This is a genomic window from Chitinophaga pinensis DSM 2588 (assembly GCF_000024005.1).
GTDB lineage: Bacteria > Bacteroidota > Bacteroidia > Chitinophagales > Chitinophagaceae > Chitinophaga > Chitinophaga pinensis.
The window spans coordinates 4728917-4786587 of record NC_013132.1 but is presented as its reverse complement, the minus strand read 5'-3'; the positions used below and the strand labels follow the sequence as shown (position 1 = coordinate 4786587).

At 46.0% G+C, this 57671-nt stretch carries 50 protein-coding genes and 4 tRNA genes (1 of these 54 cut by a window edge); 26 read left to right on the top strand and 28 right to left on the bottom strand.

Annotated features, from left to right (window positions below; all coding sequences use genetic code 11):
* Window positions 1–520: 520 nt before the first annotated feature.
* The 3 genes from CPIN_RS36790 (at window position 521) to CPIN_RS18890 (ending at window position 4899) form a co-directional block, all read left to right on the top strand.
* On the top strand, window positions 521–2926 hold the full coding sequence (locus tag CPIN_RS36790; protein ID WP_012791440.1) for a galactose-binding domain-containing protein: 2406 nt from the start codon (window positions 521–523) through the stop codon (window positions 2924–2926).
* Between the two features lie 529 nt (window positions 2927–3455).
* Entirely contained in the window at window positions 3456–3992 is a 537-nt protein-coding gene (locus CPIN_RS39350; RefSeq protein WP_245552011.1) for a helix-turn-helix domain-containing protein, read from the top strand.
* Window positions 3993–4065: 73 nt separating this feature from the next.
* Complete coding sequence (locus CPIN_RS18890) at window positions 4066–4899, top strand: SDR family NAD(P)-dependent oxidoreductase (RefSeq protein ID WP_012791438.1); 834 nt, start codon at window positions 4066–4068, stop codon at window positions 4897–4899.
* Window positions 4900–5018: 119 nt separating this feature from the next.
* Here the strand turns inward: CPIN_RS18890 and CPIN_RS18885 are convergent.
* Window positions 5019–5092 (bottom strand) — tRNA-Arg (locus CPIN_RS18885).
* A 233-nt stretch (window positions 5093–5325) separates the two neighbouring features.
* Between CPIN_RS18885 and CPIN_RS18880 the strand changes: the two genes are divergently transcribed.
* Both CPIN_RS18880 and CPIN_RS18875 read left to right on the top strand, forming a co-directional pair.
* Window positions 5326–6696: a hypothetical protein gene (locus tag CPIN_RS18880; RefSeq protein WP_012791437.1), complete on the top strand. Its 1371-nt coding sequence runs from the start codon at window positions 5326–5328 to the stop codon at window positions 6694–6696.
* Between the two features lie 116 nt (window positions 6697–6812).
* Window positions 6813–8174 carry a sulfatase-like hydrolase/transferase gene (locus CPIN_RS18875; protein ID WP_012791436.1) on the top strand — a complete coding sequence of 454 codons (1362 nt, stop codon included), beginning with the start codon at window positions 6813–6815 and terminating at the stop codon, window positions 8172–8174.
* An 11-nt stretch (window positions 8175–8185) separates the two neighbouring features.
* On the opposite strand, the gene CPIN_RS18870 is transcribed toward CPIN_RS18875, so the two are convergent.
* Window positions 8186–9421, bottom strand: coding sequence for a hypothetical protein (locus CPIN_RS18870; RefSeq protein ID WP_012791435.1), 1236 nt, complete (start codon window positions 9419–9421; stop codon window positions 8186–8188).
* Between the two features lie 17 nt (window positions 9422–9438).
* The gene (locus CPIN_RS39005; RefSeq protein ID WP_012791434.1) at window positions 9439–9687 is read right to left on the bottom strand and encodes a hypothetical protein; all 249 of its coding nucleotides are present in this window, start codon (window positions 9685–9687) and stop codon (window positions 9439–9441) included.
* A gap of 74 nt (window positions 9688–9761) precedes the next feature.
* Here CPIN_RS39005 and CPIN_RS18860 point away from each other — a divergent pair, with 74 nt between their 5' ends.
* Window positions 9762–10607 carry an oxidoreductase gene (locus CPIN_RS18860; RefSeq protein WP_012791433.1) on the top strand — a complete coding sequence of 282 codons (846 nt, stop codon included), beginning with the start codon at window positions 9762–9764 and terminating at the stop codon, window positions 10605–10607.
* A 285-nt stretch (window positions 10608–10892) separates the two neighbouring features.
* Here the strand turns inward: CPIN_RS18860 and CPIN_RS18850 are convergent, their stop codons facing one another.
* Window positions 10893–11774: an AraC family transcriptional regulator gene (locus CPIN_RS18850; protein WP_012791432.1), complete on the bottom strand. Its 882-nt coding sequence runs from the start codon at window positions 11772–11774 to the stop codon at window positions 10893–10895.
* 137 nt (window positions 11775–11911) lie between these two features.
* On the bottom strand, window positions 11912–13102 hold the full coding sequence (locus CPIN_RS18845) for a 4-hydroxybenzoate 3-monooxygenase (protein ID WP_012791431.1): 1191 nt from the start codon (window positions 13100–13102) through the stop codon (window positions 11912–11914).
* A gap of 574 nt (window positions 13103–13676) precedes the next feature.
* On the opposite strand from CPIN_RS18845, the gene CPIN_RS18840 reads away from it, so the two are divergent.
* Entirely contained in the window at window positions 13677–14231 is a 555-nt protein-coding gene (locus CPIN_RS18840; RefSeq protein ID WP_012791430.1) for a hypothetical protein, read from the top strand.
* Between the two features lie 91 nt (window positions 14232–14322).
* Window positions 14323–16149, top strand: coding sequence for a glycoside hydrolase family 2 protein (locus CPIN_RS18835; protein WP_071820378.1), 1827 nt, complete (start codon window positions 14323–14325; stop codon window positions 16147–16149).
* A 56-nt stretch (window positions 16150–16205) separates the two neighbouring features.
* Here CPIN_RS18835 and CPIN_RS18830 read toward each other — a convergent pair.
* Window positions 16206–16279, bottom strand: a tRNA-Arg gene (locus CPIN_RS18830).
* 536 nt (window positions 16280–16815) lie between these two features.
* Between CPIN_RS18830 and CPIN_RS18820 the strand changes: the two genes are divergently transcribed.
* Complete coding sequence (locus CPIN_RS18820) at window positions 16816–17193, top strand: carbohydrate-binding protein (protein ID WP_012791427.1); 378 nt, start codon at window positions 16816–16818, stop codon at window positions 17191–17193.
* A 138-nt stretch (window positions 17194–17331) separates the two neighbouring features.
* On the opposite strand, the gene CPIN_RS36785 is transcribed toward CPIN_RS18820, so the two are convergent.
* The 6 genes from CPIN_RS36785 to CPIN_RS18795 form a co-directional block, all read right to left on the bottom strand.
* Window positions 17332–17811, bottom strand: coding sequence for a cupin domain-containing protein (locus tag CPIN_RS36785; RefSeq protein WP_012791426.1), 480 nt, complete (start codon window positions 17809–17811; stop codon window positions 17332–17334).
* A 187-nt stretch (window positions 17812–17998) separates the two neighbouring features.
* Window positions 17999–18721 carry a LytR/AlgR family response regulator transcription factor gene (locus CPIN_RS18810; RefSeq protein ID WP_012791425.1) on the bottom strand — a complete coding sequence of 241 codons (723 nt, stop codon included), beginning with the start codon at window positions 18719–18721 and terminating at the stop codon, window positions 17999–18001.
* 13 nt (window positions 18722–18734) lie between these two features.
* Window positions 18735–19739 (bottom strand): sensor histidine kinase, encoded by a 1005-nt coding sequence (locus CPIN_RS18805; protein WP_222838137.1) that lies wholly within the window; start codon window positions 19737–19739, stop codon window positions 18735–18737.
* A gap of 318 nt (window positions 19740–20057) precedes the next feature.
* Window positions 20058–20543, bottom strand: coding sequence for a hypothetical protein (locus tag CPIN_RS38665; RefSeq protein WP_148230593.1), 486 nt, complete (start codon window positions 20541–20543; stop codon window positions 20058–20060).
* Window positions 20456–21016, bottom strand: a complete 561-nt coding sequence (locus CPIN_RS18800; RefSeq protein WP_012791423.1) for a hypothetical protein — start codon at window positions 21014–21016, stop codon at window positions 20456–20458. Before CPIN_RS18800 ends, CPIN_RS38665 begins: the two co-directional genes overlap by 88 nt.
* A gap of 130 nt (window positions 21017–21146) precedes the next feature.
* Window positions 21147–22043 carry a helix-turn-helix domain-containing protein gene (locus CPIN_RS18795; protein ID WP_012791422.1) on the bottom strand — a complete coding sequence of 299 codons (897 nt, stop codon included), beginning with the start codon at window positions 22041–22043 and terminating at the stop codon, window positions 21147–21149.
* Between the two features lie 150 nt (window positions 22044–22193).
* Here CPIN_RS18795 and CPIN_RS18790 point away from each other — a divergent pair, with 150 nt between their 5' ends.
* Complete coding sequence (locus CPIN_RS18790; protein ID WP_012791421.1) at window positions 22194–23177, top strand: aldo/keto reductase; 984 nt, start codon at window positions 22194–22196, stop codon at window positions 23175–23177.
* A 20-nt stretch (window positions 23178–23197) separates the two neighbouring features.
* Entirely contained in the window at window positions 23198–24001 is an 804-nt protein-coding gene (locus CPIN_RS18785) for an aldo/keto reductase (RefSeq protein WP_012791420.1), read from the top strand.
* Between the two features lie 83 nt (window positions 24002–24084).
* Here the strand turns inward: CPIN_RS18785 and CPIN_RS18780 are convergent.
* The 12 genes from CPIN_RS18780 to CPIN_RS18725 all read right to left on the bottom strand — a co-directional run bounded on the left by CPIN_RS18780 (window position 24085) and on the right by CPIN_RS18725 (window position 35473).
* Window positions 24085–24158: transfer RNA gene (locus CPIN_RS18780), tRNA-Arg, on the bottom strand.
* Window positions 24159–24292: 134 nt separating this feature from the next.
* The gene (locus CPIN_RS18775) at window positions 24293–25135 is read right to left on the bottom strand and encodes a sialate O-acetylesterase (protein WP_012791419.1); all 843 of its coding nucleotides are present in this window, start codon (window positions 25133–25135) and stop codon (window positions 24293–24295) included.
* A 31-nt stretch (window positions 25136–25166) separates the two neighbouring features.
* On the bottom strand, window positions 25167–25721 hold the full coding sequence (locus tag CPIN_RS18770) for a TetR/AcrR family transcriptional regulator (RefSeq protein WP_012791418.1): 555 nt from the start codon (window positions 25719–25721) through the stop codon (window positions 25167–25169).
* Between the two features lie 131 nt (window positions 25722–25852).
* Window positions 25853–26329 (bottom strand): nuclear transport factor 2 family protein, encoded by a 477-nt coding sequence (locus tag CPIN_RS18765; RefSeq protein WP_012791417.1) that lies wholly within the window; start codon window positions 26327–26329, stop codon window positions 25853–25855.
* 11 nt (window positions 26330–26340) lie between these two features.
* Complete coding sequence (locus CPIN_RS18760) at window positions 26341–29505, bottom strand: cytochrome c biogenesis protein (RefSeq protein WP_012791416.1); 3165 nt, start codon at window positions 29503–29505, stop codon at window positions 26341–26343.
* A gap of 180 nt (window positions 29506–29685) precedes the next feature.
* Window positions 29686–30096 carry a hypothetical protein gene (locus CPIN_RS18755; protein ID WP_012791415.1) on the bottom strand — a complete coding sequence of 137 codons (411 nt, stop codon included), beginning with the start codon at window positions 30094–30096 and terminating at the stop codon, window positions 29686–29688.
* A gap of 4 nt (window positions 30097–30100) precedes the next feature.
* Entirely contained in the window at window positions 30101–30358 is a 258-nt protein-coding gene (locus CPIN_RS18750) for a hypothetical protein (RefSeq protein WP_012791414.1), read from the bottom strand.
* 10 nt (window positions 30359–30368) lie between these two features.
* Complete coding sequence (locus tag CPIN_RS18745) at window positions 30369–31364, bottom strand: cytochrome c (protein WP_012791413.1); 996 nt, start codon at window positions 31362–31364, stop codon at window positions 30369–30371.
* 5 nt (window positions 31365–31369) lie between these two features.
* Window positions 31370–33505 carry a cbb3-type cytochrome c oxidase subunit I gene (locus CPIN_RS18740; RefSeq protein WP_012791412.1) on the bottom strand — a complete coding sequence of 712 codons (2136 nt, stop codon included), beginning with the start codon at window positions 33503–33505 and terminating at the stop codon, window positions 31370–31372.
* Window positions 33506–33832: a DUF3817 domain-containing protein gene (locus tag CPIN_RS18735; protein ID WP_012791411.1), complete on the bottom strand. Its 327-nt coding sequence runs from the start codon at window positions 33830–33832 to the stop codon at window positions 33506–33508.
* A gap of 9 nt (window positions 33833–33841) precedes the next feature.
* The gene (locus tag CPIN_RS18730) at window positions 33842–34309 is read right to left on the bottom strand and encodes a hypothetical protein (protein ID WP_012791410.1); all 468 of its coding nucleotides are present in this window, start codon (window positions 34307–34309) and stop codon (window positions 33842–33844) included.
* Between the two features lie 114 nt (window positions 34310–34423).
* Window positions 34424–35473: a GlxA family transcriptional regulator gene (locus tag CPIN_RS18725; RefSeq protein WP_012791409.1), complete on the bottom strand. Its 1050-nt coding sequence runs from the start codon at window positions 35471–35473 to the stop codon at window positions 34424–34426.
* A gap of 197 nt (window positions 35474–35670) precedes the next feature.
* On the opposite strand from CPIN_RS18725, the gene CPIN_RS18720 reads away from it, so the two are divergent.
* The 3 genes from CPIN_RS18720 to CPIN_RS18710 all read left to right on the top strand — a co-directional run bounded on the left by CPIN_RS18720 (window position 35671) and on the right by CPIN_RS18710 (window position 38050).
* Window positions 35671–36528, top strand: a complete 858-nt coding sequence (locus CPIN_RS18720) for an AraC family transcriptional regulator (RefSeq protein WP_012791408.1) — start codon at window positions 35671–35673, stop codon at window positions 36526–36528.
* Between the two features lie 83 nt (window positions 36529–36611).
* Window positions 36612–37406: an inositol monophosphatase family protein gene (locus CPIN_RS18715; RefSeq protein WP_012791407.1), complete on the top strand. Its 795-nt coding sequence runs from the start codon at window positions 36612–36614 to the stop codon at window positions 37404–37406.
* Between the two features lie 17 nt (window positions 37407–37423).
* A complete protein-coding gene (locus CPIN_RS18710) occupies window positions 37424–38050 on the top strand; it encodes an NAD(P)-dependent oxidoreductase (protein ID WP_012791406.1) in 627 nt (208 codons plus the stop codon).
* 97 nt (window positions 38051–38147) lie between these two features.
* Here CPIN_RS18710 and CPIN_RS18705 read toward each other — a convergent pair.
* Window positions 38148–38221 (bottom strand) — tRNA-Arg (locus CPIN_RS18705).
* Between the two features lie 146 nt (window positions 38222–38367).
* Between CPIN_RS18705 and CPIN_RS18700 the strand changes: the two genes are divergently transcribed.
* The 8 genes from CPIN_RS18700 (at window position 38368) to CPIN_RS18665 (ending at window position 44383) form a co-directional block, all read left to right on the top strand.
* Window positions 38368–38841 carry a 23S rRNA (pseudouridine(1915)-N(3))-methyltransferase RlmH gene (locus CPIN_RS18700; protein ID WP_012791405.1) on the top strand — a complete coding sequence of 158 codons (474 nt, stop codon included), beginning with the start codon at window positions 38368–38370 and terminating at the stop codon, window positions 38839–38841.
* A gap of 46 nt (window positions 38842–38887) precedes the next feature.
* Window positions 38888–39499: a rhomboid family intramembrane serine protease gene (locus tag CPIN_RS18695; RefSeq protein WP_012791404.1), complete on the top strand. Its 612-nt coding sequence runs from the start codon at window positions 38888–38890 to the stop codon at window positions 39497–39499.
* 84 nt (window positions 39500–39583) lie between these two features.
* Window positions 39584–40438, top strand: coding sequence for an STAS domain-containing protein (locus tag CPIN_RS18690; RefSeq protein ID WP_012791403.1), 855 nt, complete (start codon window positions 39584–39586; stop codon window positions 40436–40438).
* An 11-nt stretch (window positions 40439–40449) separates the two neighbouring features.
* On the top strand, window positions 40450–40836 hold the full coding sequence (locus CPIN_RS18685; RefSeq protein ID WP_012791402.1) for an STAS domain-containing protein: 387 nt from the start codon (window positions 40450–40452) through the stop codon (window positions 40834–40836).
* Window positions 40833–41243: an anti-sigma regulatory factor gene (locus tag CPIN_RS18680; protein WP_012791401.1), complete on the top strand. Its 411-nt coding sequence runs from the start codon at window positions 40833–40835 to the stop codon at window positions 41241–41243. Before CPIN_RS18685 ends, CPIN_RS18680 begins: the two co-directional genes overlap by 4 nt.
* Window positions 41228–42259, top strand: a complete 1032-nt coding sequence (locus CPIN_RS18675) for an ATP-binding SpoIIE family protein phosphatase (RefSeq protein WP_012791400.1) — start codon at window positions 41228–41230, stop codon at window positions 42257–42259. The genes CPIN_RS18680 and CPIN_RS18675 overlap by 16 nt, the downstream gene beginning before the upstream one ends.
* Before the next feature lie 5 nt (window positions 42260–42264).
* Complete coding sequence (locus CPIN_RS18670; RefSeq protein WP_012791399.1) at window positions 42265–43881, top strand: ATP-binding protein; 1617 nt, start codon at window positions 42265–42267, stop codon at window positions 43879–43881.
* 49 nt (window positions 43882–43930) lie between these two features.
* On the top strand, window positions 43931–44383 hold the full coding sequence (locus CPIN_RS18665; protein WP_012791398.1) for a response regulator: 453 nt from the start codon (window positions 43931–43933) through the stop codon (window positions 44381–44383).
* 10 nt (window positions 44384–44393) lie between these two features.
* Here the strand turns inward: CPIN_RS18665 and tilS are convergent, their stop codons facing one another.
* Both tilS and CPIN_RS18655 read right to left on the bottom strand, forming a co-directional pair.
* Window positions 44394–45731: a tRNA lysidine(34) synthetase TilS gene (gene tilS, locus CPIN_RS18660; protein ID WP_012791397.1), complete on the bottom strand. Its 1338-nt coding sequence runs from the start codon at window positions 45729–45731 to the stop codon at window positions 44394–44396.
* Window positions 45732–45746: 15 nt separating this feature from the next.
* Window positions 45747–46055 (bottom strand): hypothetical protein, encoded by a 309-nt coding sequence (locus CPIN_RS18655; protein WP_012791396.1) that lies wholly within the window; start codon window positions 46053–46055, stop codon window positions 45747–45749.
* Window positions 46056–46106: 51 nt separating this feature from the next.
* On the opposite strand from CPIN_RS18655, the gene CPIN_RS18650 reads away from it, so the two are divergent.
* The 4 genes from CPIN_RS18650 to ispE all read left to right on the top strand — a co-directional run bounded on the left by CPIN_RS18650 (window position 46107) and on the right by ispE (window position 49461).
* Window positions 46107–46847 (top strand): electron transfer flavoprotein subunit beta/FixA family protein, encoded by a 741-nt coding sequence (locus tag CPIN_RS18650; RefSeq protein WP_012791395.1) that lies wholly within the window; start codon window positions 46107–46109, stop codon window positions 46845–46847.
* A 52-nt stretch (window positions 46848–46899) separates the two neighbouring features.
* Complete coding sequence (locus CPIN_RS18645; RefSeq protein WP_012791394.1) at window positions 46900–47865, top strand: electron transfer flavoprotein subunit alpha/FixB family protein; 966 nt, start codon at window positions 46900–46902, stop codon at window positions 47863–47865.
* Between the two features lie 105 nt (window positions 47866–47970).
* Complete coding sequence (locus CPIN_RS18640) at window positions 47971–48573, top strand: bifunctional nuclease family protein (protein WP_012791393.1); 603 nt, start codon at window positions 47971–47973, stop codon at window positions 48571–48573.
* A gap of 66 nt (window positions 48574–48639) precedes the next feature.
* Window positions 48640–49461 (top strand): 4-(cytidine 5'-diphospho)-2-C-methyl-D-erythritol kinase, encoded by an 822-nt coding sequence (gene ispE / locus CPIN_RS18635; RefSeq protein ID WP_012791392.1) that lies wholly within the window; start codon window positions 48640–48642, stop codon window positions 49459–49461.
* A gap of 343 nt (window positions 49462–49804) precedes the next feature.
* Here the strand turns inward: ispE and CPIN_RS18630 are convergent, their stop codons facing one another.
* Window positions 49805–57671, bottom strand: partial view of a T9SS type B sorting domain-containing protein gene (locus tag CPIN_RS18630; protein ID WP_012791391.1) — the 3' portion only. The gene runs 4349 nt beyond the window's last position; 7867 of the gene's 12216 nt are visible here — the last part of the coding sequence; its start codon lies beyond the right edge, outside the window; the stop codon is at window positions 49805–49807.

Below are 57671 nucleotides of genomic sequence, written 5' to 3'. Positions count from 1 at the left end.
TCCCTATCCCTCTTCACTGATAATCATCTTTTTACCATTTACCCCTATCCATATTAAATAAATTCCTATTGCAAATACTGCGATTTGATATAATTTCATACTTCGTTGAAGTATGCCATATGCTGTAAAGTATCCTTTAACCTTTATCTGATCTTCATTTGATATTCATTATCCTACGTTCATCCTACGTTCATGAACGTAAGATGAACGTAGGATAAGCACAGATAAATAAAGACTAAAGCCTTGTCAGTTCCCTTGACCGATCCGTGTTGCAGCCATTAATACCGACTTTATTCCATTACATTTTTTTATACTCAAAATAACCGATTTGAAAAGCCATCAATTTACAACCGCCACGTAGCAGCACCTGTACCATATTATCGTACAGCTACAGATTCCATTACAAAATCCTCCCTGAGCACTTTCCGGGAGCCTGATAGTTATTGCCTGTCCCAACCAGCAATAGCCATATCCATCCGGAAGATTTCCTTCATATAATCATTTAAACAACAGTTTGACTATGCAAAAAATGAAACTCCTGTTTCTTGCAGCTTTCGCAATGTTTTCGATGAAAACGTTTGCACAGCAGTCCTGCTACAATGTAGTAGGCTATTACCCCTCCTGGGTAGCCGGTGGGAACTATTATATCAATAGTCCTTCGAAAATTGACTACAGCAAGTACACGCACATTTGTTACGCCTTTTCCATTCCCGACGGGAACGGAAATATGTCCTCCGTTGACAATGCCTCCGCATTGAGAGACCTCGTCAGCCGTGGACACGCAGCAAACGTAAAAGTATTATTATCCGTTGGTGGCTGGCTGACCTCCTCACCATCCAACACGCCCTTCGAGGCCATTTCAACAAATACCACTGCGATCAACAATTTCGTTAACGCATGTGCCAACATGGTCACCACCTATAACCTGGATGGTATCGATCTGGATTGGGAATACCCGACCTCTAAAACCAGGTGGAATGCCGTTGCAGTTCCATTGGGTAACCGCCTGCATAGCATGGGCAAACTGTTTACCGCCGCTGTATCAGAAAGCGGTAACAACAACGGTAACAACTATGACAACGTCACCATGCTGGACCTCGTCAACATCATGTGTTACGGTAACGATGCACTGGCCAGCAGCGCAATGTCTTACTGGACCTCCCGTGGCGTGCCGCAGAACAAAAGAATGCTGGGCGTGCCTTTCTACAGCAGCGACAATAACAGCGCAGAACATGTCAGAAAAGCCAATATGGCGAAAACAACCGGCGGTGGTATCATGATCTGGGATATCGCATCTGAATATGGTGATATCAACGCGATCTACAATACACTCGGTACCATCTGTAAAGGTGATGTCAACCCGGTTCCACAAAACCTGGCTTCTAACAAACGCGTGGTGGTATCTTCTACTGAAGCCAACACTACTACCAGCACTGCAGGCACTAATGCGACAGACGGTAATTACAGCACCCGCTGGTCTTCCGTTTTCTCCGATCCGCAATGGTTATATGTAGACCTGGGCGCCACCTACAACGTTAACAGGGTGAAGATCACCTGGGAAGCGGCTTATGCCAGCGCCTACGATATCCAGATCTCTGCTGATTCTATCAACTGGTCTCCGCTGAAATCAATAACCGGTAATACCACACTGGTAAACGATGTAACCGGACTCGCAGGTACAGGCCGTTACGTACGTATCAACGGTACAGCCAGAGCAACTGCCTACGGTTATTCTATCTATGAACTGGAAGTATATGGTAACGCTGCTGCATCTCAGACGCCATATGGTGGTTCTAACTGGGCCATTCCTGGTAAAATAGAAGCCGAAAACTATGACAATGGCGGAGAAGGCGTTGCATATCATGACCTCACGCCTGCTAATCAGGGTGGCCAGTATCGCACCGCCGAAGCAGTGGACATCGAAACATGTAACGAAGGTGGTTACAACCTCAGTTATGTGCAGAACGGTGAATGGTTTGAATACACTGTAAATGTAAACACGGCTGGTGTATACACCCTACAGGCCCGGGTAGCCACAAATGCTGCCGGCAAATCATTCCATGTAGAACTCGACGGACAAAACATCTCCGGTCCGATTGCTATTCCTGATACAGGCGACTGGCAGACATGGACCACCGTTAATGTGACGACGCCTGCCCTCACTACCGGTACCAAAGTATTACGCCTCGTAGTGGATGCCGCTGAATTCAACATCAACTGGCTCAACTTCACATTGCAGTCCGACAACATCGCGGTTAATAAAACTGTCAGCGCGTCTTCTATAGAACCTGAAACTGACTTCTCCGCGATCAAAGCTTTTGATAGCGATGCAACTACCACCCGCTGGTCTTCCGCTTATACAGACAGCGAATGGATCTCCGTTGACCTGGGCGCCGTACAAAGCGTCTCAAAGGTGGTGCTCAAATGGGAAAACGCATTTGCAAGTGCTTATCGCATAGAAACCTCCCTGGATAACAGTAACTGGTCTGTACAGAAAGAAGTGACAGACGGCGCAGCTGGAACTGCTGCTATCAGCTTCCCTGCTGTTAACGCCCGTTATGTAAGAATGCATGGTGTTAAACGTGGTACGCCATATGGTTATTCTATCTGGGAATTTGAAGTATATACTGCTCCGGCTGCCGGCAGACAAAGCATTGCCGCTATCAGTCAGACGAAAGCAGTAACTGCAAAACCGGCTTTATTTGCCGTAAATATCTGGCCAAACCCTGCTTCAAATGTACTGACTGTACAAACGAAAGGTGCAGCGCCACTGGCAGTAGTAAAAGCCTACAGCATCAATGGCAGAGTTGTTTATCAGTCTAAAGTAAATGGTGCTGACCAGGTACAGGTAAACGTATCCGGATGGCCTAAAGGCATCTATGTTATCGAAGTGGGCGATAGCAGAAAGAAAGTGGTGATAGAATAAGAGAGGAAATTTGTCATTAAGATCGCCGGGCAGGGTCAATGCACCTTGTCCGGTTTTTTGTATTGATGCGTAAAATTATTTTTTCAGACGGCCCTTTGATCTTCTTTTTAGATATTTGTTATATGGGTAAATATGATTACATCCTGAATAACTTTATATTATGAAAAGCCGGTCGGAAAGCTTGGGACAATTCTATCAACATAAATTCAACGCTGAAGATATCTCAACAGCGCCTGTTTATAACAGTTTTAATGTTTTTTCTATTGAAGACCGGATACTTTCCGGAACTTCATCCCCTTCATTCGTGAGAAGAGATTTTTATAAAATCATGTTGTTCCGTGGGGAAAATGTATTTCATTTCGCGGACAAGAGCGTGACTGTTTCAGGGAATACATTACTTTTTTTTAATCCCCAGGTGCCTTACACCTACGATGCTTTATCAACAAACACCAGTGGGTACTTCTGTGTCTTTCGCGAAGAGTTTTTTAATGATGCGATAAAATTTCCTGTTCGCAATAACCCACTTTTTATGGCGGATGCAAAACCAATATATTCATTATCTGCTGAACATTCAAAACAGGTAGCTGACCTGTTTATAAAGATGTCAGAAGAATTAAATGCTGAATTTGATTATAAATACGATCTGATCAGGAGCTACGTCCTGGAATTGATCTTTTTTGCATTAAAGCTGGAAAATTCATCACAGCAGGATATCAGAAGCAATGCCTCCTTCCGGATTGCCCGCGTCTTTAAGGAGCTGCTTGAACGACAGTTTCCTATAGCATCCCCCTCACAGAGATTTACACTAAGATCACCCCAGAAATTTGCCGATGCCCTTTCTATCCATACAAACTACCTGAACAGAGCTGTCAAAAAAGCGACAGGCAAAACTACCACTGAACATATTTTTGAACGCCTGATAAGCGAAGCAAAAATTCTCCTTCGTCATTCAGACTGGAGTATTGCAGAAATCAGCTTTGCATTAGGATTTGAAGATCCTGCTCATTTTAATCATTTCTTCAAAAAACAAACGCAGGTCACTCCTACCGCATTCAGGTCAGTTTGAATTTGACAATGAATGGTGTTTATCCGACAATCCGGAATAAAAAATGCAGGATAGCTTTGCATAAAAAAATAAGATGAACAGCACTAAAACCTGGTACATTACAGGAGCATCAAAGGGTATTGGATTGTCATTAGTAAAGCAGTTATTAAGCAAGGGGCATCGTGTAGCCGCTACATCAAGAAATCCTGCCGGATTCGGAGAGACCGGTGCAGGTGATAGTAATTTTTTACCGCTGGAAGTCGATCTCACAAACAAAGCTTCCGTTACACAATCCTTCGCCGCCACAAAAGATCGCTTTGGCGTGATAGATGTAGTTGTAAATAACGCAGGATATGGACTTGGCGCGGCACTCGAAGAACTATCCGACCAGGAAATTGAAGAAAATTTTGAGGTTAATTTCTTTGCTGCGGTAAAGGTAATTACAGCAGCCCTCCCTTACTTTAGAAGTCAGCGGTCGGGTTTTATCATTAATATATCTTCCATTGCAGGTTTCTCACCAGGGCTGGGCTGGAGTATGTATTCCGCGGCAAAATTTGCGCTTAGCGGATTGTCTGAAGCATTAGCCAATGACCTTAAACCGCTGGGAATACATGTAACCAATGTCATGCCCGGATGGTTCAGAACAAATTTTGCCAAACCTGACTCTATCGCATTTAGCAATACTAAAATGGAGGAATATGCATATCTGCGGGAAGCCCACAATAAGATGCAGACAATTGACGGTGCACAGTTAGGTAACCCTGAAAAAGTAGCCGATGTCTTTATTGCGCTGATCAACGCTGAACAGCCTCCGGTAAACTTATTCTTAGGCTCGGATGCCTTCAATAGGGCAAAAACTAAAATAAGCCAGCTGCAAGCCGAAATGTCGATATGGGAAACGCTCAGTCACTCAACTGATTTCAAATAATTTGATTTTGATGGGAGTTCATAGCCTGAAGTTACCTTTTCTGAATAGGGATGAACAATCAGGTTGCACTGCGCTATAAAACAAGAAAGCAGACTGTACATACAGTCTGCTTTCTTTTGTGACCTCGTCTGGATTCAAACCAGAAACCTTCTGATCCGTAGTCAGATGCTCTATTCAGTTGAGCTACGAAGCCATTTCCCGTGTTGGGATTGCAAAAGTAGACAAAAAATCGAAAATACCAAAACCTATCTCAGATTTTTCTAAATATTTGTCAATCCCACTATAAAGATAACCATTCCTGCACTCCGTACCAAAGATCTTAAACCGCCACCAGCAGCCTCTTCCAAACAATCTTTGGCTCCTCCGTTTCTTTTAATTTACTTGCACCCGATAATAACCCTACATCCTGCCAACCAGGAAAACAATATGAAACAGATGAATGAAACCCTGAACGACCAGATTGCCAGACTGAATGATAACGAAGATGCAGACGGATTGATCCAGCTGATCCAACAATTACCTCCCGACCAGCTTCAAACACATAAAACTGACTTATCCGACGCCTGTGAAAGCGTATTTTACATCTGGCTGACCGATCTCCAGTTAGGAAAAATAAGACAGGAAGACCAGGCATCCGTTATCACCATGCTGACAGCACTCATTCAGGCGCTGGAAATAGTGCAACCGGACACCTCACATCATCTCATGAGTGCTTCCTTATATGAGCATCTATCTGACCAGCAAACAGCACCCGCCGAAAAATTAGTCTACATCCAACAGGCAATCGATGAATATACCGCCGGACTACAACAACACACAATGCCGCTGATGCAGGCCAGACTGGCAGGTGCATTGCTGGATAGAATGGAATACACACAGGATTACAAAGAAAAAGACTTATCCGATATCCTGCAGCTGTTTGAAGCCGCCTTTACCAGTTACGACGAACTGATACTCACCTATTTTCTACATGGCAGTTTCCGCCTCCTGAGTTTTCAGTCTGATAACAATAATAACTGGCATCAGCGCTTTCTCACATCATTAGAAACCTCACTCAATGCCTTCGCAGCAACAGATGCATTTGTCTGCCTGGAATATGTCAATGCCCTGCGCAGATTGCTGGAAAATCAGCTGTACCATATATCAGCCGACTACCAGGCACTATTGAACACAAAAATCATCACCTTACTTGCCCAGCTCAAAGACTATGAAACAAAAAACGAACAACGGCTGAATTACCTCGGACAGGCATTTGAAAATGTAGCAGAACGCATAGCCGAACCGGCTGCCAGACTAGCCTTCTATCACGCAGCCCTGGCTTTCTTTACTCAGGGACAACAAATCAACCCTGCTGCCTGGACCTTCCCGGTCTATGCCACCAATGTCCTCATGGAAATGGCCCGTATAGAGCCCCCTGAGAAAGTAATCCCTTTATTTGAGCAAGGGAAGGCTTTATTTGCCTTCACCTACAGATACGACTCTAACTTCACCCTGATGCATTACTGGGGCAAATACCTGCTTGAATACGCCAAACAGGCGTATAATTTCCAGGCGCCCGATATCCTGAAAGAAGCGGAAGAAAAATTGCTCGCGGCCAAACAAATGGGCAATGGCTATTACGACCAGCCATACCGGGGACTCGCAAAAGTAGCGCTCAAACTGGGCAATAAACAACAATGCCTGGATATCTTAGCCGAATGCAAAAAAGTCTTTACAACAGACTACCACGAGTACGAACACAGCTTTGTACTCGCTGATGAAGATTTCAAAGAAATCTGGCCCGACTTAAATCATTAAAGAAAACTCCCCATTCTTTTTATATCTTACCTGGAATAAACAATGCCAGCCATATAAGTTACCCGGTGGCAGATAACCGCTTCTTTACAGACAGCAATCATAAATACGCAAATCAGATGAAGGCAAGGTTTTTCTATGTAATGACCCTATTGTTGGCCACTGTACAAATGACTTATTGTCAAAAGCCCGTTCAGCCCAACGTGGTCATCATACTGACCGATGACATGGGATATGGCGATATTAGCTGCTACGGCGGCAACGTAATGCCTACTCCCCATGTCGACAATATGGCGAAAAACGGTATGCGCTGTACCCAATATTACAGTGCAGCCCCCATCTGCTCTCCTTCCCGCGCAGGCATCCTCACAGGGATGTATCCTGCCCGCTGGAACTTCAGCACCTACCTGGACAACAAAAAACATAATAAAGCCGCGCAACAAACCGATTACCTGGATCCGAAAGCCCCCTCTATCGCATGCATCTTTAAAAATGCAGGATATGCCACAGGCCATTTCGGTAAATGGCACCTCGGCGGAGGCCGTGACGTAACAGACGCTCCAGGCTTTGAACAATACGGTTTTGATGAACATGCCAGTACCTATGAGAGTCCGGACCCGGACCCGCTACTTACAGCAACCAACTGGATCTGGTCTGATAAAGACAGTATCAAACGCTGGGACCGCACGGCCTATTTTGTAGATAAAGCACTGAGCTTCCTCCGTAGTCATACCGGCCAACCCTGCTTTATCAACCTCTGGCCCGACGATGTACATACCCCCTGGGTTCCCCGCAGGTCAGATGGTGATACCGCCCGCCTGAAACCAGAAGAAGAAGCCGCACTGAGAAAAGTTTTAAAAGAATACGATATACAGATCGGGCGCTTCCTCGCCGAACTGAAAAGATCCGGTCTAGATAAAAATACCATCGTCATTTTTACCAGTGATAATGGTCCGCTACCCACCTTCCGGAACAGCCGTACATTGGGTTTACGTGGTTCCAAATTATCACTGTACGACGGCGGTACACGGATGCCATTTGTCATTAACTGGACAGGACATATCAAACCGGGTAGTATCGACAGCACCTCCATGATCACCGGACTAGACCTGTTGCCGACTCTGGCAGGTATGGCAGGTATTAAACTACCAAAAGACTATCACGGCGATGGTGTTGATCGCTCTGCCGTCTTTACCGGACGTCCCTCTGCCCGTAACAAAGACATGTTCTGGGAATACGGTCGTAATAATATCGCCTACGCCTATCCCAAAGAATTGGCTTGGAATAGAAGTCCGCAGCTGGCTGTTCGCTCCGGAGAATGGAAATTCCTGATGAACGCAGACCGTAGCGAACCAGCACTATACAACGTAAAACTGGATCCGGGAGAATCACTCGACATGAGCGGCATCCGTCCTGATCTGGTAAAACGGCTTTCCACTGATCTCATGAACTGGTGGACCGCCATGCCAAAGCTGCAATAAGCTGACTTTATTTATGGAAGTCCCCATAATATTTTAATCGTCGCTTCCTGTCCGTAACCAATCGGACAGGAAGCGCTTTTCATATTCGCCCTGTAACTCCCCTCCGACTCATTCGGACAGGTAATCATCCTGTTGCCAGGCATCTGCAGATGTCCGTTCGGATCCGTCTGTTGCAGCCAATGATAAGCATACCTCAACCAGCTATTGCGGTACTCCGCCGACTGCAAAGCAAACCAGGATATTTCATCCCATCCCCATACAAAATGATCCGTCGTATCTGCGACATCAGGCGCTTTCCCTCTGCCAAAATTATCAAACTCTACCAGGTAGGGTAAATGATCGCATTGCCAGCCGCTGGGCGCAATGCCGCCTTTGCTTTTATTATAAATACCATCCAGGAAATTAACCGCCAGTATACCTTCATACGGTTTCTCAGGCACCTCTTTTACACGCAGGGGAAATGAATTAAAATCAAGCAGACTTTTCCCTTCATACAACATACCCCCATATGGCACATGTGCATCCAGTATTACCCAATGCCTGCGGGCATGTTTCTCCGCATAGCCGCGAATCTTATGAATAAGTCCCGCCCATGCCTTTTTTCCCGGATCATTCATACCAATCAGTTCTATCTGCCCCAGGTGAAATGCCTCACAGCCAATATTCATATAAGAGCAAGCCAGGAAGTAAAACCATAATTGCGTCTCGCGTTCGCTGATATCCGGCACACTACTCCCTTTCCGCCAGTGATCCACAAACTTGCCCCCTTTGTTCAACATCGCCTTATAAGAAAAGTTACGCGACTCCACCGGCAAACCATAGTCTTTAAACACCCAGGCCGGCACAGGCACCTCATTTACTTCCTCCGTAACAATCTCGAATAAACAACCCTGAAAAACTATCTCCGGATCACTGGCATGTAAACGCTGCACGATCGTACGCGCCGTATCCCAGAAAGCCGCTTTATTCAGCAAACTTTCACCTCCCCAGCGATAAATAGCCCGTCCGATAATCTTAGCGCCGATATCTTTCACCATACGCACATCATCTGCATGATAAGAATACGGACGCCTGCCTTCCGGACGATCCGGTATCAGCAGATAGACCATCGTAATAGCCCGGTCAAGATAGTTTTCCAGTACCTGCCTGGATATACCCGCCTTACCAAATTGATAGGATTTCTGTTGTGCAGTGCCGGGGATTACCAACAACTGCATACATAACATAGCAATAAACAGCATTCTCATAATGTGGATCAGTTACTTTAATCACTGCAAGAAAAGAAAATCACATTAATGTATGGGTTAACGCTGCGGTTAATGAGACGTATTTTTTCGCTTAGTATACGTAACAGTGGTTGCGACGCTCCCTTCAGCCGCATCGCCCTGTGCAGCAACTTTGTGCCCCAATAAGTCATTTTTACTTCCATCCTCCAGGGCAAGAGGGCTGTCAGCTGATCGCTGACAGCCCTCTTGCTTTTACAGAGATAATAACACACGTCTTTGAAATTCATAAATAGTCCTTTACTCTCAATAAGGACGCCCTGACAATCGACACCGAAATTTGTATAAAACAAATTCAAAAACAATGAGCACAAACAAAGTATGGTTTATCACCGGAGCATCAAGAGGCTTCGGTCTGGAAATCACCAAAGCAGCATTAGCATCCGGAGACAAAGTAGTCGGCACCGTACGTAGTCAGCCAGAAAAACTGTCAGCTGTACTGAACCACCCCAACTTCCACGCGATTACACTGGACGTGACCAATGAAGCACAGGCTATCGCAGCTGCCAGCAAAACGATCGAGCTGTTTGGCAGAATAGATATACTGGTAAATAATGCGGGATTCGGCCTCCTCAGCGCTGTTGAAGAAGGAACAGATAAAGAGGTGCGTCATATGTACGACACTAACGTATTCGGTCTGCTGCATGTAACACGTGCATTCCTCCCTTATATGCGGAAGCAGAAATCCGGTCATGTTATTAATATCACATCTGTCGGCGGACTGGCATCTGCTGCTGGCTGGGGACTCTACGCTTCCACCAAATTTGCAGTAGAAGGTATCAACGAAGCACTTGCTGATGAACTGAGACCACTGGGCATCTTCTCCACAGCAGTAGAACCAGGTTACTTCCGTACTAACTTCCTGGATGGCACCTCCCTGACCAGCGCAGCAAACGTGATTGCTGATTATAGTGAAACATCTGGTAAAATGCGCGAAATAGTACCACAGGTAAGCTACAACCAGCCCGGCGATCCGGTTAAGTTAGCACAGGCAATCATTAAACTGGCGGCGGCTAAAAACCCTCCGGTACACCTTCCGCTCGGTAAGGATACGCTGTTCTACTTCAATCAGAAAATGGAGAAATTCAACGCAGAAATTGAAGAATGGCGCGAGGTGATCACCAGCACCGATCACGATGATGTAAAATAGTTCACTTCGAGGTGGAAACAACTTTATACGACATCTGGTCAATTCGTTTGTAGTTGGCCAGATGCTGTACAACATACAATCTGCACGTCAACTGATAAGACGCGCATGTGATACCGGTAGCGCCCCATCGTATCCCGGTAAGACGGTGGCTGCTGACCATCCCGAGCAGGAAGTCAGAAAGATGTTCAATCTTATGCACCGCTGGAACCCGGGTAAAAACAATAAAAAAAATGTGCGTACTTCATGCTTTATACCGGTCGAATACCTGCTCAAATATTAGCAGGACTATTCTGTAAAATGCACACTTGTCTCTGATTGTTTCCTGAATAAACCAGGAGAAACCCCGACAATCTTACTGAACAGCCGGTTAAAATATTTTGCATCTTCAAAACCCAACGTATCGGCAATCTCCTTCACCGCAAGATCAGAATGATACAACAACCTTTGGGCCTCCCGCATCAGCTCATGTTGTATGTAATAGGTCACCGAAAACCCTGTAACCGACCTCACAATATCATTCAGATAGCTGGAGGTAATATTCATCTTCGCAGCATACTCCGATGGCTTCTTCATGGATTTAAAATGATGCCGCAGCAGTTGCTTAAAACGCTTGGTGATCTCGATACTACGGGTAGAATGCCTGATCAGGTTAAAACGTTCTATCGACAAATAAGCGGATGCGATCTGGTATACCAGGGCAGTTACCATCGACTGTGTGATCGTCTGCCGGAAGAGCTGTGACTGGTCATCATAAATCTTGTACAATTGATGGATCAGGGAAGATAAATCCGCGGACTTCTCAGGAGAAACAGGCACCAGGATCACCTCCGACAAACACTGGTCCAGGATCGTCTTCAGCTGTTCATCCAGCATCGAGGGATCAAAAGCCAGGAACCAGCCGCGCTCCATGCGGGCAGCATTGATCTGGTGGATTTGTCCCGGGTAAGAAAGAAAAAGCGACTGATCACTGATCTGTACCTGCTGAAAATCCACTTCCAGCTGCATCTTCCCTCTTTCCAGCAACACACAGTAATAGAAATCATGCCGGTGTGGCTGTGAAATTTCATATCCCGGAGTAGATGACTTCTCCAGGGCCAAAGGGGCCACATATACCCCTGAAAAACGCTCCTCCATCCGGTGAACGGGTATCTTCTGCTGTTTACGCATCAACCTGCTTGTTTATGACCAATTACCAGTAGCGGTCCGACAAAGGTCGGCAGAAAAAAGGGAATACGATCCGCCAAATGGCCGTAAAAGGTGGACAAATCGCTTATCCACCTTTTAAGCCGGATATATACTAATACTTACAACATGCCTCGTTGATATTCACTGTGCTGATGGGCAGCTATCGGCGAACTAAACAGGTTATCGAGGCGGGCACGTGCAATCATCTGATAAAATGTACCGTGCTGCGTAGGATCTCCGGCATCATGCATCATATCGGTCATCCACACGGCAAACTCCTGGTACTTCCAGATGTGCGGCAAACAGGTATCAGAATAATTCAGCAGTGCCGTATGATCGTTGTGCTGCAATGCCTGCAATAAGCCCTGTGCCAGTATATCCACATCAAAAAGCGCCAGATTCATGCCTTTGGCACTGGCAGGTGGCACAAGGTGTGCGGCATCCCCGGCGAGATAAAGGTGACGGTATTGCATAGGCGCATATACCACTGATCGCAGAGGCACGAAGAACTTATCATGCACCTTTACATTTTGAATCGTTTCATCCTGCAACCGTAAGCGGATTTCATTCCATAAACGATCATCGGGCCAGTCCTGAGCTCCATCACTCAATGCACACTGTAAATAGTAACGGCTCCTGTGTGGTCCACGGGGAAGCTGTGCCACGCAACCATGATCGCTGACACCCATAATAGGATGTCCGGTAACAGGTGCCTCCACCAGCGCAGCCAGCCAGGCGTAACCGAATTCATGACTGTATTTTGTCAATATGCCCTCCGGAATAGACGCACGACTCACTCCTCTGTCTCCATCACATCCCACGATATAATCGCAAACGAGTACATGTTCGCTATCCGCATACCTGTAAGTCACCTCCGGCTGCACACCCTCTTCATTCTTAATCTGCACATCTGTCACCTCAAAGCGAACATCACCACTCATACCATCAATAAGCTCCTTCAGCAGATTATTAACAAGCATCTGCTGTGTACAGAAGCGCCCCTGTATACGATCATCTCCCACTATTTCAAACACACGCCCGACTCCATTGACACGATAATCGATCGTCTGTGCCACTGGTCCACCCAGCAATTTATCCGCCAGTCCCCAGCGTTCAAACATATGCACCCCGCGAGCTTCCACAACACCTGCCCGTTGACGCATCTCTATGTAAGCACGATTACGTCTCTCAACAATGACACAGGCCACGCCTGATTTTTGTAAAAATGTCGCCAGTGTCAAACCTGACACACCAGCACCGATAATGACCACCTGGGTCTTTTCAATCCTATTACTTCCTTGCATTTCCATACACTTAAAATTTGTTCGATACAGTACAATACTGCAGGTGCCTGCTTTATTTTTAAGCACCGCACAAAGGTCGTATGATCGGAAGGTCTGATAAGATAACACCTCGCGGTATTAAGTGGACGATTCGCGGATCTGATCAAACAGGTATGCCCCGTATCTGGCGTGCTTATTGCTGAATGTCTCACCATAAATAGCTATTTTCATAAGGTACCATCTACTTTTGCCAAGGCAAGGAATGACAAACACCCTGTATGATACACAAAACTAAAATCACCCTCAACCTCGGGGGCCTCGTCCTTTTTGATCCGCAGGTGCTGCACCGGTTTGTGACAGATTGATGACGACTTTACCGCAGATCCGGGTTTATACGCTGTAACAATCGCCGGATTCCGTGACAAAGAGAACCCGTATATAGAGCATCGTGACTGTGGTTATGAATTTCTTTTACAAAAGGTCACTACCTTGCCACAGATTCCGGCGATCGATATCGATTCCTTCAACTTCAAAGTAGACGGTTTCGTGGAAGATTCACTGTAAGCCATCATTCCCGTCTCTTTAATCAATATAAATAAATATGAACCTGATAAAATTTGATGAAGTTCTCAATGACCTGGTAGATTATTTTCTCCTGGGAGATCCGTTCCTGCTGATGGATTTCAAGAAAGAATTGCAGTTGCCCGATGACCTGATCACACATTTCACAATCAGTACAGACGGAGACCGTGTAGTAGAAGAAGGTGTGATGATCCCATTAGCGCGTATTGAGAACTACCCTTACACCGTATACTTTAACCAAACCGGTACACCTGAATTACTGAAAGAAGGGAATCGCCTGCAACTGAGACAGGACGGGTATAAGCTATTGGTAAAATATGGCGCTATCTATCTCTTTACAATACCATATATCCGAAAGTTCACCGCGGAAACACTTGATAAACTTGTCCGGCATAGAAGCAGCAAAATATCCTTACCGAATGGCTGGTATGAAGTATCCGTTCTTGGAGGCGAAAGTAAACAGGACACAGGTATGGAACCAACCCTGGAGTTTATGATCCGTTCAGTAGCCGCCGAACCTGCTTATACCGCGGATACGAACTTCGAATACAAAATCGATGCATCTGAATATTAAGGGGCTGCAACAGTGGTCAGCCGTAATTAGATTTTGAAAGAAAAAAATGTATTTTGTCACGAGCATAACCTTGACAAACATATATTTTATAATGAAAACAAGAAACTGCCTGCTTTTTTTAGGCGTCATGCTATTCCATGGAGTCCTTGTTAAGCAATCCTTCGCCCAGGACCCAAAACTACCGACCCAATGGACCCAGGCCGCAATGACGGCAACCGCCCCATTCCCGGAGTATCCTCGTCCGCAGCTGGAACGAAAACAATGGATGAGTTTAAACGGGAAATGGGATTACATTGGTGGCAAACAGGCGGCCAACGCCCTGAATCCCGCTAAACCGATCGCTTTTAGTGATAAGACGGAAAAGATATTGGTCCCTTACTGCCCCGAGTCTGTACTTTCAGGAATCGAGCGTGACCAGGAAATAAACATGTGGTACCGCCGGACCTTTGACCTCCCTGCTGCCTGGAAAGGTAAACAGGTGATCATCAATTTTGATGCGGTCGACCATGACGCCACCGTATTTGTCAATGGAGAAAAAGCCGGAACACATGCCGGTGGCTATACCTCCTTTCACATCAACATTACAAGATTCCTCAAAGCTGGTAACAATACCATCGTCGTCGCGGCACACGACCCCAATGACGGAACAACGCCATCTGGTAAAAATGGTCCGCGTGGAGACTATACCTTTACCTCAGGCATCTGGCAAAGTGTATGGCTGGAACCAGTAAGCGAACATTACATCAAAAACATCCGCCTGCTCCCCGATCTCGTAAACAACAGACTCGAAGTATTCGTTGACGCAGATGCGGCACAGGTCAGAGCAACTGCACTCGACGGCAAAAAAGAGGTAGCGGCAACAACAGGAAACGCGGGAACAAAATTGTATATCCCGATAAAGGAGCCTAAACTATGGTCACCTGAAGATCCGTTTCTATACGATCTCAAAATAGCGCTGACCGACAGCAAAGGCAATGTCATGGATGAAGTCAACAGTTATTTCGGGATGCGCGATATTAAACTGGGTAATGTAAACGGGGTGATAAGACCTTTGTTGAATAACAAATTTGTGATGCAGGTGGGATTACTGGATCAGGGATACTGGCCCGATGGTATATTGACAGCGCCCACAGAAGAAGCCCTGAAATACGATATTGAGTTCACTAAAAAGGCAGGCTTTAACCTGATCAGAAAACACATGAAAACGGAGCCCAAACGGTTCTACTATTGGGCAGATAAACTGGGTCTGCTGGTATGGCAGGACATGCCGGCAATCTGGTATCAACATGAAGATACGGCAAAGAACAGAAGCACTTTCCGGAAGGAATTACACGCTATGATCGACGATCTCTATAATTCTCCATCTATCATTACCTGGGTGCCATTCAATGAAAACTGGGGCGCATTCGATGTGAAAAAAATCACCGACTGGGTGAAACAACTCGATCCGTCAAGACTAGTAAACGGCAATTCCGGTTTTAATAATAACCCTGGTTATCAAAAAGCAGCAGGAGATCCCGGCAATGGAGACTTCGTAGATACACATATTTACGTCGGTCCTTATGATGCGTCTAAACCTGATGGGAAACGTGCAGCTTCATTGGGTGAGTTTGGCGGTGTCGGACTATTCGTACGCGGACATATGTGGCCGGTGGAAAATAATGCGTACGCCTACGAACCCACCAAAGACAGGCTAACCGACAGGTATGTACTGTTGATGGACCAGGTAGAACAGCTGATGCGTTACCAGGGTTTAAGCATTGCGGTATACACACAGACCACAGATGTGGAACACGAAGTGAATGGTATGCTCACCTACGACAGGGCTGTAGAAAAAATGGATATCGAAAGAGTGAAGGCAGTAAATGAAGCGGTGATTAAAGCAGGTAAGGAATTAAATCAAACACCTTCAAAGTAAGTGTAAGTGTATAAAAGAAAAGAGGATAATTACAAATTGTAATTATCCTCTTTTTGTGACCTCGTCTGGATTCAAACCAGAAACCTTCTGATCCGTAGTCAGATGCTCTATTCAGTTGAGCTACGAAGCCATTCCCGTTTTGGGATTGCAAAGATGCACAAAAAATTTAAACTTCCAAAAATAATATAAAAATATTTTAGCGTGTAGTCGTATAGTGTAGTAATGCACGAACCCCGCGGCGCTATTTAAGCAGCTGTTCTGTTTTATGCAGAAAATGCTCAATCGCCATTTTCACATCAATCCCCGACCTTTCGGCCAGGACAATCAACCACCAGATATTCTCTCCCAACTTGTGCGTAATGTATTTTGAAGCCCATACCCATCCATTCAATACCAGTAATACCATTAAATACTCACTGCTCTAGCCTCCGGCTATCGTAGCCCTGCTATTGACCTGATACTTCAGCCTCTCACTATTTATCGCCAATTCCATAAAAAACAGCCAGTGGAACTACCCCTGATCAAGTCCACCTATCCAGCAGTTATAAAGCATGTATGTAGTATCACTTAGCCGTCCTCCGGACTACCCTTCGCCTGTTTATAGACCTTCTCAATAGCAAGGCGACCGCAGTGGATAGCTGTATCTTCATTAAAAATCCTCTTGCCATGCCCCTCAAAATGCCAATTATCGCATATGCGATTGCTACATCACTATTCTCGCCACACAGCTTTACAGTATCACCCGAAAGTAAACCGATAGAAGCCTATCACACCACTAGTCCGGTCAACGCACTTAATAACAAAACGCCCGAATGGATCTCCTGGCAGACCTATTATAGCGGCTTTAATTTACTTTCTCCCAAAACTGATATCGGCCCCTGCGACACTGCGTCCGAATGGGTCTCAGCAACTGCTTATGCAGGTGGTAGTTATGTGAAATACAATGGAAAACTATTCCGTGCAAGAAACTGGACGCAGGGAGATACGCCACGCGGATTTGGTATCTGGCCTGATGGTCCCTGGGAAGATTTAGGGTATTGCTAAGCACTTTCATCTCTCCTGAATCTTTACAAAAGCCTCCCCCGCTTTACGCGGGAGAGGCTATACAACTTGCTTCTGGGGTTCGTGAATGAAAAGGCCTTCAAGAAATTCATTAATGTGGTGGTCGGCATAGCAGGCTCTCTAAACCAACTTTACGCCGTATTGGCTATTGAGCCGGTTTATCAGGTGCATCAGGAAATCCGCAGGGGGAAGTTCCGTAGGGGCTTTTACAACAGGCACGGCGTCCGCCGCCGTGCTGAATTCCATAAAATAGTCCCAGAAGGATCCAGGGGTAAGCAGTGTAATGAAATGCAGCTGACTACTGGTAATCCTGAACTCATGTGCAATCAGACGTGGCGCAAAAATGGTTTCTCCCGGTCCGGCGATATACGTCTTACTACCTATACGAAAACTAACCGTACCATCCAGTACATAAAATGTTTCATCTTCTTTTTCATGCAAATGAGCAGGCGGCTCCGCTCCCTGTGGCAAAACCATCTCCAGCAAAGCGAAACTGCCGCCAGTCTGTTCAGGAGAGACCAAAGTTTTGAAATAGCCGCCGTTATATGCACGATATACAGCAGCAGCCGTTACCGGCTCAAGGGAATTTGTGTCGTTCATACGATTTAATTTATCCTGTTTGGGGTTGAATGGTAGTTGATATTCGCTATCAACTCTTAAGTCGGAAGCAAACTTCGTAACCTAAACCGGTAAACACAAACTCTGTCGACAGAAGACAGCTTGTGTCGATGAACAACGCGTTCAAATAGTCTAACAGTATTCAATTATTTCACACGGAGAGAGAAAACTACAATTTGAGGCGTTGCTGGCAATCCACCTTATAATGACGACCGATAGGCAATTCTTTTCCCATCACTTTTACATAACTGGCGCTATAACTTTCAATCTTACTGACCGGAACTATAAAGGACCGGTGAATCCTCATAAAGCCATCCATAGGCAACAACTTTTCAATAACGCTGATCTTTTGCTTTGCAGAAAGCACCTGGTCTTTCAGTATCACCTTCACATAATCCTTTAAGCTTTCAATCCACATAATATCATCGGTATCTATCTTTACGACCCTTCGGTCAATACGCAGATAAAGATAATGGGGTGAAACGTCAACGGGAGACGGCTCTGCTATTCTACGTTCTTCCACAACCGGCCCTTTAAACACATGGATCACCTTCCCTATCGCCTTAAAAAACCGTTCAAACGGAATCGGTTTTAATAAATAATCAACCGCATTCAGATCAAAACCCTCGACAGCAAACTCCTGGTAAGCTGTGGTGAAAATTACCTTCGGCGGACTAGGCAGACTTTTAATAAAATCAATCCCATTGATGCCCGGCATCTTTACATCCAGGAAAATCAGGTCGACTGCCTCCGACTGCATAACGCGAAAAGCCTGTATAGCCGAATGACAACAGGCGATCACCTCCAGTTCCGTGAACTCAGCCGCATATTTCTGAATAATCTCTATGGCATGCGGTTCGTCATCAATGATAAGTGTTTTGATCTTCATCATGGTCGCTTATACATTAATCAGTCAATTCAATTTCCAGTATTGAAATAAAACAATCTTCTTCATCATATGCCTGCAGTACATGGCGTCCGGGATATAACAGTTCAAGCCTTTTACGCACATTGGCCAGCCCGATCTTCGAATAATGCATAGCAGGTTTTTCCGGGGCTGTCTCCGGTTTACTGTTGGATACATTGAAAGTCAGCTTATCCCCCTTCGTCTTTAATTCAATATTAATCCAGGGACACTCTTCCGTCTCGCTCACGCCATGCTTGAAAGCATTTTCCACCAGTGGCAGTAATAATAACGGAGCTATTTGTTGCATGCCATCATCCAGATGTACGTTAACATTAAGTTCCAACCTTTCTTCATACCGGATCTTTTCTAACGCAATATAACTATTGAGTATCTCAATATCTTTCCGCAACGATACCAATGCCGTATTGCATTCATATAGCATATAACGGAGGATCTTAGATAAACCCAATATCACATCCGGCGTTTGTGCAGATTGAGTCAGCGACAATGCATAGAGATTATTGAGCGTATTAAACAGAAAATGCGGATGTATCTGGCTTTTGAGAAAATTCAACTCTGCCTGGGTAGCTGCATCCCGCTTCTCATACCACATTTTAATAAACTTAATCGACACGCCTATCCAGACCACCGAATTGCTACCGATAAACGCAGATGCTATGTCCGCCGGTTGAAAAAGCCTGTCTATAAACCTTCCCTGCGCAACATGCCACCTGAAATCGTTCGCCGGATTATCACTCACTGCTTGAAAAAATGGATCCACAAAAAGGATGTCTACCGCGCGGAACAATAAGGTCGCAAGTACCGTACAAATCAGACATGCAAAGAATAAGCGGACAAACTGGTGCCGAAAAAAATATCGGGGAATAATGTAATAGGACAATCCATAGAAATAAAACGCGTGTACAGGAACCACCATCAGTACTGCCGGCAAAGCAATCAGGTAATGTCCATGCAATTGAGCACCAAATATCAGGGTGATCAAAGCAATGTTAACAATCCAAAAAAGTAAGTGCGGGAGATATTTTGCCTTCATTACCTGGAATATTACTATCAAATATATGCATCCGCCGATATTTTACGCACTTTATCGATCAACGGCAGCTCAGGGTCGACAAACGACATGGCCAATACATATTCGACCAGGCATTAATTGCCGGCTTTGGATATCCTGTACATGCAATGCCTCCAGCTGCTTTTGCTGCGCATCCAGATATACCTCAGTTTTCTCCAGACCCAGTCGCGCATACCCCAATACTGTAATGCAATAATGCATTCGTCGCCTCATGCGGAAAGCGTTCGATCAGTTGAGGAAAAACCTGTGGCATATCAAAACTCGTAATCCCGACCAATACTTTGGAAACTCATTATCTGATATATAAAGACCTTTATCAAGCTGCGCTGCTATTCCCAACGCATTCCTACCCGGTAGTAAGAAAAAATCATCGGGCCACAGATCCAGGAAATGTACGCGACCAGGCACATGTACATAAGTATTCAGATTTGTCCAGTGATGCGTCACCCTGTCCGATAACAATACCATGTCAAACTCCGCACATAACCATTTTAATTCTTCTACCGGCAATGTCAGTATCCACTCCGGATCAGCGTGGTAACGACTCGTACAGGCAGCGAAGAATATACCATCCCGTATTCCCCACTTATCTGCGAGTTCGGCCCCGTCTTTCAGACGAAGGTATTTTAAGGTATTAAGCAGGTTATGATCAGGCAGCGGACGGGCATTCTCCTCAGTCGCCGCATGCCTGGGTGCTGATGCGTGGAAGAACACACTACTGGTCCGGATGACAGCACTTCTTTGTTCAACATGCCAGCCCCGATAATGGCATTAACATTGGCCTGGAATTCAAAAAAAGGATCAATCCCCTTTTGTACATCTAACAGGCAAATATCAACATGCTCCAGCACCAGCTGCTCATTCCCCTTGCGATTATGACTAATGGTAAAGGAGACCTTCATACCATCTATAAACACAGGTCTTTTTCCATCACGCGCAGTGAGTGGCGGTGGTGTACCATCCAAAGGAGACAAACTCAGTGGAAAAGAGGGAATAGATACAGCCAGGTTGACGCCAAATGCTTCTTTAAGCTTGTCCAGTGCAGTACCTACGCCCGGAATAAATGCACCCTGTATGGCAGCTATGCGAATGACAGGTTCTGTAATACGTTCGGCAATGGTGCGGATAGCTCCGGCAAAACCTGCTGGTTGGGGTAATTGTTGTTGGTCCCATGCTGTGCTTTTCATGGTGAGTGGGGTTTATACTTGTAACTAAGGTAGCACAATAACAGCAATGATGGGGATAATTCCCGAAGACCTTAAATAGTTAGCTAAGCTAGTTCAAACTTCCTGAAGATGAAATTTCCAATGTGTGCATTTAATTCATCATCCGATAGTCATTCGGCGTAATGCCTACTTTTTGTTTAAATAAACGGGTGAAATGCTGCGGATATTTAAAGCCTAATTCGTACGCAATTTCACTTACAGATTTATTCAGATCAAACACTCTCTCTTTCGCCACATCTATCACTTTTGATTGAATGTACTCCTGCGCAGATCTGCCGGTTTCTTTCTTCACCAGATCACCAAAATAATTGGGGGATAAATGTAGCGCTTCGGCACAATAAGCCACGGAAGGTAAACCTTCGTGCTGCGGTTTATCAGATGAAAAATAGTCTTTCAATAAGTGTTCAAACCGTTCCAGGATGCCTTTGTTTGCATTGTCGCGCGTAATGAACTGCCGGTCATAAAAACGGTTGCAATAATTGAGCAGTAACTCGATGTTGGATGCAATCAGTCCTTTACTATGCTTGTCTATATTTTGATCGAGTTCATACTCGATTTTTGAGAAGCAATCAATCACAATACTTTTCTCTTTATCCGACAGATGAAGCGCTTCATTGACATCATACGAAAAGAAAGAATAATCCTGCATGTGTTTGCCCAATGGCGTGCCGTTTATCAGGTCGGGATGGAAGAGCAATACCCATCCTTTCATGGCAAATGGTTCAACGCCGCGTTCCACACCCACAACCTGTCCTGGCGCTACAAATATCAGACTTCCTTCCTGGTAGTCATAGTGCTTTCTTCCATAGCGCAACTGGCCACAGTTTATTTCTTTCAGCCCCACTGCATACAAACCAAAGTTAAATGACCTGGCGGGCATCGGTTGCGCAATCGAGAGGTCAATCACCGTAATCAGGGGATGTTTGGTAGTTACACCTCGCATGGCATTGTATTGCGCGACGCTGCCAATTTTAACGATCTCTTCCATACCAGATTCTTTTATAGCTACAAAATTATAGGTTCCGGCAATCCCTTTTTATACCGGTCTTCCCAACCAGTAATATTGGTATGAAACCCCGTAATCTGTATACAGAACGGCTCACCCATTCTACACAATTTTACAGCACAAACATACAAAATGAAAACACGACAATTAGGAATCTCAGGATTAGAAGTCTCCGAACTTGGCTTCGGCTGCATGGGATTAAGCCATGGGTACGGTCCGGCAACAAATGAAAACGATGCCATTGCACTCATTCAAAAAGCTTATGAATCGGGCATCACTTTCTTTGATACCGCAGAAGTATACGGACAAGGCGCCAATGAACAACTGGTAGGAAAAGCATTACACGGTGTACGTGACAAAGTAATCATCGCTACCAAGTTTGGCTTTAAAAACGGCAGAAATACAGATGGTTTGAACAGTCGCCCGGAACGCATCCGGCAGGTGGCGGAAAACTCGCTCCGGTATCTGCAAACTGATTATATCGATTTGTTTTATCAACACCGTGTAGACCCGGATGTACCCATTGAAGATGTCGCCGGAACTGTAAAAGATTTAATTGCCGAAGGCAAAGTAAAACACTTCGGTATGAGTGAAGCCGGCCTGCAGAGCATACGCAGGGCGCATGCCGTACAGCCCCTGGCAGCCCTGCAAAGCGAATACTCTATGTTCTGGCGTGAACCTGAACATGAAATCATTCCATTGCTTGAAGAATTAGGCATTGGCTTCGTCCCGTTTAGCCCGCTCGGCAAAGGATTTTTAACTGGTAAGATGAATGCAGACACCGAATTTGACAAGACCGACTGGAGAAATGTCATGCCTCGTTTTTCCAAAGAAAATCGCCAGGCCAATCTAACCATTGTTGACCTTGTCACAAAGATTGCGGGAGAACATAACGCAACGCCAGCGCAGATCGCATTGGCATGGCTGCTGGCGCAGAAGCCATGGATTGTACCGATTCCCGGAACCACAAAAATGGCTCGCTTAGCAGAAAATATAGGCGGTGCAAATATCTCCTTGGGCGATGATGATATAGCCAATATCAATAAGGCTTTAGACAACATCAGCCTTCTGGGAGAACGCTATCCTGCAAGCCTGGCAGGCCTGCAAGGGAAGTAAACAGCCTACACAGTTATAAAATGATGAACATAATATTAAATAACGGCATAAAAATGCCGCTGCTTGGTTTTGGCACTTACTTGCTTCGGGACGGTTCAATGTGTGAACAGGCTGTACTACATGCTTTGAATATTGGCTACAGACTGATCGACACAGCTGCTGCATACTATAATGAGGAATCAGTAGGCAGCGCGATAAAAAAAAGTAACGTCCAACGGGAAGAAATCTTCGTGACCACTAAATTTCTGCCAACTAATACCGGGTATAAAAATGCAAAACACGCCGCTGAGGCATCGCTAAAGAATTTGGGACTTGACTATATTGATCTCTACTTGATTCATCTCCCCCAGGGAGATATAAATTCCTCCTGGACAGCAATGGAAGAATTATATAAAGAAGGTAAAGTAAGGGCTATAGGTGTCAGTAATTTCAATATAAAAGAGGTTCAAAATTTAATTAAGCAACATCGTGTAGTACCAGCAGTCAATCAAGTGGAGACACACCCGTTTTCCCAAAGAGCAGAAATGCAGCAGGCGTTGAAAGCACAAGGCATCCAGCTGGAGTCATGGGCTCCCTTTGCTCAGGGCAAAAAAAATCTTTTTAATAATGAACTTTTAAAAGCGCTTTCAGACAAATATAATAAGAGCATTGCCCAGCTGGTGCTGCGATGGTTAATTCAAAAAGAAGTCGTGGCTATTCCGAAATCAGCAAATGTGAAAAGGATAACTGAAAATTTCAATGTATTTGATTTTGAGTTATCTTCCGAAGATATGACAACTATCAAATCGCTGGATAATGGTCGTGGACTAATCTATCATGTTTAAAAACTTCCAAAATAGCGGACAAGCAAAAGCCGGAGTGTTAGTCTCCGGCTTTTACTATCTTCTCCCACCTGGGAGGAATGCTGTGACCTCGTCTGGATTCAAACCAGAAACCTTCTGATCCGTAGTCAGATGCTCTATTCAGTTGAGCTACGAAGCCATTCCCGTTTTGGGATTGCAAATGTGCGAAAAAAAATCAAACTTCCAAAAAGAGTTTTAATTTTCTCTGATAAAATTTTCTCACAAATGAGCAAGCACTTGTCTAATATACAGACAATATCATCCCGCTAAACACTATTGTATACTACTCGACTCATGCTGAAACTGCGCTACATCTATCTTCCCCGTCGCAAAACGATGCTCCAGTTGAAAGAGCCGCTCCTTACGCGTATGAGCCCTGTTATAAATATCTTCCAGGATCTTACTTTCTTCCGCTAAAGGACTTGTAACAGATGCCCGCCTGCGGAAGGCGGCATAATACCTTACCCCCAGTATACGTAAGGATGTAGCATTGAAATGTAATCCATCCGGATTACTGGTTAACCCTTCTGCTGTCGCAAAATAAGAAAGCGGTGCTGTCTGTGTATAGTGTAACAATGCCTCATTAACCAGCGGATAAGCTCCAAAATACTTTCCATACATACCACTGGTCAGGAAATCGCCCAATCCGCCAACAATAAGGGGCACGTCAGCAGCACGCAATTCCTGTCGTAAAGTATCTATAATTACCTTCAGCTTACGCTCATACTCCGCCGCCTTTTCAGGGAAACAATCACTTTCGCCCTGGTGCCATAGTATGCCTGCCAAAGTACTGCTACGCTGTGCCAGCTTCGCCTGCGATAATGCATGATCAAACAGCGGACCGCCAACTGACCAGTCATCCAGACTGGTGCCGCCGTCCGCACAAGGTATAAAACCGATTTCCACATCTGGATGATCCATACGCCAGGCAGCGCCAAAACTACCCGCCAGACCTATTCCGGCACTGGACCGGTCATTATGGATAGGCTCTGACATCAGCTGCCACCGTCCATTCCGGAGCACTTTGATACCCTCATTAATAATAGCTGGTACCTCCTGACTATAACCACGTCCGGCCATATTCGATTGTCCGATCAATAAAAAAGATGCTATCATCTGTAATAATATGTTATTGTTGATATCCCGTCTACTCCATGCCGATGCTCCTGCGGAAGGAATACCAGGCTAGTTTTTTAATATCATTCTGTGCAATGTCTCCGGACTGATACGCTTGCATGGTGACTGAAATCATCTGTATAAATAACAGCCTTATCCAGGTTGCATTGACATGTTCACTGATCAATTGCCGGCGCTGTAATTCCGGAATCAACTGAAACCAGTTATCCCGGGCCGTCTCATAAGAAGCACTTTGCGGTGTATTTGTCACCCTGTTTTCACTCAGCTGAGCTAATAATTTATGCAGGAAGATATATCGCACCCCACAATCTATACCGGCATACAGCATTCTCTCCAGTTGTATCAATGGATCCTGGGTACTATTACAGGCTTGTAACATGGCTGTTTGCCAGGTTTGCATCATATCCTCCCGACAAGCATCAATCAGGTCTGTTCGGTCTGTAAAGTACCGATGCAGCGTTCGGCGGCTTAAATCGGCCTTTTCTGCTATCCTGTCCACAGGCGCGGAAAAGTCTTCATTCAAGACGGCAATGGCGGCATCTATTATCTTTTGCCTCGTGTCCATGACGCAAAAGTAGGAAATATGTCACAATATTGAGACAAAAAGAAGATATGCGATTAACTATAAACCTGATTCCACCTTGAAAAGATTTAAAAAAGGGGATAACTACCTCGGTAATTATCCCCTGCATAACATTACTTTTTCCAGAGATGAAAAACCTTCGAAATGATCTTCCATTCCCCCTCCTTATACATCAGGGAGAGATAGTCCGTAGAATTCTCCGTAGAAGAAACACCCTCCAGTTCCACCAGTACCATTGCCGTATTCGCTGTCTTGTGAAGGATACTTATATAGGATGTAACACCGGCAGCCGGTCCATGTTTCGCAACGAAGTCATACAAATTATCGACACTTCCTTCCAAGGTACCGACGCCCATAAACCCATACATGATCGCATCCTTATGAAAGGCCTTTTTTAACTTCGCCACATCTCCCAGACGCAGCCCTTCTACATATCCATCTATAACCGCCGTAATCGCTGTATAGTCGGCAGTAGTGTTCGGATTCTTATTCGCTGTCACAAGCTGTTGTCCATCTGTTTTACCATTCCGGCTTTGCGCAAATGATGCAGTACCAGCCAGGCATAACGCCAGGATGAAAAACTTTCTCATGTTGTTAGTTTTTATTGTAAATATTTATTTGAAATGTTAGCAGACTTATTTTCCTGCATGCGTCCCAATGCACGACCTAAACGTCTATATCTGAACAAAGCCGCCAGCGATACAAACGCTACCGTTGCCAACGATAGGTATATCCAGGAAGGTACTGGCATTGGATCCCCTTTTGCATACGAATGCAAACCTGACAGATAGTAGTTGACCCCAAAGTATGTCATGATTACGGTAGAGAACGACACCACAGACAGGAAATTGAACAGGAATTTGCTTTGCATACCTGGTATAAGCCTTATGTGAAGCACAAAAGCATATACGATAACAGAAATAAAGGCCCAGGTCTCTTTTGGATCCCAGCTCCAATAACGACCCCAGCTTTCATTGGCCCACATCCCACCTAAAAAGGTACCGCAGGTAAGCATGAATATGCCGATAATCATCGACAGCTCATTAACAATAGTAAGTTCCCGTAACGACTTTTCTATAAAGTATCTCCTTACTGGATTGTTGACAATATGCAGCAGTAATACAAACATGCCTAATAATGCGCTGAGTCCCAGGAACCCATAGCTGGCGGTAATGATAGCCACATGAATCATCAGCCAATAGGATTTCAGAACAGGTACCAATGGCGTTATCTGCGGATTCATCTGCGCACCGCCATGCGCAAAACCCATTAAAATGACAGCAATCAAGGCGCCCGCAGCAGGAATATAGGAATTACCATTACGGTACAAAAGCAATCCCGACACAAGACCAATAAGACTGATAAACATCACCGCTTCATAGCCATTACTCCACGGCGCATGACCGGAAATATACCATCGTACTACCAGACCGCATGTTTGTAACAAAGCGGCTACCACCAACAACGCGATCAAAGTCCGGATAACATATCGCAGTACTTTGCTCCATTTAAACATAGCTGCAAACGATACACACAACAGTATGGTTCCAATCACTGCGTATAACAGCATCAATTTAAAAAACAGGTTCCAGGAGTTAAACCTGACTTCCCAATCCAGCTTCGTCTGCGAAGGCATGACTGCTGCCCCCGCCGAACGCTGCAATATTCTAAGCTGTTCTAACACCTGGTCCGCTTTGTTCCAGTTACCATGTCTCCGCGCATGTTGAATGGCCTGAAAATAGGTCATCACCAATTCCTCGCCTTTGTTCTGTGGCGCCTGTACCAGACTGACAGATGTCCAGGTATTGTTACTATCTCCGCGAATTGGCAAAATTCGCAGATACGTCCCGCTCAACAGCATTTGAACAACCTGCATCTTATCGTTCAGCTCAATCACCTCCTTATCGTAGTTATCCTGATCAGCGGCCCTTCTCGCAAACGCATTGGTATACTCCTGTTCCAGTAAAAAATGCGCCTCTCCTGCCGTATCCACAGTAAGGAGATGCATAATAGTTGTCAATCCCTGCGCATTTGCCTGTGTACGATTCAAAAGCGCTTTCCCTCCCCGTTCATTTACTTTTATCAGCGGCACATTCAACCATTCTGCCGGGTTAGTCGTTACCGCCAATAAAAACTGGTTGGCATCAAATGCATAATAGCTGTCATGACGATACAGTTTCCTGAGTATTTCCAATGCCAGCGTGTTCACAGGTTCAATCCTGCCATCGATATTCTGGACCGCCAGGTAGCCAAATGCTGCAGCATGCACTTTATCGGGTACATTTCCTGGTACCGGCTGTGCATAGACCGCCCCTCCGCATAACAGACCGACAGCCAATACGATCAATACTTTCATCGAAGAAGCACTCCTTAACTGTTGCCGTAAAACATGAAACCGCGTCCCCTTCCAGAACAGCGTAAAAAACATACCTGCAAACAATAGCACATAACCTATATAAGTCAGACTCGTCCCGGTTACATCATGATTGACGGATAATATCGTCCCCTTTTCATCAGTATCATAACTACTTTGAAAAAAACGGAAACCGCCATAATCCAGCGTATGATTCATGTAAATATCATAGGGTGTCAGACGACCAGCATCATTGACTGTCACCTCCGAAGAAAATGAAGAAGGTGCATTACTACCAGGATATTTTCCAAGCTTGAATTTATCAAGGTGGATATAAAACGGCGTATAATAATACCGGGAACCATATCCCATGTCAATCCTCATATCCTTCAATACAACACTCGTCTGAAAACCGGTAAATCCCCTGCCACCATAAAACGAAACGGTATCACGCGCGTCCCTGACACCAATTTCCATCACTGTCAGATCCGGATCAGCTGTATTTTTCTTCAGATCCCCTTCATAATATACAATCCTGCCCTTACGCGGCATTTCCGGCACGACCAATAACAATCCTGTACTAAAATTATACAAGGCGCGTAAATGAAACGCGTCCTTCCAGTTGACCATACTGACAGAATCAGTCTGTCCCGTAGCCATCACCCGATAACGTGCAGCCAGTGCTGATTGAATGGATAAGCGCCCGCTGTTCATACTTATCGCTATACCATCTGGCACAGCTTTTTCAAATCCAACATCCACGCCCTGCAAAGTCCTGCTTTCCCCTGCTGGTATATAAATGTTCTTGCGACTACCATCCTCTATCGTGACCAGGTGCAGCAACATTGAAGCTCCGGCAGCCGCCATTACAGAATCCTGCGCTCTCGGAATAAAATCCAGCATACGCATTGTGACTTTCTCACCGTAAAAATCATAAGTCGCTTTAAAAGGACGCCGAAACAAGCTAAAGACGCCCGGTGTGTTCGCAGGTAGAAACGCGGCTTTCGTGAAAGGATATTCCTGTGTCTGATTCCCCCTGGATATCTGCGTCTTAAAAAAGGTCGCTTCAGAAATAACCTTATTCTCCAGCTGCCCTTCGCGAATATGCATAGTTCCTTCAAAGCTCAGATAACGGGTAACCGCCCCTCCCAGGAACATAAACAAAAAGGCAATATGAAAAACGAGCAAAGACCACTTATTGCTTCTATAAAGTTTATATCGCACAATATTGCCCAAAAAGTTAACCACCAGCAAAATCATCACCCATTCAAACCACCAGGAATTATACACGAGCTCCTTTGCTGCCGGTGTGCCGAAATCATTCTCAATGAATGTTGCCCATGCCATTGCAAAAGCAAATACGATCAGCAACACCCCCATCGTCCTCGTCGAAAAAAAGACTTTCTTTAACATAATCTGTTTCTAAAACCTCAAATAAAATCCCCCTACACTGTTCACCTGCACATCCGCTATACCAGCTGTAAAATAACACCAGGCAGGAGAACCTGCCCGGTTTCGGGCTGAGTCATTCAATGTATCTATCGGGCTAGACCATGATTTAACTATAATTCAACACAACTACGCTATCGTTCTTTACACAAGCTTTACTGCAACAGAAGTAATCAGATAGTACATTGCCCAGGCGCCGAAGCTGATGATCAGCACATATATCCAGAAAGGGATACTCTGTGGCGTCTCGCTTCCCGTTATGATAAAAGATTGCTGATCACCTTTCCCATATGCATTGATCATTAATGGCACGATACCATCGACGACAGCATTCTCTTTAATCCCTTCTACCGCAACGGCAGGTCCGTTACGCACTTCAAAAGGTATCACCCTGATACCTTCTTTACCTGCAGGATCCTTACTCACAATTTTCAGGGTATGTATGCCGTCGGTCAGTTTGTTGGTATCAAGTTTAAACTGTACTGGCGTCTGTAACGCTGCAGCCGGTGTTGTATCATCATCGATAAAGATGAAGACGGTACTATGATCTTTCATATGATCAATGATTTATGATACTTGTTTTAATATGCCCCTGCATAGACTCATCAGGACGAATCAGCCATTTGACAGACAAAAACAAGGTTATTAATACAAACACCACCGTCACTACAATAATCACATAGTCCCATTGGCTTTCAGGTCCTGTTCCATGGGTGATTCCCCGTAATATTTTTGGCTGCTGCTTTTCACATGCCGGACATGCCAGCGCTGCGTAACTGGAAAACAGCATCACCATAAAGAGGCAAGTTCTTTTCATATCAGTTTTATTACTTTTTTACCTTTTCCATGATAGCTTTCACTTGCGCTTCGGTTACTTTACGACCGTTATTCCCCCACGAACTTCTTTCATGATTCATAATAGCCGCCACTTCGCCGGCGCTTAATTTGTTCAGTGTACCAACAGCCGGCATTTCCCCGAAGCCTTCCTGTACCCTGCCACTATAACCATTCATGATGATATCCACCATTAACTCAGGATCGTCATTTAAGACTATTTTACTGCCTTTTAAGGGCGGGAATGCACCTTTCAGACCTTCACCATTGGGCTGATGGCAACTCTGGCAATTATTAGCGTATAATGCGGCCCCATCGAATTCCTCCACAGCACCCTCTTTATTGCCTGCCACCTGCTCCCGTTTATAGAGAAACAACGGATTCTTTCCATCTGGTAGCTGCACCTGTTGTAAGGATTGCAGATACGCTACTAACTGTAATGCCTCTCTGGTAGCCACTACTTTCTGATGTGTTGACGTTAGGAATGCCTCCGGCACATTCACCACTACATCCCCTTCCTGTACTGAATCTTTGATTGTAAATAACCAGCTGTAAGCGGGCATGATTGACTGCTCTACAACCGTCCTCGGATTAAAAAGATGTACCAGCTGCCAGTCCCGGGAAGGTTGACGCTTGCCTACATTTGTGAGATCCGGTCCTGTACGTTCCGTGCCCATTAATGTAGCCGTATTATGTAACAGGTCGGTACGATGGTTATCAGCATAATCGGCCGCAATACCCGGTCGCCCGCCCCATATCTTGTCCATTTCTACATTGCGCACCTGTTGCGTATGACAGGCCACACATCCGTTTGCCACAAACAAAGCCTTTCCTTTTACAGCATCTTCGCTGAGCACCGGTGCATCTGGTAACGGCGCATTGTTCTGCTCATTTGAAATGGCAGGTAATATGGCCACACCGAGGGTGAGCACTAAAAACAATCCCAATGCCGTGCTGTATAGTGTCTTATGATTATCGAACAGTTCCATAGCGTTTATTGAATCGGAAATGAAATGGAGCCATTTAAATACTGCTCACTTAATTTTTTCAAAGCGGCGTCTTTTATATCGGGGGCGGCACTTGCCTGCAACATCTTATACATGTTGTAGGCAAACACAAGGTGTGCGGTCCACATAAGGCTGCCGCCTATTGCGCGCCATAGCCAGTACGGCGCCATAAATACCACACTATCTATAAATGGTTTACCGGATTGCCACATGATCCCCCTGTATGTAGCGCCATACATCAAGGGAACAGTATAGAATAACAGTCCGATCAGCGCCATCCAGAAATGAATACCTACAGCCACCTGGGGTGGTTCTTTGCCGGTTAATCTAGGCACAACCGTATAGATAGCCGCCCACAGCAAAAACGTGATAATACCATACATTGTAATGTGCGAATGCGCTACTGTAAAGTCTGTAAAATGCCATATCAGGTTGGTATAACGGAATGCTTCCGCAGTGCCCTGCATAGAGCCGGTGAAATAAAACACCAGGCCCACCAGGAAGAAAGGAAGTGTATAACTACTGGCCAGTTTATGCCATTCCTTACGGAAAGTCATGAAAAAGTTAGTACTCCCTGACGTTACCGGAATCAGCATACCGGCACTGCCAACAATTGCGACTGTCTGCAGCCACCAGGGAATAGAACTGAACACAAAATGATGCGTACCGATCACCGTATAGAAAATAATCTGTGACCAGAAAGCCAGTATACCCAGACTATAAGAATAGATAGGACGATTGAGCTGCTGTGGCAGGAAGTAATAAGTAACACCTAACATAAAGAGCATAAACCACATGCCCACGCCCTGATGCATATAATACCCCTGAATAATCGTTTCTCCGAGACCGTCCTGCCAGAAAGGTAAATATGCCACCAATACAATGACGATCGCAAATATGACTGCTGAAACAATGTACCAGTTAGATATATAAATTTCCCTGGACGTCCTTCTGGCAATCGTCTGCAGGAAGTTCACAAGCGTAATACACAAACCGCCGGCAAACAATGCCATCACCGGCCATATGTATTCCCTGTATTCTCCTCCCGCATTATTGATGCCTGCCATCAGGCAGATGGAACCCGATACGACAGCAGCGTTTACAAGGATAAGCGTATACCATCCTTTCTTCAGACTGGCAATTGACGTATTACTAACTCTCGGAACAACATAATAACCCAAGCCCAGCATGGCCAGTGATGCCCATCCCCAGAAAACAGCATTGGTATGTACCGGCCGCAATCTGCCAAAACTCAGCCAGCTTACATGATCTACGTCAGGACTGATAAATTTTATCCCGACATACTCACCGACTGTTGTCCCAAACAAAAGCCAGAAGGTGGCAGTACCCAGAAACCAGCATACCAGTTTCCCCAATGCAGGATCAACAGGCGGACGTGCTGCCGACGCTTTTTTACGTGTAATGAAATTGATGCTATTTTCATTACTGACTTCACTCAACAAACCTTTGTGATCATCGGCAGCTTGCGTCCCTGCCAGTTCTTCATGATTCAATGAATAATCGAGCGCTGTTTTACGTTGTGATAATTCATCCAGCATCTCCGAATCATGCAGGTTTTCCAGATAAGCCGCCAGCTGGCCGGCGTCCTCCCGGTATACTTTACGGCGGTAATTATCAATCACCCTCCTCAGTTTGAAAATCATCAACGCTATGCCGACCAGCACCGGAATTAATATCAATATGATGGTGATCAGAATACCTGTCTGATTCATTAATTTAGTCGGTTTAAGATCCTGCGCCTGGCTAGACAGACTACATCCCAGCGCAACCAATACCAGCATATTAATTTTAGTCCGCTGTTTAAGCTGCAGCAATACCCCCAGCTGATGACGGTTCAATTGGCTGACATGCCCCGTAATGCTTTCATGTGAAGATTGCTGACGTCTTACTTTACGGAACCTGAACACACTCTGCAAACGATACTTCATATACAATGCTAATTGCAGTATTACCGCCAGCAGTATTAAACAGCATGTCAATAAGCCGGCTGCGGAGTCCAGTGAAAAGAAAGCTTTTCCCTTTACCTGCGCCTGCGCACAATATATACTCACCATTAACACCGCTGCTGTTAACAGTATTCGCTTTAACCAATGTTGTTTCATTTATTTATTTTTTGATGCTGCCTCCGCTTCCTTTTTTAGTATATGTTTGTCAACGTAGAATGTTGCGAACGGGATGACACAGGAGATTAAAATCCTGACTGTTGTCTTTGTGAAGCTCCATTGCCGCTCCACCCCGACACTCAGGGTCAGCACAATAAACACGAGAAACAATATGCCGTGTACCGGTCCTATGATGCGGACTAAAACCGGATCACCTGCCCAATATTTCAGCGGAACAGCAATACCGGCCAGTAGCAGCAACGATATACCCTCCATATAACTTACAAGCCTGAGACGGCCTAAAGATGTTTTAAAGAAAGATTCCATGCGGATTGCTTAAATGTGAAGAAAACGTAGCCAGGGTCGTTGCGCAAGAGGAGAAAACGGCCATGGGATAGCAATTAATAGGACGGCCAATGCCATCAGAAACCATCTTAATATCACCTGATACTTTTCCTGATCTCCTGCAATTCTCTTTGCCCTCGCCGACCCGATAGTTATCAGCACAATAACGAGGATCATAAGAGAGATATGCACGTATCTGAAGAAAGTATAATCACCGAATGGCGCCACCTGCATACCGGTGATTTTCATGTTTACCAGCGGACTTAGCATATAAATCGTCATTCCGATGACCAGTTGGATATGAGAAATGGTTGTCGTCCAGTTGCGGATCGCATTAGCCCTTTCCGTAAAGGGCAGCCGCTGGCTCACACCGCGCCAGGCAGTGTAAATGGCATAGCAAAGACTTCCCAACATCAGCCACCGGAGTAGCGAATGCAGTACTAACAAAACGAAATACATGTATTGAGATTTTATTTCAGAAACAATAGGAAAGGCAAATAGTCTTCTGCACACACAGGTATCCGTGCATATCAATAACAGGCAGGTCTTGTCACCAACATTATAAGCTGCGCATTAAACAGGAAACAGTTCGTGTTCGCCGGTATCTTTCAATGAAGTACGAAAAGCGCGGCGGTAGTCTGAAGGAGTGATAGCAAGTTGCCGCAGAAATATACGTCGCATGGTGATCAGATTACCGAACCCACATTGCTCAACAATCCGCTCCAGCAGCATATCTGTATCCTCAAGAAATACGCGGGCCTTCTCTACCCGCAGTTTTTCTATAAATTTTGCAGGAGGCATACCGGTATGCTTTTGCAATACACGCGTCAGATTACGGACGCTCATGTTGAAGTTCTCAGCGATCTTGTTAAGATCTACAGGCTCATGAAGCCGTTCATTCAGCCAGAGCTTCAGCTTTTGTCCGATGTTGGTATTGTCATAAACAGGAAGCAGGTTGCCAAATTGTGCCTGCACACCCGGCCTCCTCAGATAAAACACCAGCTGGCGTGCCACCCCCACAGCAATCTCTTTTCCATAGTCTTCCTCAACAAGCGCAAGGGAAAGATCTATTCCCGAAGACACACCAGCCGATGTATACACATGACCATCCTGGATAAAAAACGCATTCCCATGTACATCTATCGACGGATACTGTGCTTTTAATTTTTCCGCTACCTCCCAGTGTGTAGTCGCCTTCCGGCCATCCAACAGCCCCGCTTTTGCCAGGGCAAAAGTGCCGGCACAAACCGACCCTATCCGACGGGTATTCTGTTCATTAATACCCGATAACCACTCGTAAAACGGCGTAAACTCATCAATCGTTAACTGGCAGTAGTCATCTCCCGCAACGATCAGCGTATCAATTGGCGTCTGTATATCCATTGCGCAGTATAGACAATTCACCTCAATACCGGCGGAAGTGGTCACTCTTTTATCATAGGTGGGGGCTACTACCCTTACCTCATATCCCTCGTTGGCGCCCCTGGCCTGTAAAAACCTGTCAGCATTGGTAAATACATCCGCAGGCCCGGTAAAATCAAGCAACATATGCCTGGTCATCGCCACAATGACTACCAGTTTCCGCTGCCCTGCCGCATTTCCATTGTCTTTACTAACATTCATGACGCAAAATTAGCTACAGGACCAATTGTCTCAAAGGACATTAATTATACATTTTGGGACAGGTATTTAAACCACTTTATAGTTATCTTACTACTTTTAACCTGAATGAAAGTAGCAAGATATCTATAAAATGGTTCAGTCATTTAGACCACCAGGTCAAATGCCCCTTGATTATTCAATAACGCTTATTATCTACTTTGAAAAAACAACAGAAACATATCCCGCAATTCAAGCTCACCGAAGACGCAAGTACTGGTGTCCTGATTGCCCCCATGCACGAAGGCATAAAAGCCGGACATAACATTACCGATGCACACCGGGATGATCATTACAGCCTGATGTTTGCTTTCACGGGCCATTACCATTTAAAAATAGATTTCGAAGACCTTATTGCGACAGCGCCATTTGTGCTGAAGATCGCTCCCGGCCAGGTGCACCAACTTATTAAAAGCAGTGATCATAGCGGATGGGTCCTGGCAATAGAAGAGTTTGTGCTGGAACCTGAATTACAACACTACCTGCTGACGGGATTATCCCATCCTATATTACTACAAGATGCACATGATTTGCTAACCCGCATTCAAGCGGTCATGAAACTGGCATTTGATCTGCAAAGTCATTCCCCTGATGTATTCACCCAAAAATCAATATTATTTCTGGTTCACGCGCTATTCTGTCTGCTGATGTCAGCTGCTGAAAATAAGGAGTTGTCGGATGCAAAAGAAACCAGGGGGCATATCACCGAACAGGCTTTCCTGCAACTGCTGAAAAAGCATTTTAAAGACTGGAAAAAACCCGGACAATACGCCTCCGCACTATCTATCACCACCTCGCACCTGAATGATATCCTGCGGGAGACAACAGGACTTTCTACGTCGATGCATATTCAACATCACATTATACTGGAAGCCAAAAGGCTGCTGTATTTTACCGATCTGGAAGTTCGGGAAATCGCCTTTAAGCTTGGTTATGATGATGGGGTTTACTTTGGAAAGCTGTTCAAGAAAGTCACGCACTATACCTGTTTGGAGTTCCGAAAACAATTCCGCGATTAGGACTATCATTTCCCGCTTTTGACCTATTCTAAGCCCTGAACGGGCGATAGTTTTGCAGTACAATAATTACAAAAATGAAAGTGATGCAAAACGAAATAGAAACAACGCTGATCATAGATGCCGTCAAACAAATAGGCAAACAGTTTCTCGATAATTATAAAAAGAAAGAAATTCCGAAAACCAAAGATGCCTTCCTTACACAGCTCGAAGAAATTGAGACTACCTGTTTCAACTTTTTAAAACCACTTATAAATCAGCATTACCCTCATATCCCCTGGGTAGCTGATGACGAGTTTGATCCGACCGCCCAATTGCAACCTGCAGATTATGAGCAATACTGGCTTTGTGATACCATGGACGGCGCTGTACAATATATTCAGCATTTGCCAGGCTGGACCATCAACCTGGTACTTATCCGCAATGGACAACCTTATTTTTCCGTGATTTACGATCCAATTTGCGACGAGGTGTTTTCGGCCAGACAATCAGCAGGCGCCTATCTGAACGGATCACGGATCAAAACCGGCGTGAAAGCCGATACCGATGTCATGGTTGCGGTTTTTGAATACGGTCATCAGGCTAAAAACACAAGCAACTTCGAACAGAAAATAGCGAGTTCCGTAGCACACCTTATCAAAACCTTTGGTGTAGTCAGAAACTATGGTCCTCATGCCTTACAGTTAGCTCACGTAGGCGCAGGCAGAATTGACTTATTCCTGCAGGAAGATCTGGATACGCATAACTGGCTGGCAGGAATGCTGATTGCGCAGGAAGCCGGAGCAGAGTTACTGACATCAGATGGACAGCCCTGGATGTGGGGAACTGAAAATCTGTTGGTGGCCAGAAAAGAAATCGCAGCATTGTATTTAGCGTCTTAATTTAATATAAGAAAGAAATGAGAATTGCAATTATAGGTGCCGGCGCAGGGATCGGCTTAGCCACCGTCATGCAGGCCTTGCAAAAGGGACATACCGTAGTCGCACTGTCAACCAACGTTACAGCAATACCGGATCATCCACATCTGATCACCATAAAAGGGAGTGCCACGGTTACCGCAGATTTGAAAAAAGTAATGGAAGGCGCCGATGCGGTGTTGATCACAGTAGGCACTAAAAATAAAAAGGCGACCCATTTATTTTCAGATATCGCAAAGGCCGTCGTTCAACTAACGAATGAATTGGATTTTTCCGCACCGGTGATCACCATTACAGGGTTTGGTGCCGGACAAAGCAAAAGTTACCTTAGCTTTTTTATGAAAACTGTCATTCGGCTTTTTCTAAAAGATCAGTACATCAATAAAACCCTGATGGAAGAAATTTTTGCCTCCAGTAAGGTCAACTGGGAAATCGTCCGCCCCGGAATGCTGACTAACAATGCTTTGACTACATCCTACAAAGCATTACCCGAACTTAAAAAAGGAATGAAGGTTGGAAAAATTTCAAGGGAAGATGTTGCTCATTTTCTGATAGAGGAAACTGAAAAACAACAATATTTAGGCAAATATGTGGCGCTTTCTTATTAACTGGTAGGAAACCTACAGATCAAAGATCTGAAATAAATTACAAACAAAGTATTGATATAAAAAAAGAGGATAACTACAAATGCAGTTATCCTCTTTGTGACCTCGTCTGGATTCAAACCAGAAACCTTCTGATCCGTAGTCAGATGCTCTATTCAGTTGAGCTACGAAGCCATTCCCTTTGTTGGGATTGCAAAGGTAAGAATATTTTCATATCCACCAAATTTTTGAAATATTTTTTTTGTTTGATTCATAACAAACAGGTTACGTACATTTACCGCCCGTCTCTCCCGACGGATAGGTGACCAAATATTTGTACGGTGAAAATACAACTCTGGAGTATAGGAAAAGAGAATGACCCATATATAAGGGACGGTATTGCTATCTTTCAAAAGCGACTGCAACATTATGTCGACTTTGAACTAAAGCTGATCCCGACCGTGAAACAGGCCGCCAGTCTCTCCGTGCCGGAACTGAAAAAACAGGAAGGTAAAATGATACTGGATATGCTGCAACCACAGGATTACCTGGTAGCCTTGGATGAATATGGGAAAATGCAGACAACCATGCAACTGGCTGATTTCATCCAGCAACGTGCCAATGCAGCAACCCGGCAGGTGATATTCCTGATTGGTGGCGCTTTCGGACTGGATACTGCCGTCCTGGAAAGAGCACAACTTAAATTATCGCTGTCCCCCCTCACCTTCCCGCACCAGCTGGTGAGACTGATCATGACCGAACAACTCTACCGGGCCTATACGGTCATTAACCGGGAGAAATATCATCATCAGTAAAAATTCAGTATCATTACATTCTCATCAATTAAATTACGCATTCCGAATGGCATTGACACTTAGCATATCAATTATCGTCATCACCTGTATCATATCCATCACGTCCTTCAATAACGAACAACGTGTGGCAGATCTCAGTATGTGGCCGTATCTGGTAAAAGAAAAGAAACAATACTACCGTTTTATCACCTCTGGCCTTGTACATGCTAATTTCATGCACCTGGCCTTCAATATGTTTACGCTCTTTTTCTTTGGTGGCTTCATCGAACGCCAGTTCGAAGTCATCTTCCAGAGCAAACTTTATTATCTGCTGTTCTATATATTAGGGTTAATCCTTTCAGATATTCCGACTTTCCTCAAACATAGAAACAATCCCGACTACCAGACGATCGGAGCTTCCGGCGCCGTTTCTGCGGTGGTATTTGCAGCCATTCTCTTTAACCCCTGGGCGACGATATATGTATTTGTCATCCCAATGCCTGCTATCCTTTATGGTGTTGTGTATCTCGGCTATACGATTTATATGTCCCGTCAGGAAAGCAACGGTATTAACCATGACGCACACCTCTGGGGCGCTGTATTCGGCATTTTGTTCCCTTTAATCTTTGAACCAAGGATCGGACAACTGTTTCTCTACCAGCTGACGCATCACTTCTAGTAGCGGCTTCTTCCTTTTCCGGTTTGCTTTTTGCTAAGTGTTCGACGGACAATATGCGCCATTAAGCTAAAACAAGCCACACATATGAAGCTAGACACAGCTAAAGTTTTGCAGAAAAGGAAAAAACAGATTCTCGAATTGTGGATGAAGAACCAATTAGTGGATTTTTCTCTACGGGAAGACCTTATGTCGAACGACGAACTCAGCGTACAATCAGAAGAACTTGTAGACGTTTTACTACAAGCTTTAAGCAGTTCTAGTCTGGATGATGTACAATCAAACGCTCTGGAACCTGTCTATGAAGTACTGGAAGGTATTTCTATTTCCCGGGCTAAACAGGGTTATTCTCCGAGAGAAACAGGCACTTTTGTGTTCAGCCTGAAAGACGCATTATTATCCGTTCTGCAACAGGAAATCAAAAATGACCCTATTCAGTTGCTGGACGAAAGCCTGAAGGTCAGCAAACTGATCGACAGCCTCGGCATCGTTACATTTGAAACGTTTATTAAAGGAAGAGAAGAAGTGATTCTGCGTCAAACCGACGAGATAGCCGAAATCTCCACCCCCGTTATCCGTGTATGGGACGGCATTGTTGCCATGCCTATTATCGGCACCCTGGACAGCTCCCGTACCCAGGTCGTAATGGAGAACCTCTTACAGGAAATAGTAGATACATCCAGCAGCATCGCCATCCTGGATATCTCCGGCGTTCCTGCCGTTGATTCCCTCGTTGCACAACACCTTATTAAAACTGTCAGCGCGACGCGCCTGATGGGAGCGGAATGCATTATCAGCGGTATTCGACCTGAAATCGCTCAGACAGTCGTTCACCTGGGTATCGACCTGTCTGGTATCGTTACCAAAGCTACACTGGCAAGCGCCCTAAGATATGCATATTCGCTTTTACAGTTAGAAGTAAGAAAAGTAGTTGCAAAGTAAAGTAGGAATTAATGGACAAAATACCCATTCTCAAAATTGGCCACTTCCTGATGGTAGCCATTCAGGTTGACTTATATGACAGACTTGCGCTTAATCTGGAAGCTGACCTGGTACAGGCTGTAAGTAAGACTGGCGCCAGAGGCGTATTAATTGATATCTCTTCTGTTTCTATCGTAGACTCCTTTATGGGAAGAATACTGGGAAACATAGCAAATATGAGCAGAATTCTCGATGCGGATACGGTAATTGTTGGTATGCAACCCGCTGTAGCCATCACACTCGTAGAATTGGGATTGCCGCTGAAAGGCGTTCAGACTGCGCTGAATGTAGAAAAAGGAATGGAATTGCTACAGCAGAAAATGAAGATCACCGAAGAAGCTGAGGAACCTGAGGAATGATAGTACTATCCAGCGATAATATGCGCATTGCGAAAGAGTTGGATATGGTAGTTTTCAGAAACCGATTGAAGGAATTTGCCGTCAAAATTGGCATGGGCCTCGTCAATCAGACTAAACTGATCACTGCCGCCAGCGAGCTATCCCGAAACATATTACGATATGCGGGAGAAGGTACTGTCCTCATAGAAATAGTCAACGGCCAACGCCAGAACGGTGTCCGGGTTACCTTTTCAGATAATGGCCCGGGCATTCCAAACGTAGACCAGGCTATGAAAGACGGTTTCTCTACCGGTAAAAGCCTCGGATTGGGGCTGCCGGGGGCAAAACGTCTCGTGAGTGAATTTGATATTAAAAGTACGGTGGGTAAAGGAACCACCATTACAATCACTAAATGGAAGAATGGATAACCGGACGGCATATCAGTTTTAATATTGAAGATAGAAGTTATCTGTCGTTATTGAAGCGTGAAGTGCACCGTCTTTCTGTACAGTGCGGACTGAGTGAAAAAAAGATCGCTGAAATCGATATCGTCGTCGCCGAAATCGGCTCCAATATTATCAAACATGCCGGTAGTGGAGAAGTGCTCGTTATGCTCACTGACCACCCACAGCCAGCTATTGAAATTATCGGAATTGACGCAGGACCCGGTATCGCAGATCTGGCAAGAATGATGCAGGATGGTGTATCCACCACTAATACGCTTGGGCAAGGACTTGGCGCTATCAGAAGGCTGTCCGACTTCCTTCAGGTATACTCCGTAAAAGGCTGGGGAACGATTACGCTGGCCAGATTTAACACCAGAACTACTGACCAGACATCGTTTCCACCTAAACCGGGACCGGAAATACGTACGCTGCTGGTGGCCAAACCAGGCGAAAGAGCCTGCGGAGATGGCTACTTTGTAAGCACAGATAAAGCTGGCATCCGTCTGTTTCTCGGCGATGGACTCGGACATGGCATAGAAGCTAACAAAGCCGCCGCAGCAGCTATTAGTTCTTTCAGATATTGTATGCTGACGGATCTCAGCGAGGTAATCAGACAGGTACATGAAGATGTTAAACGTACACGCGGACTGGTAGGTAGTATCGCCGTTTACAATTACAGGTCAAGAAAATGGCTGCTTTGCGGTGTAGGAAACATACATACCCGTATGTGGACTGCCGCCGCATCAAAAACCTACCTCCCGTACAACGGTATCATTGGGCATAATCTGCCCCGTACCATCAATGAGCAAGAGGTAGAACACCCCGCCGGGAAAGAACAGATCCTCATTATGTGCTCAGACGGTATCAGAACACGCTGGGAAATGACGCGCTATCCCGGCATATTCAGATACGATATGTCGGTGCTGGCCGCCGCAATTTATAAAGATAATGCACGTAAAACAGATGATATGTCGGTAGTAATTGTTAAAGTAAAATAAAGCTAATGCAGGAAATAACCCGGATCACGCTCGATACTGATATGGACCTGGTGCTGGTGCACAAGCGTACAATGAAACTGGGTGAACTGGCCGGCCTCTCTCTGGCCTCTCAGACCACCTTTGCTACAGCTGCCTCTGAAGTAGCCAGACATGTCATTGAATATGGACACAACGCAGTATTGATACTAGGCATCCGTGCCGATATCAAAGATTCGGAGAAATTCCTGATAGCGAAAGTACTGGACCGCAATATCAACCTTACCGAAAAGATCAATGAAAACCTGGTCTATGCCAAACGACTAGTAGATCATTTTACACTGGACCGGACGGACAAAAGCATTGAGATTACGCTGGAATTCAGAATCCCCGGCGCACATAAGATAATTGGTAGCCGCATAGAACAATGGATCTCTTCTTTTAGTGTCGAACAACCTGTATCACCTTATGATGAAATTAAACGTAAGAACAAACAATTACAGGAACTGGCCGAAAAGCTGAAAGCAAGCGAAACACAATACAGAGATGTTACCAATGCCTTACCATTGATCATCTTCTCTGTAAACCAGGAGGGCGAATTATTGTATGCTAACAGCTGGCTGAAAACATTAACCGGCTACGAAGCCACCGAACTAAATGAGAACAAATGGAAACCGGTTCTTAGAGAACAGGAATTCACATTTGCCTGGGAAAACTGGTGGCAGCATGTAACAGAAGGGACCTCCTTCAAGCGTGAACTTGAGTTAAAAAACATACTGACCGGCGACTTCATCTGGCACCTGGTCACCGTTATGCCAGTAACAGACGAAACAGGTGAAGTCACATACTGGACCGGTTCCATAGTAGATATCCATGCACAAAAGGTCATGGAACAAACACTGAGAGACAACAAGGAGCTGAAAGAAATGAAACTGCTGCTGGAAGAAAAAGTAGGTGAACTGAATCGCAGCAACCAGGAACTCGAACAATTCGCATACGCGGCATCTCACGACCTCCAGGAACCATTAAGAAAAATCGTTTACTACAGCGACTATCTGAATAAGCACTATTCAGAACAAATCGATGAACGTGGTAAACTTTACTTCGGAAACATGATGAGCGCTAGTCAGCGAATGACACAGCTGATCCACGATCTGCTGAATTTCTCGCGTATATACCGCGAAAATCTGCACCTGGTAAAAACAGATCTGAATGCACTGGCCACTGAAGCAATGAACGACCTGGATCTCGCTATCAAAACCAAACATGCACAGATAGAAGTAAGCCAGCTACCTGTCATCTCCGTTTATCCGATGCAGATGCGGCAGTTGTTCCAGAACCTGTTGTCAAATGCGATCAAGTTCTCAGATGAAAAACGAGCGCCCTGCGTGAAAGTATATGCAGAGGCAAACGGCAAAGATGTGCAGCTGATTTTTGAAGATAACGGGGTTGGTTTCGAAGAAAAATACCTGGATAAAATGTTCAGCTTATTTCAACGCCTGCATTCGCGTGAGAAATACGCTGGCACAGGCATAGGGCTCGCCATATGCAAGAAGATAGCCGACTTGCACAATGGTACCATTACGGCCAGCAGTCAGCCTGGAAATGGTGCAAAATTTATATTGACCCTGCCCTCGGTTGCGTAACCTGGCAGGAATATTTGGTTTTTCATTTTAAAGAAAGAATTTATCAGTTATGGATAATACTGTAAAGATATTACTGGCAGATGATGATCTCGAAGATCGTTTCATCATGCAGGATGCCTTTAACGCGATAAATCTGCCGGAAGTCCCACTCCTGGTGGAAGATGGAGAAAAAGTGCTGGAGTACCTTTCCGAAACTCAACGCAATGCAGGCGTCTTGCCTTCACTGGTAGTGCTTGATCTGAATATGCCACGCCTGAGTGGTACACAAACCCTACGCGAACTGAAAAGTCGCGATGCCTATAAAGACATCCCCGTTATCATCTTCTCTTCTTCTCTGAACGTAATAGAGATGCATGAATGTAAACAACTGGGCGCCCTGTCTTATATGGTGAAACCTTTTACCTATGAAGAGTACCTGTTGTCAGCACAGCATTTTTATGACTTCTGCATAAAGAAGCGTTCTTTTCCTGAGTTCAACAGTCTCATAAATAACTTTAAATAATAAGGGAGGCTTAATATGCCTCCCACTCTATCGTCAGTAATTCTTTTGTTTGCGGTGTAATCTTAAACCGGTCATCTATTCTTAACCCCACAATCCACACCACCCGCTTCGCGGATTCAAGCACCCAGATATTTTCCTTCTGTACGACAGACAATTTCTGATCTATAAAAAAGCGGCTCAGCTTCTTCTTTTTCCGCATCCCCAAAGGATAAAAATAATCCCCCTGCTTCCATCTCCGCAGTAACAAAGGATACTGCAAAGTTTCCTTATCCAGACAGGCAATCGTAACCGCAGCAGGAATAGCTGTATGCGCCGACCGCTCCGACGTCTTTATTCTGAGCACACCATTTGCCGTACTAATAACTCCTCTCTCCTTTTCAATCACAATAGTAGCCGCCTGCTCTTCTACCAATGGCGTAATCAGCAGCCATTGACGATCCCGGATAATACGATGACTGCCCGTTTCTACCATCTTTCCGGAACCGCTGTTTAACAGTTCCAGTACCTGTGGCAACTGCGCAGCCGTACAACCATACCGGCGGAATATCTCCCAGGCCACCGTCTGCAATGGCGTCGTCTTCTGCAGCTTCAGCACCGGTATCATATAAGTGTTTCCTTTCTGCGTGACCAGTCTTTTGATATGTCGCTGCAAGGCTTCGTTATAAAGCAATTCCGCCTCCCTGAAACGTTCTATACTGGATGCAATATTGACGACCGTACCAGGATTAGCTTCCTGCATGACGGGGATCACCTTATGACGGAAGAAATTACGTGTATATTTGACGGTAAGATTGGAACTGTCTTCCACATATGGAATATGGTGTTCCGCTGCATACGCAATCAGGTTTTCTTTTTCTGCGAATAACAGTGGCCGTAACAACTTCCCCTGTTTAGGCAGAATACCGTGCAAACCAGCAATACCGGTACCCTTACTGAGATTCATCAATAAGGTCTCTACGCTGTCCTGCATGTGATGCGCCGTAACGATATAGCTATAGCCTCCCTGTTCACGAGTCTGTTCCAGCCATTCATAACGCAGCTCCCGGGCTGCCACCTGGATGGATACACGTTTGCTTTCAGTATACGCTTCCGTATCGAAACGTACCTGGTGAAACGTTACCTGTAGCCGCCTGGCAAGATCCGCCGCAAAAGATTCATCACGTACGGACTCATCGCCTCTCAACTGAAAGTTACAGTGAGCAATAGCGAAACGATAACCAGCCGCTTTAAACAGATGGGCCATTACAACAGAATCAACGCCCCCGCTGACAGCAAGCAGCAAAGACTGGTCCGGCATGAACAGCTGTTCCTTTTCAATAAATATTTTAAACCCTGTCAGTAAATCCATTTGCTGGTAGTTAAATTAAATCAGATCGTCCAGTGCTGCCTGTAACTCATTATACGCATGCCTGTCATTGGCTGCTTTCGCCATCTCCATACCCTTTTCGTACACCCCGATGGCTTCCTTCGGAAGTGCTGCCCTTTCCAGCAGACGTCCCAGGTGATAATAAGAACCGACATAGCCCGGCTCATATGCCAGCAGCTCTTCAAACAGTTGTCTGGCACCGGTATCATCACCTAATTTGATGTACTCAAGTGCAAGCGCATGCTTCAGAAAGCTGTCATTCGGACTGCTTTTAAGAAATTCCTTTATCCTGGCTATTCTATCCATTATTTAAATATATTTGCTCATACCGCTTTAAAAAATAAAACAGTTTAGGCCATGAAGATTTTAGTTTGTATCAGTAAAACTCCGGACACGACTGCAAAAATAGCTTTCACAGACAACAACACGAAATTCAATGAAGCGGGTGTACAATTCATCATCAACCCCTACGATGAATGGTATGCCCTTGTTCGTGCGCTTGAATTGAAAGAAACGCTGGGCGCAACCGTTCATCTGGTAACCGCAGGCGGCGCAGATACGGAGCCGATTATCCGTAAAGCACTGGCGTTAGGAGGAGACGAAGCTTTCCGTATTAATACTGATAGTCAGGACAGCTTTTACATTGCTTCACAAATAGCAGACCATGCCCGTAAACAGGGGTATGACCTGATTTTCACAGGAAAAGAAACCATCGATTACAACGGTGCAGCTATCGGCGGCATGGTAGCCGAACTGCTGGATCTTCCCTATGTCTCTATTGCTGCAAAATTTGAACTGAATGGTACCGAAGCGGCCATCCACCGTGAAATAGAAGGCGGAGAAGAAATCGTAAAAGTAACACTCCCGGTAGTCGTATCCTGTCAGAAAGGAATGGCAGAACAGCGTATTCCCGGTATGCGCGGAATCATGGCTGCCCGTACCAAACCATTGGCAGTAGTAGAACCCGCAGCAGCTGATGCGTTGACCACCATAACCAGTTTTGAACTCCCCCCTGCAAAAGCAGGCGTAAAGCTTATCAGTCCCGACAATGTAGAAGAGCTGGTAAAATTGCTGCATGAAGAAGCAAAAGTGATCTGATCATTTTCGCAGAGATAAGCCCCCATTTTTTTCATTAAATTCTACGTCAAACATGTCAGTTTTAATATTCGCAGATCAGGCCCACGGCAAAATCAAAAAAGTAGCATTCGAAGCAGTACAGTACGGCGCAAAAGTAGCGCAACAATTGGGCGTAAGTGCAACCGCCCTGGTACTGGGCGAAGCAGATAGTGCAGAACTGGAAGCCCTGGGTAACTACGGCGCTACCAAAGTACTGCATGTCGCAGATGCCAGACTCAATGAAGTCGAAGGCACCGTATTCACCAAAATAATCGCGGCCGCTGCTGATCAGGAAGCAGCGCAGGTTGTTATATTCCCACACAATTTTGACGGTAAGGCAGTAGCTCCCCGCGTGGCAGCCCGCCTGAAAGCCGGATTTGTATCCGGAGCCGTTTCCCTGCCCGATACCAGCAACGGTTTCGTGGTAAAAAAGAGCGTGTTTTCCGGCAAGGCATTTGCCAATATAAATATCACTTCTCCCAAAAAAGTAATTGCTATCATGCCCAATACTTTTGCACTGGAAGCAACCGACGCAAAAGCGGCAATAACAGCGTTCTCCCCTGCCATCAGTGACGCGGATTTCCGGGTGAAAGTGAGCAGCGTGGAAACCGTAAGCGGAGAAGTACCGCTGACAGAAGCAGAAATTGTAGTGAGCGGTGGCAGAGGCCTCAAAGGACCCGAAAACTGGGGAATTGTGGAAGATCTGGCCAAAACGCTCGGAGCGGCGACCGCCTGCTCCCGCCCTGTAGCAGATACAGGCTGGCGCCCACATCATGAACACGTAGGTCAGACAGGCTTGACCGTCCGTCCTAATTTATATATCGCCATCGGCATCTCAGGAGCCATTCAGCACCTGGCCGGCGTAAATGGCAGCAAGGTCATCGTAGTCATCAATAAAGACCCCGAGGCACCATTCTTCAAAGCAGCCGACTACGGTATAGTCGGAGACGCCTTCGAGGTAGTGCCAAAATTAACAGCGGCCATTAAACAGATAAAATAGGTTCAGTCGCCCTTGCGAACTAACTTATTATCTGTTTTTTAGATAAGGAATATTTTTTCTAACTTCACGGTCTTATAAAATATTCAGCGACAACGCAGGACAGATATGAGAAAAATAGAACTGGAAATAGTTGCTTTATCGCACAGCATTACGCAGACACATTCTTACGCCGTCGTTTTGGGAGAGGTGAACGGTTTGCGCCGTCTGCCTATTGTAATTGGCGGCTTTGAAGCGCAGGCGATAGCTGTGGCGTTGGAAAAAATGCAACCCAGCCGCCCATTGACACACGATCTGATGAAAAACTTTATGAATGCTTTTAATATTGAGCTTCATGAAGTAGTGATCAGTAACCTGCAGGAAGGAATTTTTTATTCTAAATTGATCTGCTACAGTAACGACGAAACGATAGAGATCGATTCCCGTACTTCAGATGCCCTGGCACTCGCTGTACGCTTCGGCTGTCCGATCTTCACCTACGAAAACATCCTTAACAGCGCTGGTATCCTCCTGGATGATCCTGCCGGAAAGAAAAGTGGTGTGAAGCCCGTTACGCCTACCATCTCTGAACACGAGAAAGGCGCCGAAGACGACCTCAAAGTGCTGAACCTGGACGAACTGACACAGCTCCTGCAGGAAGTACTGGAACAGGAAGATTATATCCGTGCAATCGCTATCCGTGACGAGATCAATAGTCGCAAGAGCCACTGATAATCATCTTAAAAAAATTTATTATCAATAAATAATCCATAAACCATAGTATCACAGCTATGGTTTATGGTTTTTTATACCATGATCGTCTTCCCAAACTGTAAAATAAACCTCGGTCTGCACGTAGTCAGCAAAAGACCAGACGGCTTCCATGAACTCGAAACCGTTTTCTACCCCCTTCCATTGACCGATGCACTCGAAGTACTCAGTCCGGGCAAACTTTCTTTTACCACCTCCGGTATTCATGTCCCCGGCGACCAGACAGACAATCTTTGCCTGAAAGCCTGGCGCCTGCTGAAACAGGATTTCCCCGAACTACCGGAAGTAAATATCCATCTGCATAAAAATATTCCCATCGGCGCCGGTCTGGGCGGCGGCTCCGCCGACGCAGCCTTCATGCTGCAATTATTAAATAATCGTTTCCAGCTGGACCTCTCAAAAGAACAACTGATCAGCTACGCCGCCATACTGGGAAGCGATTGCCCCTTCTTTATCGAAAATAAAGCCGTCTACGCCACAGGCAGAGGCGAAATCATGCAGCCCATCAGTCTGGACCTTTCCGGTTGGAGCTTCGTCCTGGTATACCCCGCCGTACATATCAATACCGGCTGGGCTTTCGGAAGAATTACCCCCCAGGCCCCTGCCCACTCCCTACAGGAAAGCATCATGCAACCGCTTGAAACCTGGAAAGACACCATTTCAAACGATTTCGAAGCCGCTGTCTTTCCCGCACATCCGGAACTCGCTACTATTAAAGAGAAGTTATATACGGCAGGTGCTGTGTATGCAGCTATGAGCGGCAGTGGATCCGCATTTGTCGGCATTTTCCCTAAAAACAACATCGGAGACCTTCACTTCGATCCCGCTTATAAAGTGTTTGTTTTATAAAACACCGCCTTTCAAAAACAATAACGACTTATAATGATGTAAGTCGCTGTAGCCCCATATTTATAAGGATGCTCCCGGCATCCTGCAGGAAATATTATATAAAGTAAATCCATCAGGTGTGTATTCGAATTCACCCGCACTCCTCTCAAAAGTGTGAACGTTGCACAGCCGCCCCCATATCAAAAGGCATTTTCCAGTAATTCTTCCTGTCCCCCTCCCCCGCATGGTGGTCATCCAATGCATCACTATTCCGCATCCGGCACTAACAATCTTACAGGTATACCAACAAAGAAAGGCGCCCCGGAAAAACCGGGACGCCTTTGCCTATTGTACTTTACACTTCTTATCTGATAGCGGTTACTTCGCCTTTCACAACATTTGTGTTGCCACCGAGCGATTTCTTATAGCTCAGCATCCAGACATAAGTTCCGTTTTCAACCAGGGCGCCTTTATATCGGCCATCCCATCCGGTCTTCTGATCTTTACTTAAGAAGATCAGTTCACCCCAACGGTTGTAGATACGTAAGTCGTAGTCATACATCGGACCGCGAACGACAGGTCTGAAGATGTCGTTATGTCCGTCACCGTTTGGTGTAAAGCCCGTCGGGAATTCTGGTTTAGCCTCACAAGGCTGATAGCGAACCACAATCTGGTCAGACATGGATCCACAATCATTGGAGATTGTCACTGTGTAAGTGCCAGGTGTTGTCACCTTATAAGTAGCAGCGGTTGAACCATCCTGCCAACGTATAGTGTTACCCGCACCAGCGTTTACTCTCAGTGTCAGATCTTCACCGATACATAACATGGTGTCTCTGCCCAGATCAAAGTCAGGAATACCAGCCACAGTTACATTCACACTATCCATAGTAATTCTTGAACAGAATCTGTCCATTACAGACACTACATATTTACCAGCACCAGTGATTTCTTTCACCGGATTCGTATCCCCGTCATTCCAGAGGTAAGAGATGGCATCCGGGTGACTAGCGTCAATTACTACACGTCCACCGTTACAGAACTCTCTGTCTGGTCCGAGGTCAATACCCAGGTCAGGTCTTAAAGTGACAGTCACTTTATCAGTTACCACGCAACCGTCGCGGGTTACAGTCACTGTATAGTCGCCTGGTCTTGATACTACGATCGAGTTGGTGTTTTCACCGGTATTCCAGAGTACAGAACCTCCATCAGGTTCTACGTTCAGCATAACTGTTTCGTTAGGACACAGTTCAGTATCGTCAGTCAGAACGATATTTGGCGGCGTACCTACGAGAACAACTGCTTCACCGTGATTAGAACAACCATTTACAGTCACATCCACACCATAAGTACCAGTAGCATTTACAGTGATAGAAGCAGTGGTTTCACCGGTTGACCATACATAGCTGCCACCTTCTACATAAGCGTTCAGTGTTACTGATTCGCCCTGACAGATAGCAGTGTCACGGATATTAATCGGCGGTGGCAGATTTACGATCAGTTTCACAGAGTCTGTTGCAGAACAGATACCGTTGGTCACAGTCGCATAATAAGTACCAGCCGTGCTCACATCGATGGTTCTGGTAGTAGCACCAGTTGACCAGCGGATGGTGTAAGCGTCGTTTGCGATACCGGCATCGAGGGTGGCGATACTACCCTGACAGATAGTTACGTCGTTACCCAGTTCAACCGTTGGTTTGGTTACATATTGCAGATCGTACGTGATAGGATCAGATACACAACCCGTTACACCGTCTGTTACGATGAAGGTAGCCTGAGTGGCGCCATTCAGGTCAAACACGTTGCTGCTCTGTGTCAGCGGAGTGTTAACCGCAGTAGCCGGAACTACGCTCGTGAGGGTGAATTTAGGTCTGCTTACCTTATTCTCCAGCAGGATTGCAAATTTGGTATTGTCAGAACAGTTAGCAGGCAGTGATGGAACCAGGGCCGGTTTCGGACAAGGATTCACCGTGATTGTCTGTACACGTTCAGTTGCTGCGTTACCACAAGCGTCAGTGATAGTCCATCTTCTTGTGATGGTATAACCAGCACACAGGTCTACTGTAAACGGATCCTGGATCATGATAGCCTTCTTAGGGAAAGTAGCATCACAATTGTCACGCGCATACAATGTCGCCGCAGCAGGGATAGCGTCTCCACAATTCAACGTTACGTTTGCCGGAGCAGGATCGATCGTTGGTCTTGTAGTATCCGTTACGGTGATTACCTGGCGGAAGATAGCCGTGTTGTTACATGCATCTTTTGCAGTCCAGATACGGATCAGACGGTAGTTGCTTGCGCAAGCGCCCTGGATCGTTTCGCGTGTCTGCGCATAACTGATCTTCACAGTGCTGCAATTGTCAGTCGCTCTCAGATTGGTCGGAGGAGCAGGAACTGCGTCACAGCTTACAGTTGTATCAGCAGGAGGTGCTACAACAAACACCGGCCTTGTAGTATCCTGTACAGTGATCACCTGCTGCATTACGTTAGTATTACCACAGTTATCGGTAGCTGTCCAGGTACGTGTCAGTCTGTAGCTGCTTGCACAGGAAGAAGAAAGGTTATCTCTTCTCTCTGTAACTCTCACGGCTACGGTTGAAGTACAGTTGTCTGTAGCTGTTATAGTTTCAACAGACGGTACCTTGTCGCAATCTACAGTGATTGCCGGAGGTACGGCCATGGAGAATCTAGGCTTGATAGTATCCTGAACAGTGATGGTCTGTGTCAATACGGTTTTGTTACCGCAAAGGTCAGTAGCCGTCCAGGTACGGATGATCTGGTAGTTGTCAGCACACTTGCTACCGGAGATGTTCTTACGGGTATCTACCGGATTGATAGTGAGGACGCCAGGCGTACAATTGTCAGTCGCTGTCATTGGCGTACCGGCAGGAACCTTATCACAATCTACAGTGATATTGGTCGGAGCAGTACCGTCAAATACAGGCGGCGTCATGTCTCTTACAGTGATGATCTGTCTCAGCGTATCGCTTGCGTTACCACAAGCATCAACTGCTACCCATTTACGGATCAGCTGGTAGTTGCTTGCACAAGCACCTGGCTGGTCGATTCTCACTTCGATCGGAGTGATCGTCATAGCGCCGTTACAAGCGTCATTTGCAGGGATAGTAACCGCAGCAGGTACTTTATCACAATCTACAGTGATGTTGGCAGGAGCAGTACCTGCGAATACAGGCGCTTTCGTGTCTACCACGGTGATTGTCTGTTGTGCCTGAGTGGTCAGTCCACAACGGTCAGTCGCTGTCCATGTACGTCTTACCGTGAAGGTACAAGCGTCAACCGTTACTGTTACGTCGTTGTAAGTGATGCTCAGTGGCTCATTGTCATAAGGAGCATGGCTGAACACCGGTGTACCGAATTGCTGGGTGTAGTCAGTACCCTGTTCGCAATCCACTGTCAGCGGACCAGGAACGGATATTACTACCGGAGGAATGTTCATCAGTGTCAGCATTACTGCGTTGCTGATGTTACCGGTACAAGCACCGGACATTACCACACGTCTGTACCAGGTATTACGGGTGATCATCGGAGGAGTGAATGTTGCATTGGTACCACCTACGGTTACGTTTGCGAAACCGATAGTTGCGCTGGTAGTACTTACCTGCCACTGATAAGTGAAGGTACCGTTACCACCGCTCAGGGTAGCACCCTGCAGCATTGCAGGTGTTTCGTTTCCACAAAGCAGCTGATCAGCGGTGATGGTGTTACCCAGGATCATTGCCTGGTTAGTCAGCACCACATCATCAGGAGTGGATGTACATGTTCCGTTAGAGATCGTCCAGCGCAGGGTTACTGTCTGACCCGGATCTACTCTTACAGTTGTAGAAGGATTGTTTGGATCTGTGATAGTTGCAGTACCGCTTACGATTGTCCAGATACCTCTCGCTGTAGCAGGAGCAGGAACGTTAGCTGACATTGTGAACATCGGATCGTCACAATGAACCTGGTCAGGACCAGCAGCCGCGTTAGATGGCATTTCGTAGTTGGTCAGGATCACATTATCAGAAGTGGTACAAACACCATTTGTGATAGTCCATGTAGCCGTTACCGTCAGACCCGCAGGTACGTTGATGACAGCGTTAGGGTTGGTGCTGTCGGCAACCGCGAAGGAAGCCGGAGAACCAGCAGGCAGACTCCATTTACCTACACCTACAGTTGGCGCCTGAGCGGCCATTGTAAAGGCAGGCGTGTTACAATGTGTCTGATCTGCACCGGCATTAGCAGCAGCAGGAGCCACAAAGTTGGTCAGTCTCACAGTATCTCTTGTTACGCAGACACCATTGGAGATCGTCCATACCGCGTCAACTGTTACACCGGCAGGTACGTTGATTACCGCATTCTGTCTGGTGCTGTCAGCTACCGCAAAGGATGCACCGGTACCAGTTACTGGCACAAGGCTCCATTTACCTGTACCTACAGAAGCTGTGTTAGCAGCCATTGTAAAGGCAGGCGTGTTACACTGTGCCTGGTCAGGACCGGCAGCAGCGGTTGTTGGCATTACGAAGTTGGTCAGTCTTACAGTATCTCTTGTTACGCAGACACCGTTAGAGATCGTCCATACCGCGTCAACTGTTACACCGGCAGGTACGTTGATTACCGCATTCTGTCTGGTGCTGTCAGCTACTGCGAAGGATGCACCGGTACCAGTTACTGGCACAAGGCTCCATTTACCTGTACCCACAGAAGCAGCGTTAGCAGCCATTGTAAAGGCAGGTGTGTTACACTGTGCCTGGTCAGGACCGGCAGCAGCTGCAGTTGGCATTTCATAGTTAGTCAGCGCTACAGTGTCTCTGGTTTCACACACACCATTGGTGATGATCCACACAGCCTGTGCTGTTACGCCTACAGGAACATTAATTACAGCAGTCGGATTGGTACTGTCGGCTACTGCGAAAGAAGCAGTAGTACCTGGCACCAGGCTCCATTTACCTACACCTACGTTGGCGACGTTAGCAGCCATTGTGAAGGCAGGCGTGTTACATTTCTGCTGGTCAGGACCGGCAACAGCAGCAGCTGGCATTACTCTGTTAGTCAGTACGACATCGTCAGATGTCACACAGTAACCATTCGTAATAGTCCATGTAGCTGTTACGGTTACACCCGCAGGAACGGTGATTACCGCATTTGGATTAGTACTGTCAGCTACTGCGAATGAAGCAGTAGTACCAGGCGTCAGGCTCCATTTACCTACACCGACAGAAGCTGTGTTAGCAGCCATTCTGAAGGCAGGAATGTTACAATGTTCCTGGTCAGGACCTGCATCTGCAGCAGTTGGCATAATGTCGTTCGTCAGCAACACAGTGTCTGAAGTCGGACATGTACCGTTTGTGATCGTCCAGATAGCAGTTACAGTAGTACCCACAGGAACATTGATCAGCGCAGAAGGATTGTTGTCGTCACCTGCATTGATTGAACCAGGAGAACCAGCAGCCAGTGTCCAGGTACCGGTAGCACCAGGAACATCCGGTGCATTCGCACCCATATAGAACGTAGAGATATTACATTCACGCTGATCCACACCCGCGTTAGCCGGAGATGGTGTCAGGTAGTTGGTCAGTTCAACCTCGTCAAAGTTTGAACATGTACCGTTTGTAAACGTCCAGCGCAGGATAGCTGTTTCACCGTTCGGCACAGTGATGTGCGCAATCGGATTACTTTCTTCCCCTGTTCTGATCGTTGCGTTACCGCTTATCACAGACCACATACCGGTAGCGCCGGTAACTGTTGGCGCATTCGCAGCAGTTACGAAGTCGGCACCCGCACATTTTTCCTGGTCAGGACCGGCATTCGCCAGATTTGGTTCCTGGAAGTTGGTCAGTGTTACATCATCTGAAGTGGTACAAACACCATTGGTGATCGTCCATCTCAGGGTTACTGAGGTACCGGCAGGGATACTGATACTTGCTGTACGGTTATTCACCTGAGCAGCAGGGAAAGTAAATCCTGCAGGAGTAGAAGAAACTACGCTCCATACACCTGTACCTACAGAAGGAGCATTTGCCGCCAGTGTGAATGTAGACGTATTGTTACATTCCTGCTGGTCAGGACCTGCATTGGCAGGAGTTGGTGCTGCGAAGTTAGTCAGCACTACATCATCTGTTGCAGAGCAGGTACCGTTTGTAGCGGTCCAGCGCAGGGTCACGGTCGTACCGGCAGGTACAGTGATCGCCGCAGTTGGGTTGTTCACGCTACCGGCAGGGAAAGTAAATCCGGCAGGAGTAGAAGACACTACGCTCCATGCACCTGTTCCTACCGTGATGGTGTTAGCCGCCAGGGTGAAAGCAGATGTGTTACACTTAGACTGGTCAGCACCAGCGTTTGGTGTAGTTGGAGGTGCATCGTTTCTTAATACTACATCGTCGGTAGAAGTACACACACCGTTAGTAATCGTCCAGCGCAGGGTTACTGTTGTACCTACAGGAACAGTGATCGCAGCGCCTGGGTTACTTACGCTTGCAGCAGGGAATGTGAAGCCGGCAGGTGTAGCAGAAACTACGCTCCATGCTCCTGTTCCTACTGTTGGCGTATTAGCGGCCAGTGTGAAAGAAGTATTGTTACATTTTGCCTGATCAGGACCGGCAGCAGCTGTTGTTGGCAGCGGTCTGTTGGTCAGGACGACATCGTCAATAGATGTACAAACGCCGTTGGTGATGGTCCAGCGCAGTGTTACCGTAGTACCCACAGGGATAGTGATAGCAGCAGTGCGGTTGCTCATCTGAGCGGCGGTTAAAGTGAAACCAGCAGGAGCAGAAGAAACTACGCTCCACGCGCCGGTGCCTACTGTTGGGGCGTTAGCAGCCATTGTGAAGCTGGAAACGTTACACTTTTCCTGATCCGGACCGGCACTTGAAACAGTAGCAGGCGCGAAGTTGGTCAGTGTTACAGTAGAAGAAACCGTACAGCTACCATTTGTTACAGTCCATGTAGCTACTACGGAAGTACCTACCGGAACGTTGATGGTAGTGGTCGGACTGGTAGTGCTTCCGGTGATGGTCGCAGTTGTACCAGCAGGGAGTGACCATACGCCGGTACCGACAGTCGGCGTGTTAGCCGCCATTGTGAAGGAAGGCGTATTACATTTCTGCTGTGCAGGACCCGCATTGGCAGTTGGCAATGCGTTGTTGGTCAGTGTCACAGAAGAAGCAACAGTACAGGTACCGTTTGATACCGTCCATGTCGCGGTTACAGAAGTACCGGCAGGAACGTTGATCACCGCAGCAGGGTTATTCTGCTGACCAGCAGTGATCGTTGCAGCAGAACCTGAAGGCAGCGTCCATATACCACCACCTACCGCTGGCGTGTTAGCCGCCATGGTGAAGGTAGAAATGTTACATTTTGTCTGACTCGGACCTGCATTTGCAGTTGGCAGTACATCGTTTCTGAGTATAACTATATCGCTGGTCGTACAGGTACCATTTGTGATGGTCCATACCGCGTTTACAGTTACACCAGCAGGAACGTTGATGACAGCGTTCGGACTGTTCACACTTCCTGTGATGGTAGCGCCGGTACCAACCACTGGAACCAGTGACCATGTACCAGTACCTACAGAAGCAGCGTTAGCTGCCATCGTGAAGGAAGGCGTATTACATTTAGACTGGTCAGGACCAGCATTAGCAGCAGTTGGTGCTGCGAAGTTTGTAATAACTACATCATCTGTAGAAGAACAAACACCATTGGTAATCGTCCAGCGCAGTGTTACCGTCGTACCGGCAGGTACGCTGATAGCAGCTGTTCTGTTGTTTACCTGGGCAGCAGGGAAAGTAAATCCGGCAGGAGTAGAAGAAACTACGCTCCATGCTCCTGTTCCGATTGTCGGCGCGTTAGCTGCCAGCGTGAAGGACGGATTGTTACAGTTTGACTGGTCCGGACCTGCATTGGAGGTTGTTGGTGTTGCAAAGTTTGTCAACACTACATCGTCCGTAGCAGAACAAGTACCATTTGTAGCGGTCCAGCGCAGGGTCACAGTCGTACCGGCAGGTACGGTGATCGCTGCAGTTGGGTTGTTAACGCTACCGGCAGGGAAAGTGAAACCTGCAGGAGTAGAAGAAACTACGCTCCATGCTCCTGTTCCTACCGTGATGGTGTTAGCCGCCAGGGTGAAAGCAGAAATATTACACTTAGACTGGTCAGGACCAGCGTTTGGTGTAGTTGGAAGTGCATCGTTTCTTAATACTACATCATCAGTAGAAGTACATGTACCGTTAGTAATA

Excerpts from the sequence above, each read along its gene's own strand:
- CPIN_RS18860 (WP_012791433.1), top strand. The coding sequence starts at position 9,762 with ATGAGCACAAACAAAGTATGGTTTATCACCGGAGCATCAAGAGGCTTC.
- CPIN_RS18890 (WP_012791438.1), top strand. The coding sequence starts at position 4,066 with ATGAACAGCACTAAAACCTGGTACATTACAGGAGCATCAAAGGGTATT.
- CPIN_RS18745 (WP_012791413.1), bottom strand. The coding sequence starts at position 31,364 with ATGGAACTGTTCGATAATCATAAGACACTATACAGCACGGCATTGGGA.
- CPIN_RS18735 (WP_012791411.1), bottom strand. The coding sequence starts at position 33,832 with ATGGAATCTTTCTTTAAAACATCTTTAGGCCGTCTCAGGCTTGTAAGT.
- CPIN_RS18665 (WP_012791398.1), top strand. The coding sequence starts at position 43,931 with ATGGATAATACTGTAAAGATATTACTGGCAGATGATGATCTCGAAGAT.
- CPIN_RS18750 (WP_012791414.1), bottom strand. The coding sequence starts at position 30,358 with ATGAAAAGAACTTGCCTCTTTATGGTGATGCTGTTTTCCAGTTACGCA.
- CPIN_RS18845 (WP_012791431.1), bottom strand. The coding sequence starts at position 13,102 with ATGGAAATGCAAGGAAGTAATAGGATTGAAAAGACCCAGGTGGTCATT.
- CPIN_RS36785 (WP_012791426.1), bottom strand. The coding sequence starts at position 17,811 with ATGAACGACACAAATTCCCTTGAGCCGGTAACGGCTGCTGCTGTATAT.
- CPIN_RS18685 (WP_012791402.1), top strand. The coding sequence starts at position 40,450 with ATGGACAAAATACCCATTCTCAAAATTGGCCACTTCCTGATGGTAGCC.
- CPIN_RS18710 (WP_012791406.1), top strand. The coding sequence starts at position 37,424 with ATGAGAATTGCAATTATAGGTGCCGGCGCAGGGATCGGCTTAGCCACC.
- CPIN_RS18715 (WP_012791407.1), top strand. The coding sequence starts at position 36,612 with ATGCAAAACGAAATAGAAACAACGCTGATCATAGATGCCGTCAAACAA.
- CPIN_RS18775 (WP_012791419.1), bottom strand. The coding sequence starts at position 25,135 with ATGATAGCATCTTTTTTATTGATCGGACAATCGAATATGGCCGGACGT.
- tilS (WP_012791397.1), bottom strand. The coding sequence starts at position 45,731 with ATGGATTTACTGACAGGGTTTAAAATATTTATTGAAAAGGAACAGCTG.
- CPIN_RS18840 (WP_012791430.1), top strand. The coding sequence starts at position 13,677 with ATGAACCTGATAAAATTTGATGAAGTTCTCAATGACCTGGTAGATTAT.
- CPIN_RS18835 (WP_071820378.1), top strand. The coding sequence starts at position 14,323 with ATGAAAACAAGAAACTGCCTGCTTTTTTTAGGCGTCATGCTATTCCAT.
- CPIN_RS18790 (WP_012791421.1), top strand. The coding sequence starts at position 22,194 with ATGAAAACACGACAATTAGGAATCTCAGGATTAGAAGTCTCCGAACTT.
- CPIN_RS18655 (WP_012791396.1), bottom strand. The coding sequence starts at position 46,055 with ATGGATAGAATAGCCAGGATAAAGGAATTTCTTAAAAGCAGTCCGAAT.
- CPIN_RS18670 (WP_012791399.1), top strand. The coding sequence starts at position 42,265 with ATGCAGGAAATAACCCGGATCACGCTCGATACTGATATGGACCTGGTG.
- CPIN_RS18880 (WP_012791437.1), top strand. The coding sequence starts at position 5,326 with ATGAAACAGATGAATGAAACCCTGAACGACCAGATTGCCAGACTGAAT.
- CPIN_RS18760 (WP_012791416.1), bottom strand. The coding sequence starts at position 29,505 with ATGTTAAAGAAAGTCTTTTTTTCGACGAGGACGATGGGGGTGTTGCTG.
- CPIN_RS18680 (WP_012791401.1), top strand. The coding sequence starts at position 40,833 with ATGATAGTACTATCCAGCGATAATATGCGCATTGCGAAAGAGTTGGAT.
- CPIN_RS18675 (WP_012791400.1), top strand. The coding sequence starts at position 41,228 with ATGGAAGAATGGATAACCGGACGGCATATCAGTTTTAATATTGAAGAT.
- CPIN_RS18690 (WP_012791403.1), top strand. The coding sequence starts at position 39,584 with ATGAAGCTAGACACAGCTAAAGTTTTGCAGAAAAGGAAAAAACAGATT.
- CPIN_RS18785 (WP_012791420.1), top strand. The coding sequence starts at position 23,198 with ATGATGAACATAATATTAAATAACGGCATAAAAATGCCGCTGCTTGGT.
- CPIN_RS18725 (WP_012791409.1), bottom strand. The coding sequence starts at position 35,473 with ATGAATGTTAGTAAAGACAATGGAAATGCGGCAGGGCAGCGGAAACTG.
- CPIN_RS39005 (WP_012791434.1), bottom strand. The coding sequence starts at position 9,687 with ATGAATTTCAAAGACGTGTGTTATTATCTCTGTAAAAGCAAGAGGGCT.
- CPIN_RS18695 (WP_012791404.1), top strand. The coding sequence starts at position 38,888 with ATGGCATTGACACTTAGCATATCAATTATCGTCATCACCTGTATCATA.
- CPIN_RS18740 (WP_012791412.1), bottom strand. The coding sequence starts at position 33,505 with ATGAAACAACATTGGTTAAAGCGAATACTGTTAACAGCAGCGGTGTTA.
- CPIN_RS18875 (WP_012791436.1), top strand. The coding sequence starts at position 6,813 with ATGAAGGCAAGGTTTTTCTATGTAATGACCCTATTGTTGGCCACTGTA.
- CPIN_RS18820 (WP_012791427.1), top strand. The coding sequence starts at position 16,816 with ATGCCCCTCAAAATGCCAATTATCGCATATGCGATTGCTACATCACTA.
- CPIN_RS18850 (WP_012791432.1), bottom strand. The coding sequence starts at position 11,774 with ATGCGTAAACAGCAGAAGATACCCGTTCACCGGATGGAGGAGCGTTTT.
- CPIN_RS18640 (WP_012791393.1), top strand. The coding sequence starts at position 47,971 with ATGAGAAAAATAGAACTGGAAATAGTTGCTTTATCGCACAGCATTACG.
- CPIN_RS18755 (WP_012791415.1), bottom strand. The coding sequence starts at position 30,096 with ATGAAAGATCATAGTACCGTCTTCATCTTTATCGATGATGATACAACA.
- CPIN_RS18645 (WP_012791394.1), top strand. The coding sequence starts at position 46,900 with ATGTCAGTTTTAATATTCGCAGATCAGGCCCACGGCAAAATCAAAAAA.
- CPIN_RS18765 (WP_012791417.1), bottom strand. The coding sequence starts at position 26,329 with ATGAGAAAGTTTTTCATCCTGGCGTTATGCCTGGCTGGTACTGCATCA.
- CPIN_RS18770 (WP_012791418.1), bottom strand. The coding sequence starts at position 25,721 with ATGGACACGAGGCAAAAGATAATAGATGCCGCCATTGCCGTCTTGAAT.
- CPIN_RS18730 (WP_012791410.1), bottom strand. The coding sequence starts at position 34,309 with ATGTATTTCGTTTTGTTAGTACTGCATTCGCTACTCCGGTGGCTGATG.
- ispE (WP_012791392.1), top strand. The coding sequence starts at position 48,640 with ATGGTTTTTTATACCATGATCGTCTTCCCAAACTGTAAAATAAACCTC.
- CPIN_RS39350 (WP_245552011.1), top strand. The coding sequence starts at position 3,456 with ATGGCGGATGCAAAACCAATATATTCATTATCTGCTGAACATTCAAAA.
- CPIN_RS18795 (WP_012791422.1), bottom strand. The coding sequence starts at position 22,043 with ATGGAAGAGATCGTTAAAATTGGCAGCGTCGCGCAATACAATGCCATG.
- CPIN_RS18800 (WP_012791423.1), bottom strand. The coding sequence starts at position 21,016 with ATGAAAAGCACAGCATGGGACCAACAACAATTACCCCAACCAGCAGGT.
- CPIN_RS36790 (WP_012791440.1), top strand. The coding sequence starts at position 521 with ATGCAAAAAATGAAACTCCTGTTTCTTGCAGCTTTCGCAATGTTTTCG.
- CPIN_RS18810 (WP_012791425.1), bottom strand. The coding sequence starts at position 18,721 with ATGATGAAGATCAAAACACTTATCATTGATGACGAACCGCATGCCATA.
- CPIN_RS18650 (WP_012791395.1), top strand. The coding sequence starts at position 46,107 with ATGAAGATTTTAGTTTGTATCAGTAAAACTCCGGACACGACTGCAAAA.
- CPIN_RS18870 (WP_012791435.1), bottom strand. The coding sequence starts at position 9,421 with ATGAGAATGCTGTTTATTGCTATGTTATGTATGCAGTTGTTGGTAATC.